This window comes from Nocardia sp. PLKS1-43, assembly GCF_059510335.1.
In genome coordinates, this window is sequence record NZ_JCAJZQ010000002.1 from 746,663 (window position 1) to 804,333 (window position 57,671).

The window sequence follows — 57,671 nt, forward strand, 5'->3', positions numbered from 1 at the left end:
CGACGATCTGCGACCCGGCCACCAGGCATAGCCCGAAGGTTCATACTGAGTGTGCAACCAATAACGACGTGGCCCGCCGGATTGGCACAGTCTGGGCAGTATCGTGTGCCGATGATCAATGTCCGAGCGAAAATCTGCGGCATCCGGAGTGAATCGGATCTCCGGGCCGTCGTCGCGGCCGATGCGGATGCGGCCGGGTTCATTTCGGGCACCACGCACTTCAGTGAGGACGAACTCGGCGTCGAACAGGCTCGGCGCTTGTCGCGGATGGTGCCCGCGTCGATGGAGCGCGTGCTGGTCACCCATCTCACCGATGCGAAAGACGTCCTGCGCCTTGCGGACCGGATCGATGTGGACTGCATCCAGTTGCACGGGCTGATTACGCTGGACACCGTGCGTGCGGTCCGGCGGGACGCGGCCGGCCGGCGGGTGATCCGCGCGGTCCACGTCACCGGGCCCGAGGCGATCGGCGCGGCCGTGCGCGCGGCGCCGAATTGCGATGGGATCGTGCTGGATTCGCGGTCCGCGGACCGGCTCGGCGGAACCGGGCGCACGCACGACTGGTCGATCAGCGCACACATCGTCGATCTGCTCTCCGCATCGGAATTCCCGGTCATGCTGGCCGGGGGCCTGAACCCGCGCAACCTCACCGCGGCCATCGATGCGGTGCGACCGGCCTGGGTCGATGTCAACTCCGGCGTCGACGACGCGCGCGGTGACAAGGATCCGGACAATTGCAGCGAATTCGTCAGGGCCGCACACGCCTTCGCGTCGCCGACCGTTGCTCCAGCCCGACTGCGAGCAAGATGAGTACGCCCGCCCCGGCGGTCGCGGAGGTCGGCAGAGTCCGTGTGCACACCGCGCCCACCAGGGTGGCCACCACTGCCTCGTTGAGTCCGACGACGCTGGCCGTCGCCGCGTCCAGCCATCGCAGTGCCTGCCAGTAGAGGGCGAATCCGGGTCCGAGCAGCAGTGCGCCGACCGCTGCCAGCTCGGCCGCATTGCGCGCCGGCGGTGGATCCAGCGCGAGCAGCGGACTGCTCGCGATCCCACCCAGCAGCAATTGCAGTGCCGCGGCGGTGATCGTGTGGTTCGGCCCCGGCTGCCGCGCTATCACACTGACCAGCAGCGCGACGCACGCCGCACTGCCGAGCGCCAGTCCGCATCCGAGCACGGCCGCCCCCACCGCCGTGCCGCCCGGGTGGCGTCCGGCCACCAGCCAGATCGCCCCCGCGACCAGCAGCAGCTCGACCAGTACCGGAAGCGTCGGCGCGCGACGTCCGCGCAGCAGCGACGCGGCGATGATCAGCACCGGCGCCGTCAGGTGCAGAGCGACCACCACCGGCAGCGGGCCGATTCGCAGCGCCGCGACGTACAACGCCAGATTCGCCGCCTCCAGCACGCCCAACTGGACGTACAACGCCGGGTTCGCGGTGAGCGTCGCCCACGGGCGCTGGCCGCGCAACCGCGCCGACACCAGCAGCGGCACCGCACCGCCGAGGGCGACCAGACCGGCCGTGGTCGGTGCCCCCAGCGCCGCCAGCAGCGCGCTGGAGGTACCCCACAGGCAGGTCACCGCGATCATCAGAGCGATCGGAGCGCCCATAGGCTAGGTCAGCAGGTAGGTGACCACGGGCAGGACGAGCGCGGTGAACGCGGCGAACACCGCGCTGGCCACCCGCCGCTTCGGTAATCGCGGGAAGTGCGTGGCCAGGCCGCAGTACGCGCCGAAGGCGATGAGCGCCGTGCCCCATACCACCAGTGCCCGGCTGGCGATCGTGCCGTATACGGTGTCGAAGCCTACCGCCAACGCGAAGACCGTGGTACCGGCCGCCGTGCCGAGCACCAGCAACGCTTCTCCCGCAGTGGAATTCATCAGCATGCGGTGACCGCGCACCGAGGCGATCGCCTGCGGGTCGGTGCGATGGGCGCCGTCGACCCGGCAGATCTCGTCGTATACCTTCGCCGGATTCACCCGCTCGTTGATCGCCGGCCGCACCTGCAACAGGGCCTCCAGCGCCTGCGTGGTCGCGTAGGAGGTGACCGGTCCCTCGTCGGAGATGCGGAAGCCGCCCCGGTAGATGGCCAGCGCATCCATCTCCTGCAGGTCCAGCAGCGCGACGATCGCCGCGCGCACCGCGGGATCGAAGATGGTGCGGCTGTCGGCCGATATCACCGCGCCGACCGCCAGATGCAGCGTGAGATGGCGCCAGGTGTCGACCAGATCGTCACGGCGGAAGATCTCGGTCTCGATCTCGCACTCGCCGCGGCGCAAGCCGGTCAGCAGCCGTTTGACCGCCATCGCGCAGGCGCGCTCGGCACGCTTGTCACCGATCCGGATGATCTCCGGGCGGGCGAGCACGGTGGCGATGTGCGCGGCCGCGTAGATCGGCAGGGAACGCGGATCCTGATACATCGCCGAGACCAGATAGTCGATGCCGCGCGAGATGGCCTGGTGCCGTTCGCCATCGAAGCCGCCGTCAACGATGAGCGCCTCGACCGCGGCGGCGGTCGCGGTGATCGATACCGGCCCGAGGAAACCCGATATGCGCCATCCGCCGGTTTCCGAATCCTGTTGGTCCAGTAGGGATCGCACGGCCGCGGCCAGATCGGGATCGGACTCCTCGATCGCCAGGCAGCGCAGCGCCCGGATGCGCCACGCGACGTCGATCGGGGTACGGAAGTACCATTCGTCGCCGTTCGGCCGTTGCACGACCGTTGCCCGAACCAGCATGGCAACCTTTGCCGCACGCGGGATTTCGCAGCCGGCGCGGTGCAGCACGCAGACGACCTCGGCCGTGTTCTGGGGATTGGGTGGCACATCGGGTATCCAGCCCCAGCCCGCGCCCCCGCTGAGATGCGGTATCTGGCTGCCGCGCAGCCATTCCACAGCCATCCGGATACGCTCGTCGATGTTCGACACGGCTCTCCACCCCCTTTTTGGTACGTCGCCCCAGAGACTTTCGATCGGGTGCTGATAACCGCCAAGTTACTCGGGTGGTCCGACAATCCGCCCGTGCCGAATTCGCCTGAATAGATTGGTAGCGAACGTGTTTCGGTTCCATATCGGCGCCTCGGCCGCGTCCGCCGTAGTGACGCCACGAGATCCGCAGGCAGCGGATCTGATTCGCCGACGCTACGCCCCCTGGGTCACGTATCTGCGTCTCGAATTTTATCACGCGGACTTCACCGCGTGACCGGAATTGCGCTGGTCCGAGTTCGGATTGCAACCCGTGTTCCGGCGCGGCTGCCGGGACCGGCTCGGCGAAAGTTGTTCCGCCGCAGCCGGAGCTGTTCCGGGGCAGGATCCGCACTCGCGACCCGATCGCAATCGCGCCGCCGATGACCGAGGTATCGGACAGCCGTCGCCGATAACGACCGCGCGGGCGCGGCGGGACGGCCGGTACCGGTTCGATCGGACCGCCCGGGCGCGCGTCGAATTCGGCTGTTTCCGTATTGCCGGAAGTTTCGATCGGGCGACATGGCAGTATCGCTAGCGTGCTAGGAGATCGAACCGGAAGCAACCGATTGGTGGGACGGCAGGCCGAATTCGCCAGGATCTCCGCAATTGCCGAACAAGCCGCGGCGGGGCGTGGCGGAATCGTGGTCATCAGCGGCGAGCCCGGAATCGGCAAGACCTCATTGCTGAACGCGGTGAGCCGCTCGGCCTCCACATACGGGGCACGGTTGCTCCGGGGCACGGCCACGGAGATCGAGCGGGAGGTGCCCTATGCCGCGCTCGGCTGGTGCCTCGGTTTCGGCCACGGCACGCTCGATCCCTCGGCGGCACAGCTACATTCGTTGCTTCGCGGCGTCGACCTGCCCGGTGACGGCGCGTTCAGCCGGCACTTCGCCGTCGTCGAAGCGCTGATGGCTCTGGTGGATCAGTGGTGCACAGCGAGTCCGGTGATGCTGATACTGGACGACGCCAACTGGGCCGACTCGGACAGTCTGGCGGTACTGGAAAGGCTCGGCGAGGTCGTCACCGAACTCCCGTTGCTGATCGTCCTGGCGATCCGGCCATTGCCGCGCGGGGACAGCCTGGCGGCGTTGCTCAAGCAGTTCCACGCCTGGGACGCGACCGAGCTGCAGCTGGAACCACTGACCGCAGCCGAGGTCGCGACGCTGATCGAAGACGTGCTCGGCGCGGTGCCCGGCCCGGCATTGACCGCTGCCGTCGCGGGCGCGGGCGGTAACCCGTTCTATGTCGTCGAGCTGGTAACGGGCCTGCAGCAGGCCGACGCGCTCACCGCCGCCGACGCGGGGACCACCGAGCTGGTGACGTCCCCCGCGGGGCGGCCGGAGCGGTTCGCGCTGCCCGAGTCGCTCACCGAAACCGTCGAGCGCAGACTGGATTTCCTGCCCCGCACGGCGCAGCAGGTATTGACGATGGCCGCGGCGCTGGGAACCAGTGTCGAGGCGATGGAGCTCTCGGCGGTCCTGGAATTGCCGGTGATGGAGATCTGGGACGCCATCAGCATCGCCACCGAGGCGGGCCTGCTGGTCAAATCCGGCGACGAGCTGGTCTTCCGGCATGATCTGCTCCGTCAGGTGTTCGCCGATCAGTTGCCCGCATCGACCCGCAGATCTCTGCAGCTTCGCGCGGCCCGCGTCCTGATCACCGCGGGCGCCGCGGCCGAACGCGTCGCGAACTATCTGCTGGCCGGCGAGGCTCCCCTGGACGACCACAGTTTGCGATGGCTGGCCGAAACCGCCGAAACGCTCACCGTTCGCGCGCCCGAGCTGGCCATCAATCTGCTCGCCGGTGCCGCCACCAGTTCCGGATCGGACCTGGTGGCCCGGGAAACCTTTCGGGTGCAGCACGTCCGGGCGCTGTTGTGGAGCGGGCGCGCGGCCGAAGCGGAGACCACGGCCAAGGACATACTCCGGAGCCGGACCCAGGCGGCACCGGGCTCGGCGAACGACAAAGCGCTGCGGTGGCTGCTCGTGCGCGCCTACTACGCCCAGGGCCGGCTCGACGACGCGGCCACCGCAGCCGACTTCGTACTGGCCCAGCCGGGCCTGACCCGGTGGGAAGAGGGCCTCTACAACGCGTTCCTGAGCCTGTTCCATTTCTTCGACGAAAAATTCGATGCCGCCGAACGAGCCGCGACGCAAGCCATATCGATCGGGGACGAGATCGACGACGCGCTGACCGTCGGCATGGGCTGCACCACCCTGGGCGGACTGCGATACACCCAGGGCTACCTGGACCAGGCCCTCGCCCTCGGCGAGCGGGTCGCGGCCGCGTACGAAACATGCCTGGGTTCAGGGAATCGACTGGATCAGCTCGACCCCTACGTACTCCGGGCGCATTCCCTGATCGAACTCGACCGGCCCGACGAAGCCGAGGACATTCTCGGCCACGCCGTGGTCGATGGTCTGCAGAACCGCGGACTGCATCTGGTGTCACGGGCCCGGCTGTATTTCCTGAGCGGCCGATGGGACGATGCGCTGGCGGAAATCCTTGCGCGCCAAGGGTTACCGGATATCTTCGGCCACGGTGTGGTGACCAACAGCATGACCGCGCTGATCGCGGTGCACCGGAGCACTTCCGATGCCGAACTCGACTGGGCGGGGCCGGACGACCGGGTCGGCAGCCAGACATATCTGCACTTCGATTCCTGGGTCGATGCGCTGTTGCTGGAATCTCGCGGACGACCGGCCGAGGCGCTGGCCGTACTCGCCGAGGCATGCCGGACGCTGGCGTCGGGACTGGCCGGATCGACCGTGTACTACGCCTATCCCGATGTCGCGCGCTTGGCGGTCGCCGTCGGCGACCGCCAGGTTCTCGACGAGACAACGACTGCGGCCGAGACGCTCGACGCCCGCTATTCGACTCTCAGCAGGCGGGGGACAGTGTTGCTGTGCCGCGGATTGTCGCTCGATGAACCCGAACTGCTCGAGCAGTCGGCCCAGGCGTTCCACGGCGCCGGACGCCCGCTCTACGAAGGTCAGGCCCGCGAGGAACTCGCCGTCGTTCTCGCGCGCCAGGGCCGTACCGCGGCGGCTCGGACGGCTTTGGACGCGGCGGTGCGTTCCTACTCGGGCATGGACGCCCAATGGGATATTTCCCGAGCCGAGTCACGACTGCGCGAACACGGCGTCCGCCGCGGCTCGCGAGGCCCCCGCAAACGGCCGAAGACCGGCTGGCAAGCACTCACACCCACGGAGCAGAAGGTTGCCGAACTGGTCGCCCAGGGCGGATCCAACTCCGAAATCGCCACGCGGATGTTCCTTTCCAGGCGAACCGTGCAAACCCACGTGTCCAGCATCCTGAACAAGCTCAGTCTGCAATCGCGCGTCCAGGTGGCCGTCAGTCTCGCCCGCCAAAGCTGATCACCCGCGCGGCGCGGGCCGACGCCGGTGCCGTCATCCGCGGCGGCACCGTACGCGGCACGGCATCGGACGGCGAGAGTTCGCCGTGGAACCGTTGAGCGCATCCGGTCCGTCGGCCCGAGACCGTTGGGAGGCAGCGGATTTCGACGCGCCGCTCGACGGGATGAGCCGGCACGAGTTCGCCTGCGCTTCACCATCAGCCATCCCGATCTGAGCCGCACGGTCGCCGGAACCGGCAAGATCGAGTACCTCGCCGCCAATGTCGTGATCACCGCGCGCGGACCGCTGCCGCCGCACCTCTGCGCCGACGCCCGCCGCCGACTCCGGCCGGCGGCCCTCTGACCGACCGGCCCGTTTCCGATCCAGGCGATCGGTCTCGGACACCGCGAGCGGCCGTAGCACCCGGCCTTCCGGTCAGCCATGTCGGTGCAGGAAGCCATGCAGGATGGCCTGGGTGAGTTCCTCGACGATCGCGGCTCGGGGCGGCTGCTCGGAGCCGAAGTAGGTCGAGCGCAGTGCGGCCATCCCGGCGATCATCGCGACCGTCGAATGGGCCGCCAGGGCCGGGTGTTCGGATCGCACGCCCCGCAGGCGCATCCCCTCGGCGCTGATCCGGCCGAGCGCATCCAGAGCCTGCCTGATATCGGCGATCCCGGTGTCCTCGATCTCCCGCGGGCCCAGGTTCTCCGATGCCAGCAGGGTGACGACGAGTCCCCGGTTCTCGACGAACAGGTCGTACAGCCGGCCGGCGAACTGCCGGGCCAGCTCCTGCTCATCGGTCTGCTCGGGGACGACCGCTTGCCAGGTGCGGCCGAACTCGTCGACGAAGCCGGTGAAGGGAAGTACCACGGCCTCGCGGAAAAGTGCCGCCTTCGAACCGAAATGGCGGAACAGCAGGTGCTCGCTCACCCCCGCCGCCGCGGCGATCTCACGAGTGGTGGTGCTGCGGTAGTCCTGCCGGGCGAACAGGGTGCGTGCCGCGTCGAGCAGCAGCCGGCGCGGCTCGCCCCGCGGTCGGCGGGGCGGCGGATCGGCCGGGCCGCCGCGGCCGGAGGGGTTGTGGGGCATGGACGTTCGCTCCTCGGCGCGGCGCTGGACGGTTCCCGCAATCATAAGACAGTGCCCGCTGTCCTCATTTAGGATAGTGCTCGCTATCCAAAGCGCTGCGGAGCGCATCTTTCGAAGGGGGTGCGGGCATGGGCGCAGGCATCATGCTGGGCACACTGTTCGGGCTCGTGGTCGTCATCTTCGGCGTGGTGTGCCGATTCGACCCGGAAGCCCGCCGTCGGCGCCGGGAGCGTGAGCGATGATCGAGTCGACACCCCTGCTGCGGGCCGCCATCGGTTTCGCCTACGTCGGGGGCCTGGCATTTCTCGCCGCCGGCGGCTACCTCTCGTATCGTGGTCGGCGACTGCATCCGCTACTGCTGCTGTGCATTTCGGCGATCTCGTTCTCCTGGATCGAGGCCCCGTACGATTGGGCGGTCTACGCGCAGTTCGCGCCCGCGATCCCGCGCATGCCGTCCTGGTGGCCGCTGAATATGACCTGGGGCGGACTGCCCGCGGCGGTGCCACCGGGTTATATCGCCTATTTCGTCCTGCCCGCCGTGCTCGGCGTGGGGCTCGGACGCCGGCTGATCTCGAAGTTCGGCTGGCGCCGACCGCAGACTCTGCTCGTGGTCGGGCTCGTGGCCGGTTTCGTCTGGGCATTCGGGTTCAACGCGATTCTCGGGGCGCGGCTCGGAGTCTTCTACTACGGCCGCGTGATTCACGGATTGGCGCTGTGGGAGGGAAGCAAACACCAGTACCCGCTGTACGACGCCCTCGCGATGGGCGTGCAGATGATGGTCTTCACCTACATCCTGGGACGTACCGATGCCGAGGGACGCACCGTCATCGACCTGCTGGCCGAACGGATTTCGGTGAATCGCGTGTGGTCGTCGGCGCTGTCGGTGCTCGGGATCGTCGTCTTGGGCACCGCGCTCTACGGGGCCGTCTTCGCACCGCACCTGGTGACGAAGACGCAGGGGCAGGTGACCGCCGGGCCCACGGCACAGCTGTTCCCGGGCATCCCGAATCAGCCGAAATAGTACCGATCCTCGTAAACGACTGCCGCGCAGTCGAATACGAGGGAGTCCCGACCGAATCGGGACTTCCTCGAAGCTATACCTCGACCGGCAGTTTCGCCCAGCCTCGGACGCTGGCGGTGCGCGCCCGGACCGCACCGGCGTGATCGACCTCCCAGTCCGGCCAGCGGAGCAGCACCTCCTCCAGCGCGACGCGCGCCTGAATCCGCGCCAACGCCACGCCGAGGCAGAAGTGCAGTCCGAACCCGAAACTCGAATAACTTGCCCGCCTGCGGATGTCGAAGCGGTCGGGCACGGCGTACCGACGTTCGTCGCGGTTGGCCGAGGCGTTGAGCAGCAGCAGCACCGACCCCTCGGGGACCGTCCGCCCGTAGTACTCGGTCGTGGCCGCGACGTAGCGGGCCTGCACCGGCGAGGGCGGCTCGAAGCGCAGCACCTCCTCGACGGCATCGGGGATCAGCGAATGGTCCGCGGCGAACTCGCGGCGCCGATCGGGCCGCGCGCAGCCGCTGCCACACCGGATAGGGATCGTCGTCGATGGCGAAATCGTACGAGTCGTAATACGGGTCTTCGAGGGTTTCGGGCACGGCCTGCTCGCCTAACCGAGCGAGATCCGGCCGGTGATGAGATCCATCAGGGGTTTACCCGGGGCGTATGCGCCGGTGAGCGAGGACATGGCGTGTCCGCTGTCGACGATGAGGGTGATTCCGCTGACCGCGCTCGCGGCGTCGCTGTTGAGGAAGACCATGGCGCTGCCCATCTGCTCGGGGACGTGCAGTGGCGCGCCGGTGGCGTCCCGGTAGTCCTGCGCGAAGGCGAGCCAGCTGTCGGCGTTGGCGCGGGCGAGCGGGGTGTCGGTCGGCCCCGGGCAGATGGCGTTGATTCGAATTCCCTTCTCCAGCATCGGGTATGCCCGTGTCGCCACATAGGCGTTGATCGCCTGCTTGCCGAAACCGTAGTGCATCGCGCCGGTGTCCTCGCGGGCCTGTACCCAGGCGTGCGCGGCCGCGTAGTCCGGGGTGTCCAGGAACTCCCGCAGCAACGACAGGTTGTTCTCCCATCCCATCCCGGCCACCGAGGAGATGAAGCAGATCGCCGATCCGCGCGGCAACCGCCCGGCCGCGAGCAACCGCTCGATCAGGTGGCGATGGCCGATGAAGTTCGCGCGCATCATATCCGGGCCGTCCGCGATGCCCGCCGCCGCGAAGACGGCGTGGATCGGGCCGGTCAGCGAATCCACCGCGGCATCGATCGAAGCGGGCTCCCGCAGATCGGCCGGGACGACGCGGTCCGTGGCGTAGCCGACGGGAGCGTTGTCCAGCACGGTGACGTGGGCGCCCAGATCTTTCGCGATATGCGCTGTCGCAGCGCCCATTCCGGTCGCGCCGCCGACGACGAGCACATTCTTGCCGTCGTACCGGAACTTGTCGATGTAACTCATGGTGTCCTCCGGTTCCGGATGTGGGCGAGGCGCTCCCGCGGCAGGTCGCCGGACCGCATCGATAAAACCTAACTTTTGTTCCAAACTATCGGCAGCCGGATCTTCGGTCAATAGCCCGGAAGGCGAAGATGGTCGCCGTAAACCGCTTTCACCCTGCATGATTCAGCTAGATGCAGCGTGAATACGCTAGCGAGGCGATCGGCTATCGAATCGAGAATCTCGATGACGTACCAAACATATGTTTAGGATTGACCGGTAACCGCCACTGCGCCCGCCTGTCATCCGGCGCGCGAGCCGATGATGGACAAGGCCACGCCCAGCAGGTACGCCACGAGGATCGCGGTGAACGCGACGTCCAGCGAAGACGCACCCGCGACGTTCAGCAGCGCGCCGAGAACCGCGACGCCGAACGCCCCGCCCGTCTGCCGCGCGGTGTTCAGCACTCCCGAAGCCAGGCCGAGCCGGTCCGCGGGTGCCCCCGCGAGGGCCGCGGCGGTCATCGACGGCATCGCCAGGGAGTTCAGGCCGATCGGCAGGGTGCACAGCACGAGCGCCCACACCGGTGCGTGAGCGGGCAGAATCGCGACCAGCAGTGCGCCGGTGGCCGCGCAGAGCAGCCCCGCGGTGATCGCGCGCCATTCGCCGAGGCGCGACACCACGCGAGCGGCGAGGAAGGCGGTCACTCCGGTGATGACCGTCATCGGCAGCATCGCGATTCCGGTCGGGAACGGGCCGAGGTGGTGGCTGTCGTGCAGGTCGATCGCGAGGCAGAACAGCGCGCCGTACAAGCAGAAGTTGAAGATCGCGCCGATCGTGATCGCCACCGGAAAGGTGCGGCGGCGGAACAGTGTCGGGTCCACCATCGGATGCCGCCCGCGAAATTGACTGACGCCGAACGCGACCGCGGACGCCGCGCCCACGCCGAACAGGACCAGCGGCACATCCGACAGCCATCCGGTCTGTCCCGCGAGGATGAATCCGCCGGTCAGCGACGCGAGGGTGGCGATCGCGAATATCTGGCCGATTCCGTCGAGCCGATGGCGATGCCGCCGGGTTTCGGCCACATGGCGGCGCAGCAGCCATGCGGTGACCGCGGCGACGGGCACGTTCACCAGGAAGATCGCACGCCAGTCCAGCGCCTCGGTGAGGACGCCGCCGAGGATCGGGCCACCGGCCAGCCCGATCCCGGACACCCCGCCCCAGACCGAGAGCGCCCGCCCGCGCTCGCGTGGGTCGGGGAATATGTGCGCGATCAGCGCCAGCGAGCACGGCATCAGCCAGGCCGCGCCGATGCCCTGCGCGATCCGCGCGACCACGAGCATCTCCATCGAGTTCGCCGCACAGCACACCGCGCTGCCCAGCCCGAAGATGCCGAGCCCGATCAGATAACCGGCCCGCGCGCCGATGCGGTCTGACAGCGCCCCAGCGGTCAACAACAGCGCCGCGAACGCCACCGTATATCCGTTGACGATCCACTGCGCGGCCGACAGACTGCCGTTGAGGTCCGAGATGATCGGTCCCAGAGCGACATTCACGATGGTCGCGTCCAGCGTGATCATGCCGAATCCGAGGCAGATCCCGGCCAGGCCGAGCCGTTCCGCGAGAGTGCCCGGGCGGGCCGGGGCGAGCGCTGAGTCCATATCCGCGATCGTGTGCCGGATCGGCCCGCGGGTCCACGACCGGTGTGCTGACGCTCATAGGCTGGGCCTAACAGAGCGGTTTACGCTGAACCGATGGAACTGCGGCAGCTGCGCTATTTCGTCGCCGTCGCCGAAGAACTGCACTTCGGCCGGGCCGCCGCACGGCTCTACATCGCGGCGCCGTCGCTGTCACAGCAGATCAAGGCGCTCGAGGCGAGTCTTGGGGTGACGCTGTTCGAACGGGATCGACGCCACGTCGAACTCACCTCGGCGGGAACGATGCTGTTGTCCGATGCCCGCGAGATCCTGTCGCTGGCCGCGGCCGCCGAGCGTCGCCTGGCGGGCGCCGCCGGACCACTGCGGCTCGGCTATGTCAGCTGGCTGCCCGACAAGTTGCTCTCCTCCCCCGGTTCGGATCCGCGGCTCGACGAGTGGGTGATGCCCAGTCATGTCCAGATCGGGCGGGTACTCGATGGCGGCCTGGACGCCGCCGTCGCCTGGGCCCCGCGCCGCGACGAGCGCCTCGACTACCGATTGCTCTGGGCCGAACCGCTTTTCGCCGTCACGACGCGCGCCGGCACGACTTCCGTCGCCGCCGAGGAGCTCACCGTGCTGGTCGACTCCGATCTCACGTCCTGGGATGCGTGGAATCAGTTCGCGACGGAGTTCGCCGAGTCGGTCGGATGCCGCCTGCTGCGCATCGATGACGGCGGCATCACCGGAGCCGCCTTCCATCAGCACTGCAAACGGCTCGGCGCGCCGGTGCTCGCCTCGCCCAAACGCCATCCGACTCCCCTGCCGGCAGGCCTGCGCGCGCGACCGATCCACGATCCGGCGCCGCTGTGGTGCTGGTCGCTGATCACCCGCGCCGACGAACAGCGCCCGGGCGTCGAATCCCTGCGCGCACACGCCGACCAGCTGGCCGCCGAGCTCTCGGCCGACGATCCCGGCGGGCCGGTCTGGGTCCCGGCGGCCGATCCACACCGGGACGCGCTATTCGGTGCGCGATCGCGGCCCGGTCTCCAAGCGCCAGGTCTGTAACAGGGGAACCAGATAGGTGCGGGCGAATTCGCGAGCCTTGTCGGTGTCCGGAAGCGGTATGACCGATGCCGGGGTTTCGATCAGCGACATCATCAACCGGGCGATCATCTCCCCGACGATCGCGATATCGAGATCCGCGGGTAGCTGTCCGGCGGTCTGCCGGCCCCGCAGATGGCTCGTCACCAACATCCGGGACATGGCGATGGCACTGTCGTTGGTGAGGAAATCGGTGAGTTCACCGGCGGCGACGTTCTTCATACGACAGTTGCTCCGGTGACGTAGCGCAGGCGCATATCCCAGATCGCGGCGCGCATGCCCAGCCGCACCACCGCGCGCGGGGTGAGCCGGTCGAGCACGGCCAGGCGGCGCTGCCAGCGGTCGAACCGGTCCTGTTCGGCGGCGGTCCAGTCGAAACCCAGCTTCTCGCGCAGCCGCGGCGGCAGATATCCCAGGGTCATGAACAGATCCCAGTCACCGAGCAGGATCTGGACCGGCCGCGGCAGGAAGTCCAGTCGCGCTATGCCGATGAGGAATTCGCGCATCCGGTCGTCGAATTCGAGCCGCTCGAGTTGCTCGTTCCAGTACCGGTCGAACGCCTCCCGGTCGGCGGGCCACATCTGCGGTGGCACCTGCAATGTGGTGGCGAATACCGATGCGGCCCGGTGCACGGCCTCGGGATCGTGATAGGTTCGCCCGCCGCGCAATCGGCGCGTGTCCAGGAACACCGCGGACATGCACGCGGCCACCCAGAGCTGTAGGTCCGGATCGAAAGCGTTGTAGGACACCGGGCTTCGCGATGTCGAGCGAACCTGGGCGTGCGCGGCGTTCACCGCCTCGCGATAGATCCGGCGATCGCGGGCGTTACCGGCGACGGCCACCGCGATGTACGTCATGGTGGTGCGCCCGCGCTTGATCGGATGTTTGTGCAGATTGCCGCTGTCCACCCGGCTCTCCATCACGCCGTAGGCGATTCCGGCGCGGGCGAGTTGCATGACGACGTTCGCCGCGCCGTAGGCAGGTGAGAGCCAGGCCGACATCTCGTCGGTCAGGAACAAGGTGTCCGCGGCGTCGGTCTCCTGCCGCGCGGTGCGGCGCGTCCGTGCACGTACCGGCTCTCGGCGCGAGGGCAGGCTCTCGGTCATATCGTGTCCTTCCCGGCTTCGTCGACGGGGCAGCGGCGGTCAGCGCGTTCCGGCGTTCGCTCGGTCGCCCGGAAGCAGGTCGGTGCGATGGGCGAACGGAGGGCGGACCCGGTCGGGCAGGACGCGGCCCAGCGCCCGGACGGTGGCCGCGGCGCGGTCGAAATTCCGCTCTCGCGCGGAATTCCACTCCGGGCCGATCCGCTCGCGCAATCGCGGCGGCAGCACCCCGACCGTGGTCAGCCGCGGCAGCGCCGCCAGCGGGATGGCGAATCCATTCCACACCTGCTGCGGCACAACGAGTTTCGGGGGCACTGGCATGGGCTTGCGGTCCAGGTCGATCAGTAGGTCGGTGGCGGCGTTGCGCTCGAGCACGTCGTCGACCGTATTGCGATAGTAGTCCCGGAACTGCGCCCGGGTGGCCGGGACGACCCGTTCGGGAATCCGCAGGACCGCGGCCGTATCCCGCCACTCCCGGAACAGCGCGTCCTCCCGCCCGGCGTCCACTGCGCCGTCGAAGATCCGGCGGACACCGGCCGGAACGGCGTATCCGGTGGCATGCACCCAGAGGTAGGCGTCATCCGCGCGAGGCCCTTGTACCGTTTCGGTATGAGCGGAACCGAGGCGGCCGGGTGGCCGGAGGGGCTGGCCGTCGGACAGGTCCGGGTGGCCCGGCCCACCGACAAACTGGGCGAGGTGGAAGCGTTCTATGCCGGTGTGATCGGCCTGCGGGTCCTGTACCGGTTCGAGAATCACGCGGGATACGACGGGGTGATGCTAGGGCTGCCGGGGACCGGCTATCACCTGGAATTCACCAGCCATGTGGACGGCAGCCCGTGCCCGGCGCCGACGGCGGACAACCTGCTGGTGCTGTACTTCCGCGGCGAGGCGGCGATGTACGAACTCGTCGAGCGCCTCGCCGCGGCCGGACACGAGCCGGTGCAGGCGGAAAACCCGTACTGGGCGGGCATCGGTGCGCTGACATTCGAGGATCCGGACGGCTGGCGCGTCGTGCTCGCCCCTCGGCCGGTGCTCTGATCGGGCCGAACCTGCCCCGGCTCAGTCGCCGGAATCCTCCGGATACCAACGTAATTCGACGGTGTTGCCGTCGGGATCGGCGACGTAGACCGAGATCGCCCGGCCTCGGGCGCCCCAGCGGGAAACCGGACCCTCCAGCACTGTGAATATGCCGGAGTCGATGACTTCCTGCCAGTCCAGGGGTTCGACCACCAAGCAGATGTGGTCCACATTCGCCTCGCCGCGCGGCATGTTCTGCAGGTCGATGACGGTGCGGTCGGTCACCCGGGCCGACGGGAACGGGACCTGCCCGGCACGCCACTCGTCGACTCTTTCGGGTGCCAAACCGAGTGTGTCGCAATAGAATTGCAGTGAGCGTTCGACATCCGAGACGTTCAGTACCACATGGTCGAAATCCACTACGCGCATGAGGACCTCCCCTCGTTCGGATTCGGTCCGTTCGAATTCTAATCCCGCCGCGCGGGCCTCGACAGGCGCGCGGCGGTCGCCCGCGCCCGGCTCAGCGCATGGGTGCGCACGGGGAATCAGGCCTTGCGCGCCACTCCGCAGAAGAACGCGACCTCGGCGTCGATTTCGGCCGCGGTCTCGGAACAGCCCACTTCGCACCGAGCCTCGGCCGGGGCCGGCCACAGCCTGCTGACGACCACTCCCGGCTCGACCAGCTCGAGGTCGCGGAAGAAGTGCGAGATCTGCGCGTGGGTGCGGGGGAACGCGTCCATCTTGTTGTTGCGATACACCTCGCCGACCTCGGCCAGCGCCGGATTCAGATCGGAGGTGACATAGGAATATCAACTGCCACTTGACAGTTGTCCAGCAGAACGGCTGTCCCCGGAACCGAGGCCACGGCCCCGAGGACATCCGCCCGGCCGTCCGGAGAATCGGACAGCGCCGGCGGAAACGCCCGGCGCTATCCGGCGGCCGGTGCCACCTCCGGCGAAACTCCCGCGCGCGCCGCGCCGCGCACCCGCGGCACGCCGAATACCGCGGCGCCGCAGAGGATCGCGATGACGAAACACGCCAGGGTGTACCAGATGTTGCCCACCGGACCGGCATTGCGCGCCCAGCCATGGGAGGCGTGCAGGAAATCCGGCAGGGCCGTCAGCCACAACACCGCCATGACACCCAGGTACACCCAGCTGTAGATCCGCACGACATCGTCCGAGAGCGCGGGAACCTCGCCGCGCCGCAGCCGCACCCACTGACGCACCAGCACGGGAATCGCGATGACGCTGACCACGACCAGTTCCGCGGCATAGAGCCAGCCGCGCACGGTGATGTTGTTCGCGCCGAGCACCGTGGCCGGAATCGGCAGCACCCCGGTGCCCGCCGAGCCGAGGATGCCGATCACGATGGTCCGCCACACCAGTTGCGGGCCATTGAATTCGCGTCCGGCGTCCACATGCCGCCCGACGAACAACTGTACGAAAAAGGCCAGAGACATCGGCCACAGCGCGGCGAAGACCACGACGCTGGACAGCGGAACCGAATCGAACATCGGCTGGTTGAGCGAATTTCCGGTGGACCACTCCCACCACTTCAGTTGCGGCCCCAGGTGATCGAAGATCTCGTAGAACGCGTGATGGACGAAACCGACGCAGATCGCGCCCACCAGCACACCGTATCGCCGGAAAACCCCCAGCATGCGCACGATTTCGAAGGCCAGCGTCGCCATGAACGGGTAGATCGCGACGATGTACAGCGGCAGCCGCCCCCACAGGAAGTCGACCGTGAACACGTTGTGCGCGAACATCGTGTCCACATGTCCGCTGATGCCGAAGGCGGCCGGGAAGTACAGCGGCGGCTCGATGATGAACAGATAGGCCGTCGCGCCCAGCCAGAGCACCAGGTTGGTGGGGTCGCCCTCGCGGCGCAGCCGCCGGATCGCGTGCACCAACGTCAGCACCGCGCCCAGAATGACGACGACCTCGAGTACCGGCAGGGTCCAGTTCTCCAGCCCGAACGGATTGCGGAATGCGACGAGCCCGCCCTCGGTCCGGCAGGAGAACCCCATCTCGGTCGCCAGCCGGGCGAATGTCGGCGAACAGTGATCGGACATGATTCCCCTTACTTCGACGAGGTCAATTCGGCTGTGTACCACAGGGTTACGTCATAACCCTCGTCGAAACGCCGGAACCACAGATCCGCGAGTTCGGGCAGATTCTCGTGTGCCGGATTGTGCCCCGGCATCTGGCTGCGCACGATTCCGCTCAACGCGACCAGTTGCTCCCGCAACGGCAATTCGGTGAACGCGCGCGGCATCGTCCCGTTATCCGGCACCCGCAACGGCGGAATCCACCGGCCCAACCGGCGGCGGTGCCGGTGCATGGCGAACATCGACAACGCGTCCACCTGCCGATCCTCCAGCGGCACATGGGCGTTGAAACCCTTGCAGGCGACGCGGATCACCTTCATCACGTGCCGGAAGATCGAAGGAGCCATCCGCATCCGGTAGACGTCGCTGCCCACGATCGAGTCGAAGATGATCAGCGCGGAGCTGCGGTGCTCGACCTCCTCCACGAAATGCCAGATGAACAGCGAGGCCACCCGATCGTCGCCGGGCGCGAACAGGGTCGCGTCGTTGTCCAGCATCAACTTGAACACCGGGGTGAAGGTGGCCTCGAGGTCCGCGGTGTAGGCCAGGCGGTAGTCCAGCGATGTCTTCGTGGTGAGCAGGTCGAATTCGCCGATCACCTCGTCCAGTGTCTCGCGCAGCCGCGGATACCGGCGGATCAGGCCGTTGACGTGCTGGCGGTGCGCGGTCGAATGCTGCCCCTCCTGGCGCACGAACGCATCGGCCTCCTCGGCCACCGCGGGATCGGTGATTCGCGGCATCGCCTCGCGAATCATGTTCACGATCATCTTCTCGAAGCCGATCGCCAGGAAGGACACCGCGTTCGCCATGGACGAGAAGGCCGGATTCTTCTCGTTCCACAGGAACGGGACATCGTAGTCCGCGAATGCGAATCGCATCTTGCGGACATGTAGGTCGGTCACCTGCTCTACCTCCGTTGTTCGTCCGGGGCACCGTTGCCCGCGCAGGCCGCTGGACAAGACGATCATACATAGCGACGTATGTTTGTATGATTGTATTCGCGTGGAACGCCGGCACCGGAATCGGGTGCGTTCCCTGGTAGCGTCGAGGGCCGATTCGATCGGGGGATCCCCCGCGACACCGGTTCGAGCCGAGAAAGCAGGGCTGTGGCACGACGACGCGGATGGGGCGGGAGCCCACCGAGCAGTGACGAGGAGGCATCCCGGCGCATCGTCGCCGCGGCCGTGGAATTGATCGGGCGCACCGGCTCGGAGGTCAACATCGCCGAGGTCGCCGAAGTGCTCGGCGTCACCCGGCAGACGGTGTACCGCTACTTCCCGAGTTCGGACGCGCTGATGCGGGCCGCGGCGTTCGCCTCGGTGGACGGCTTCCTGGATCGGCTCGCCCGGCGGGTCAGGGGTATCGACGACCCGGTCGAGGCGCTGATCGAGGGGGTCGTCTTCACGCTGTCCGAGGTCCGCTCCACTCCGCACCTGGGCATCCTGCTGTCGAGCACGTACTCCAATCCGCAGCCCGAGAGTCTGACCTCCGAGGAGGCCCAGGCCTTCGGCATGACGATGATCCGGCGCTTCGACGTCGACTGGGAACAGCACGGCTACGACGACCCCGCGCTGGCCGAACTCGTGGAGTACCTGCTGCGCACGATGCAGTCGTTCTTCCTCGCACCGGGCAGTCCGCCGCGCGGCGGCGAGGAACTGCGGCGCTATCTACGGCGCTGGATGGGCACAGCGATCCGGGCGCAGACCACATTTCGCGACCCGTCCGGACGTCCCCCGGGGGCGTCGTTCGAGGATACGGGCCAGTAACACTCATACGCCGTGCACATATCCACCAACAGGGTGCAGACTACGCACAACCAAATGTCGTAAGGCCGTGAAAGGAGTCGGCGAGTGTTCAGCCGCATCGCCATCGTGAACCGAGGTGAGGCCGCCATGCGGCTCATCCACGCCGCTCGAGATCTGGCCGCGGAAACGGGGCAGGCGATCGAAACCATTGCCCTCTATACCGATGTCGACCGGAACGCGACCTTCGTGCGCGAGGCCGACATCGCCTACGACCTGGGCCCGGCCTCGGCGCGCCCGTACCTGGACCTCAAGGCGCTCGAGCGCGCCCTGATCGCGACCAAGGCCGATTCCGCTTGGGTCGGTTGGGGTTTCGTCGCCGAGGACCCTGCCTTCGCGGAACTGTGCGAGCAGATCGGCATCACCTTCATCGGGCCCGACGCGGAGGCCATGCGCAAACTCGGCGACAAGATCGGCGCCAAGCTGATCGCCGAGGAGGTCGGTGTCCCGGTCGCGCCGTGGAGCCGCGGCGCGGTCGAATCCGTCGACGCGGCCGTCGCCGCCGCGGGCGAGATCGGCTACCCGCTGATGCTCAAGGCGACCGCGGGCGGTGGCGGGCGCGGTATCCGCGTCATCACCAACGAGGCCGATCTGATCGACGCCTACGAGCGCACCAGCCAGGAGGCCGCCCGTGCCTTCGGTAGCGGCGTGGTGTTCCTGGAGCGCCTGGTCACCGGAGCCCGGCACGTCGAGGTCCAGGTGATCGCGGACGGTCAGGGCACCGCGTGGGCACTGGGCGTGCGCGACTGCTCGGTGCAGCGGCGCAACCAGAAGATCATCGAGGAATCGGCCTCGCCGGTGCTCAGCGCCGAACAGGCCGCCGAACTCAAGGCCTCGGCCGAGCGGCTCGCGGTGACGGTCGGCTATCGCGGCGCGGCCACGGTCGAATTCCTCTACCACCCCGGCGAGAAGCTGTTCGCCTTCCTCGAGGTCAACACCCGGCTTCAGGTCGAGCACCCGATCACCGAATCCACCACCGGATTCGACCTGGTCCGCGCGCAGTTGCTGGTCGCCTCCGGCGGCAAGCTCGAGGGTGAGCCCCCGGCCGAGCGCGGTCACGCCATCGAGGCCCGGCTCAACGCCGAGGACCCCGACCGCGATTTCGCGCCCGCGCCAGGCCGCATCGCGCGCCTGGACCTGCCCGCGGGGCCGGGCATCCGGGTCGACACCGGCGTCAGCGAGGGCGACACGATTCCGGCCGCCTTCGACTCGATGATCGCCAAGATCATCGCCTACGGCCGCAACCGCGACGAGGCCCTGGGCCGGTTGCGTCGCGCGGTGGGGCAGACCCGCGTCGTCATCGAGGGCGGCGCGACCAACAAGAGCTTCGTGCTCGATCTGCTGAACCAGCCCGAGGTGATCGACGCCAGCGCCGACACCGGCTGGATCGACCGCGTGCGCGGCGAGGGACGACTGGTCTCGCACCGGCACTCCGCCATCGCGCTGGCCGCCGCCGCCATCGACGCCTACGAGGAGGAGGAGCGCGTCGAGCAGCACCGGCTGCTGTCCACCGCCTCGGGTGGACGTCCGCAGGTGCAGCACGAGAGCGGCCGTCCGCTGGATCTGAAGCTGCGCGGGGTCACCTACCGCGTGCGGGTCGCCCGCATCGGTGCGCACCGGTTCCGGATCGGGATCGAGGTCGGTGACGAGATCCGTACCGCCGCAGTCGATCTCGAGCGTTTCGACAGCCACACCGGACATATCGTGGTCAACGGCGCCCGCTATCGCCTGATCACCGGCACCCACGGGCCGACCAGCCTGATCGATGTCGAGGGCGTCACCCACCGGATCAGCCGGGACGAGGGCGGCGTCGTCCGCTCCCCCGCGCCCGCGCTGGTCGTCGCGATGCCGCTGGCGATCGGCGACGAGGTCGAGGCCGGCGCCCCCGTGCTCGTACTGGAGAGCATGAAGATGGAGACGGTGCTGCGCGCGCCGTTCCGCGCCCGGGTCAAGGAGTGCGGCGTCTCGGTCGGCAGCCAGGTCGAGACCGGCGCACCGCTGCTGCGCCTGGAACCGCTGGCCGAGGACGGCGAGGCGCCCGAGGCAGCCTCGACCGGCGCGGTCGAGCTGGACCTGCCCAGCGAGCCGGATTCGGTGCGGCCGGACGAGCGCCTCGCTCGCGGGCTGCAGGATCTGCGCAGTCTGCTGCTGGGCTTCGATGTCGACCCGCACGACGAGAGCCGCGTGGTCGAGGACTACCTGGCCGCGCGCCGGGCCTCGATCGCGAACAACCACCGGCCGCTCGCCGAGGAAATCGAACTCGTGCAGATGTTCGCCGACCTCACCGAACTGAGCCACAACCGGTCCTTGGACGAGGAGGGCGAGCACGGCCACGTGCACAGCGCCCGCGAATACTTCCACACCTATCTGCAGAGCCTGGACGTCGAACGCGCCGGACTGCCCGAGGCGTATCGGGCGCGGCTGTCCCGCGCCCTGGCGCACTACGGGGTCACCGACCTGGACCGCACCCCCGATCTCGAGGGCGCGGTGTTCCGGATCTTCCTGGCCCAGCAGCGGCCGTCGGACACCGTCACGGCCGTCACCACGCTGTTGCGCGAGTGGCTGCGCGAGCCGGTGCCGGACCGCGTGCTGCGCGAGCCGGTCGGCCTGGCGCTCGAGCGTCTGGTCGCCGCGACGCAGGTGCGGTTCCCGGTGATCTCCGACCTCGCCCGCGGTCTGGTGTACGCCTGGTACGGCCAGCCGCTGCTGCGGCGCAACCGCGCCCGGGTTTACACCAACGTTCGTAAACACCTGCGGCACTTGGACGCTCACCCGGACTCGCCGGATCGCGCCGAGCGCATCGCCGAGACGGTACGCAGCACCGAACCGCTGGTGCGCCTGCTGGGTCAGCGCCTGGTACGCGGCAACCTGGACAACTCGGTCATGCTCGAGGTGCTGACCCGCCGGTACTACGGCAACAAGGGCCTGAGCGATGTGCGCACCCAGCAGGTCGGCGACTGCAACTTCGTGATCGCCGAGCGTCGCGGCACCAGCCTGGTCTCGGCCGCGGTGAGCTTCGACGCGCTGGACACCGTGCTGCGCGGCCTGGCCGAACTGGCGACCGGCACGATGTCCATCGAGGCCGACATCTACCTCGGCTGGGAGCGTCAGCCCGAGGACTTCGACGAGATGGCCTCGGCGCTGCAGGAGGTTCTGGCCGCGCACCCGCTGCCGAACCAGGTGCACCGAATCACCGCCACCGTCGCCGGCAGCGGCGGCGCGGTCATGCACCACCACTTCACCTTCCGCCCCACCTCGACCGGTATGACCGAGGAGCGGCTGATCCGCGGACTGCATCCGTACATCGCGGAGCGGATGCAGATGAAGCGGCTGCGCAAGTTCGACCTGACCCGGTTGCCGTCCTCGGACGACGACGAGGTGTACCTGTTCCGCGCCGTCGCGAAGGAGAACCCCGCCGACGAGCGGCTCGTGGCCTTCGCCCAGGTCCGCGACCTGACGCCGCTGCGCGAACACGACGGACGGCTGCTCGCTCTGCCGACCGCCGAGGCCACCATCGCGACCTGCCTCGACTCGATCCGCCGCGCGCAGTCCCGGCGGCGCTCGGCCAAGCGGTTCAACACCAACCGCATTGTGATGTACATCTGGCCGCCGATCGATCTGACCGCCGCGGAGTTCGCGACGATCGTCGAGCGCGTCGAGCCGACCACGGTCGGCGCCGGTCTGGAGGAGATCCTGATCATCGCCCGCGAGCGTGATCAGGAGACCGGTGAGCTGAACAAGGTCGCCATCCGGATCTGCTTCAACGCCACCGGCGGCACCGAGACGATCGTCGGCGAGCGGACCGACGAGGCCGTCGAACCGCTCGACGAGTACCGGCAGAAGGTGCTGCGCGCGAGCAGCCGCAACACCGTCTACCCGTACGAATTGACCGCTCTGCTGGGCGATTTCACCGAGTACGACCTCGACGACCAGCACGCGCTGGTGCCGGTCGACCGGCCGCGCGGCCACAACACCGCGGCGATCGTCGCGGGTGTGGTGAGCACGCCGACCGAGCGGCATCCGCAGGGACTGACCCGCGTCGTCCTGCTCGGCGATCCGACCAAATCCCTCGGCGCGCTGTCCGAACCGGAATGCCGCCGGGTGATCGCCGCCCTGGATCTGGCGGAAAAGCTCGACGTTCCGCTGGAGTGGTACACGCTGTCCTCCGGCGCCCGGATCGCGATGAATTCCGGTACCGAGAACATGGACTGGGTTGCCGCGGCGCTCAAGCGGATCGTCGAGTTCACCCAGTCCGGCCGCGAGATCAACATCGTGGTCACCGGCATCAACGTCGGCGCTCAGCCGTACTGGAACGCCGAGGCCACCATGTTGATGCACACCCGCGGAATCCTGGTCATGACACCGGATTCCACGATGGTGCTGACCGGTAAGCAGGCGCTGGACTTCTCCGGCGGTGTCTCCGCCGAGGACAACTTCGGCATCGGCGGCTACGACCGGGTGATGGGCCCCAACGGCCAGGCGCAGTACTGGGCGCCGAACCTGGCCGCGGCGCGCGGCATCCTGATGTCGCACTACGACCACACCTACATCGCGCCGGGCGAGCAGTCGCCCCGGCGAGCACAGACCGGCGACCCGGTCGATCGCGACATCTCCGAATACCCGCACGTGTTGGCGGACAGCGATTTCAGCACCGTCGGTGAGATCTTCTCCACCGCGAGCAACCCGGATCGCAAGAAGCCCTTCGATATTCGGACCGTCATGCGGGCGCTGTCGGATCAGGACCACCCGGTGCTCGAGCGCTGGGCGGGAATGGCCGACGCCGAAACGGCCGTCGTGCAGGACGCGCACCTCGGCGGAATTCCGGTGTGCCTGCTGGGTATCGAGTCGCGCGGCGTGCCGCGGCGCGGCTTCACCCCGACCGACGGTCCGGACACCTACACCGCGGGCACGTTGTTCCCGCAGTCGTCCAAGAAGGCCGCGCGGGCGATCAACGCGGCCAGCGGCAACCGGCCGCTGGTCGTGCTGGCGAACCTGTCCGGCTTCGACGGATCGCCCGAGTCGATGCGCAAGCTGCAGCTCGAATACGGCGCCGAGATCGGCCGGGCGATCGTGAACTTCGAAGGGCCCATCGTGTTCTGCGTGATCTCGCGCTATCACGGCGGCGCGTTCGTGGTGTTCTCCAAGGCGCTCAACCCGAATATGACGGTGCTGGCGCTGGAGGGTTCGTTCGCCTCGGTGCTCGGTGGCGCACCGGCCGCGGCCGTGGTGTTCGCCGGTGAGGTCGACACCCGTACCGCGACCGACCCGCGGGTGCGGGAGCTGGAGGCGCGCGCGAGCAACGCCACCGGCGCGGACCGGGCCGCCCTGACCGCCGAACTGGACGAGACCCGGACCTCGGTCCGGGCCGAGAAGCTCGGTGAGGTGGCCGCGGAATTCGATCGCGTGCACAGCATTCAGCGCGCGGTGGAGGTCGGTTCGGTGGACGCGATCGTGCGTCCGGCGGAACTGCGGCCGCAGATCATCCAGGCGATCGAGGCTCGGCTGTCGAACTGAGATCCGCTCCCCGGACGTGATATTCGCGTCCGGCAGGCCCGGCGTCGCGCCCATCGAATCGTTTTCGGTGGGCGCGACGCCGTATTCGTCAGGAGATTCCCGTGAGCAAGTACACCCACGGCCATCACGAGACGGTGCTGCGCTCGCACCGGCAGCGCACCGCGGCCAATTCCGCCGCCTATCTGCTGCCGCACCTGAATCCGGACGACGCGCTGTTGGACATCGGCGCCGGACCGGGAACGATCACGCTCGATCTGGCCGGCCGGGTGCGGCGGGTCACGGCCACCGAGATCGGCGAGGCCGAACTGGCGCTGTCCCGGGAGCTGGCCGCCGCACGCGGCGTCACCGATATCGAATTCAGCGTGCAGGACGTGCACGAGCTGACCTTCGCGGACGGTTCTTTCGATGTCGTGCACGCACACCAGGTGCTGCAGCACGTGGCGAATCCCGTTGCGGCGCTGGGCGAGATGATGCGGGTCGCCCGCCCGGGCGGGCTCGTCGCCGCACGGGACGCCGATTACGCCGGATTCGTCTGGTGGCCGGCACTTCCCGAACTCGACGAGTGGTTGCGGCTGTACCGCACGGCCGCGCGCGCCAACGGCGGTGAGCCCGACGCGGGCCGCCGGATGTTGTCCTGGGCGCGGGCCGCGGGCGCCACCGATATCACGGCGACCTCGTCCACCTGGTGCTATGCCACGCCCGAGGATCGAGGCGAGTGGGGCGGCATGTGGGCCGCGCGGATCGTCGAATCCGCCCTGGCGCGGCAACTGGTCGACTCCGGCCTCGCGAACACCGCGGACCTGCGACGCATCAGCGGCGCTTGGCGGCAGTGGGCCGATGCCGAGGACGGATGGATGTCGATCGTGCACGGCGAGATATTGATTCACGTGCCCGCGCAATAGTGTTGCGCCGCAGCACAATCGCTGTTCGAGGCACTATCCGGACACGAATTCCCTGCCGCCACTGACGATTCGCGTGGTCCGGCCGCAGATCTCGCTGTGATCAAGACCCTTCGTGTTGCTCACCCATAACCCGCCGCGGTCCGTCATTATGGGGATCTGATTTTGCTGGTTCGGGTTTCGGAAGTTGTGAGTGGCGTAGTGGCGGGTTCGAAGTCGGTCCGATCCTCGGGCTGGGTGAAGATTGCGGTATCGGTACTGGTCCTGGTGGTCGCCGCGGTGTCGTGGTGGATCAGCAACGGCAAGACCACCGGTTCGGGGTCGGCCACCGGCAAGGCGTCCACGGCACTGGCGCAGCTGGCCAAGTTGACCGTCGCCCCCGAGGACACCGGCAACACCTACAACCGCGACGACTGGCCGCACTGGGCCGGGCAGGGCAAGAGCTGCGACACCCGCGAGATCGCCCTGCAGCGCCAGGGCACCGATGTCAAGACCGACGCCCAGTGCCGTGCCGTGTCGGGTACCTGGGTCTCGGCCTACGACGGCGTGGTCATCCACGACGCCGGTGAAACCGACCTGGACCATGTCGTCCCGCTCGCCGAGGCCGCCCGCTCCGGCACCCGCAACTGGACCAAGGACCAACGCAAGGCCTTCGCCAACGATCTCGACCAACTCCAGGTCGTCTCCGCGCGCTCCAACCGGCAGAAGGGCGATCAGGACCCCGCCCACTGGCTGCCCGAAAAAGACAGCTGCGCGTACACCGTCAAATGGGTGGCCACGAAAACCAAGTACCACCTGACCATCGACAAGGCCGAACACGACGCCATCAACGGCGTCCTGACACACTGCACCAGCTGATCCCACGTTCGGCCGGCCGGAATCGACAGCGCACGCCCAACGGTAGGCGTCCCCGAAATATGTTTCGCCACTTCATCGTTCCGGTGGGCAACACGCTCGGGAGGCCGACGGCCGAAGTGGCGCAGCCCATTGCGGCTCGCCGGATGTAACTCCTTGCCGCAGCATGGTTTCCGGCCGAGATCAGACCGCGAGAGCGGGTGGCGGTAGCACCGATCGGATGAACTGTGCGGCGGCCCGGTAAGCGAGCCGCGATTCCGGGATCAGAGCGGGGAGGGCCTGGAACACGTGCATCTGGTCCGGCCAGTTCTGCAGCGTGCACGGGGTGCCGGTGGCGGACCAGCGGCGGGCCAGGGTGGTGGCGTCCGCGCCGAAGAATTCGGCGTCGCTGGTATGGATCAGAGCCGGGGGCAGTCGCATGCCCGGTTCGGGACACAGGGCCAGCGGAGTTCTGGTGAAGTGAGCTATCGCCTTGCGGGACACCGGAATCGAAAGCAGGCCCTCGCGGCGAGCGCCCGGGTGGCCGATCGCCAAGCCGAGGCTCAGATCCGCCATCGGCGAGAACAGCACCAGAGCCGCGGGCGGGGGCTGGCCCGCGCGGGCGAGATCGATGGCCAGTTGAGCGGCCAGGAAACCGCCCGCCGAATCGCCCGCCACGATGATCCGGTCCGCGGACCCGACCTGGGCCAGAAGCCGGCGGTAGGCCGCCGAAACATCCTGTGCCGCAGCGGGAAAGGGGTGTTCGGGCGCGAGCCGGTAATCGACGCTGAAAACCGGCATCCGGGTTGCGGTGGACAGCCGCGAAACCACGCCGCGATAGGCGGAGGCCGAGCCCGCGACGAATCCGCCGCCGTGGACGTACAGCATGACGTGCTCGGCCCTGGTCACCCGCGGACCGCGCACCCACTCACCGTGCACGCGTTCACCGTTCACCGAACCACCCCGGACGCGCTCGACCTGCGTGCCGCGCAATATCGGTGCGGCCGTGCGCAACATCTGGTCGATCACCGGACGCGCCAGCAGCAACGTCCGGGCGTCGACCGGGGCGAGCGCGGCCAGCCGGCGCACGGTCAGCGCGGACACCCGGCGCACCGCCCGCGCGCGCACCGAGCCGCGGACGACCTCGGTCCCGGTCATACGACGCTCCCGGGCCGATTCGTGAACGGCGGCTCTGCCGCGACACTCTTCATCAGGCGACCGTACAAGACCACAAATTACATTGCAATGTTGCAGACACGTCAGCGGCTCAGATCGGTCGCATGCTCCAGCCGCGCCAGCTTCTCGGGGTTGCGCACGGCGTAGAGCCCGGTGATCCGTCCCTCGTCGATGCGCACCGCCAGCACCGTGTCGATCTCGTCGTCGAACTTCAGGATCAATGCCGGGTAACCGTTGACCTCGACAGGCTCGGGCTGCAGGCCCGCCTCGATCAGGCCGGCGAACCTGCCTCGGCGCGCGGCCAGCAGCCGGGCCACCTTCCGGGCCCCCGTGATGGGCCGCGATATGGTCTGCCGGAGCCCGCCGCCATCGCCGACCAGCACCACATCGGGCGCGAGAATGTCCAGCAGGCCCTGCATATCTCCGGTCCGGACCGCCCGCTCGAACGCCTCGAGCGCGGTCCGCGTCTGGGCCGGGGAGACCATCTCGCGGGGCCGCCGGGCCGCGACGTGCGCGCGGGCGCGGTGCGCGATCTGCCGCACCGCGGCCGGGGTCTTGCCGACGGCCTCGGCGATCTCGTCGTAGGCCAGATCGAACACCTCGCGCAGTACGAACACCGCCCGCTCGGTGGGCGCGAGCGTTTCGAGCACGAGCAGCATCGCCATCGACACGCTCTCCGCGAATTCCACGTCCGCGGCGACATCGGGCGAGGTCAGCAGCGGTTCGGGCAACCAGGACCCAACATAGGACTCCCGGCGGCGGCCCATGGTGCGCAACCTGGTCAGGGCCTGGCGAGTGGTGATCCGCACCAGATACGCGCGCTGATCGCGAACCTGTTCCAACTCGACGCCGACCCACCGCAGCCACGTCTCCTGCAACACGTCCTCGGCGTCCGCCGCCGAGCCGAGCATCTCGTAGGCCACGGTGAACAACAGATTGCGATGGGCGAGAAAGGCTTCGGTCGCCGGGTCGGCCCGTCCCGCCGCGGGCTCCCCATCGTGCGAATCAGTGCCGCTCATCGACGCTCCTATCAGCTCGGTCCGAATCGCGTGGTCCGGCGAACTCCGATCCCGCACGGTCTGTGCCATCGAATCGAATCGCATACGCGTCGCCCACCAGACGCCGGTCCCCCTCGATCTGTGACAGCCACCGGGAGTGACGGTCGTCACCTGGGCCGATCTGTCACATCGCCCGGGCCGCCGACGTCGAATGCGCGACTCGAGCGCGGTGCCGGTATCGAGCCGGACCCGCGAAATATTCACCAAGGAGACATCATGAACCTCGCACTGTGGATCGCCGCCGGAGTACTTGCCACCGTGGCACTGTTCGGCGGGATCACCAAGACCTTCGTGCCGAGAGAGAAACTGGCCCAGGCGCCCGGCGGCGGCTGGACCGGGCACGCCACGACCGGCTTCGTCAAGAGCCTGGGAATCCTGGAGATCCTCGCCGCGGCCGGATTGATCCTGCCCGCCGCGCTCGATATCGCAGTGCTGGTGCCGGTGACCGCGGTGTGCTGGGTGGCGCTGATGATCGGCGCGATCATCACCCACCTTCGCCACGACGAGGCCAAGGTCGTGACGGTCAACGTGATCTACCTGGCGATCGCGGTCTTCGTGGCCACCGGGCGCCTGTGAGCGCACACAACCGATCGTTGTGTCATGCCGCCTCGCGGTTGTTTGATTCCCTTGTGCGCGAACTGGTTTCATGCACCACGTCAACGTCGGGTTGTTCGAACGAGGTGGTGCGCGGGTGCGTGGGACGGGTGAGTCGCTGGGACGCCGATTCAACTGGTTGTGGACGGCATACGCGGTCAGCGCGTACGGATCGGGCCTCGGTTTCGGCGCGTTGCCGCTGATCGCGGTGCGTGTCCTGCACGCCGGGCCCGCGCGGGTGTCGGCGCTGTCCGCCGCGGGCCTGACAGTGGGCGCGCTGATCGCGGTGCCGCTGGGTCCGTGGATGGAATTCCGCCGCAAACGCCCGGTGATGATGACGATGGATCTGGTCCGGTTCGGGGTACTGGCCACGATCCCGCTCGCCTTCGCGCTGGGCGTGCTCGGCTTCGCGCAACTGCTCATCGTCTCGGTGGTGACCGCGGCGTCGGAGATCACCTTCAAGGCCGCGAGCGGCGCATATCTGAAAAGCCTTGTCCCGAAGGAGAATCTGCTCGTCGCCAACGCGCGATTCGAATCGACGACCTGGACCGCGCAGACGATCGGGCCTCCGCTCGGCGGCGCGGCCATGGGGCTGCTGGGCCCCGTGGTGACCGTCGTCATCGATGCGACGAGCTATCTGTTGTCCGCGCTGAGTATCAGGGCGATCGGCGGCGAACCGCGGCCGGCCCGCGATCGGTCCGCCGGAATGCGACCGGCGGATCTGCTGGACGGCTGGCGCTGCCTGTTCGAACACCCCCGGCTGCGACTCCTGCTGGCCAACAGCGCGCTGACCGCCGGACTGATCCTCGCCGCCGAACCGCCCCTGATCGTGCTGATGGTCGGTCCTCTGGGTTTCGCGCCCTGGCAGTACGGACTCGCCTTCGCCATACCGTGTGCCGGTGGTCTGATCGGAGCCCGCCTGTCCCGGCCGCTCGCACAGCGGTTCGGCCGACATCGCGTCATGCTCGGCGCCGGCATCCTGCGTGCTGTCTGGCCGGTCGGGCTGGCGTTCATCGGGCCGGGCATCCCCGGCCTGGTCCTGGTCATCGTGATCGAGCTGGGGCTGATCCTGTGCATGGGGATATTCATGCCGCTGCTGGCCACCTACCGCCTCGAACAGCTGGGCTCCGACCGCGTCGCCCGCGCGCTGTCGGCCTGGACGATCACCCAGCGCGCCACCACCGCGACCCTCACCGCCCTCGGCGGTGTCCTCGCATCGCTCACCACCCCGCGCACCGCCATCGCCGTCGCCGGAGTCCTGCTGCTCGCGACTCCCCTCCTCCTGCCCCGCCGCGAGCACGCCGAAAGCCTTGGCGATGAATCTCGAAGCCAGGATCATCCGGACCGGAAACCGACCCCGGCCGAGGTTCGACCCCGAGGCGGAGCATCGTCTCCGCCGGCCGGTGCGCAGCCGAATGCGCTGCGGCGGAATAGGTGACGCGGGGAACACCGTTGACTCCGCACATGAGACTCGGAGTCGCACTCGCGCACACGGCCGTCACCAACTACGTCGAGGAGATCATCCAGCAGGCGCGAGCCGCCGCGGAGCGCGGCGTGGGCTCGGTGTGGTTCGGGCAGCGGATGGACTACGACTCGCCGATGCTGGCCGCGATCGTGGGCCGTGAACTACCCGGACTACAGGTCGGCACCTCGGCGATTCCGGTGATCGGCCGCCATCCGCTGCTGATCTCCGCGCAAGCCCAGACCGCGCAGGCCGCCACCAACGGCCGGTACCACCTCGGCCTCGCTCTCGGATCAGCCCTTGCCGCAGGCGCTTTCGGCGCGCAGTTCGACCGCCCGATCGCCCGGCTGCGCGAATTCCTCACCGCGCTGCGCGAACTCCTCGACACCGGGAGCGCGGATTTCCGCGGCGAACTGTTCACCGTCACCCCGCCTCTGCCCACCGCGGTGATCGGGGCACAGCCGCGGGTTCCGGTGCTGGTGGCCGCCATGGGCCCGCAGGCACTGCGCGTGAGCGGCGAACTCGCCGACGGCATCCTGCCGTACCTGGCCGGGCCGCGGACGCTCGGCGACCACATCGTTCCCGTGGTCACCGAATCGGCCGGGACGGCGCCGCGCGTCGTCGCCTTCGTGCCGGGCGTGGTGACCTCCGACATCGAGGGCGCCCGCGCCAAGGCCGTCGAGCAGCTCGCCTTCTACGAACAGGTGCCGTCGTACCGCAGGGTCATCGAACTCGAAGGCGCTACCCGGGCCGCCGATCTGGCCGTCATCGGGAACGAGGAGACCGTCGCCGCCGCAATCCAGCGCTATTTCGACGCGGGCGCCACCGAGGTCGTACTCACCGCCACCGATCTGGCAGGCCCCGACGACCAGCGCCGGACCTGGCAGTTGCTCGGCGAACTCACCGGACATTAGCCGAGGGCCACAGGAGTTCATGTCGGTCATTCACGCTCGGAGGTTGAAAAGAGATTTCGAGCAAATCCGGCGATAGGCGCTTATTTCGCCTATTTCACTATTCGCACCGCCCGGCGCTGAGATTACCGAATCGGCGGTGACCAGCACACGAGGTGCAGCCAAATTGTTTTCGGCGCATCCGGCACGTCGGCACGCGATGACCGGCTCGATTGATGACAATGCTGCGCATGACGGACACGGCCATGAGCGGGTTGGTAAATCGGCAGGCGGACCGCGTTCACGATGAATCGCGGCCCCGGCAGGGATTCCGGCCCGATATCGAGGGTTTACGAGCGATTGCCGTCGTCGCCGTCGTGCTGTTTCATGCGGGTATCCCCGGGTTCGGCGGCGGATTCGTCGGCGTGGACGTCTTTTTCGTGATATCCGGCTTTCTGATCACCGGAATTCTGTGCCGGGAAGTAACAGCCACCGGCACTGTCGAATTGGCCCGGTTCTACGGCGCCCGTGCTCGCCGGCTGCTCCCCGCGGCCGGCATCGTGGTGATCGCCACCGCGATCGCCGCGGTGGTGCTGCTGCCGCCGTTGCGGGCCCGCCAGGTCCTCGGCGACGGAATCGCCGGCGCGCTGTACGTCGGGAACTACCGGCTGGCGCTGCGCGGCACCGACTATCTCGCCGCGGACACGCCGCCCTCGCCGTTCGAGCACTTCTGGTCACTCGGCGTGGAGGAGCAGTTCTATCTGGTGTGGCCGGTGCTCATCATCGCGACGGCGTGGCTCGTGCGGCGCCGCCGCGGCGGATCGAACACACCGCTTCCCTACCTGATCGTCCTCGCGGTGGTCGCCGCGCTCTCGTTCACGATCTCCCTGATCTGGACCGGCGCGCTGCCGCCGTGGGCGTTCTTCTCGCTGCCCTCGCGGGCGTGGGAATTGGCCATCGGCGGTCTGGTGGCGCTCGCTGTCACCGCGTGGTCGCGGTTGCCGCGATCGGTGGCCGCACTCGCCGGCTGGATCGGGCTGGTTCTGGTCGTGCTGGCCTGTGCCCACTTCGACGGCCGGACACCGTATCCCGGCAGCGCGGCCCTCGCGCCGGTGGTGGGCGCGGCCCTGATGATCGTATCCGGTTGCGCCGAAACACGTTTCGGAGTCGGCCGGCTGCTGGCCCAGGATTGGGTGCGGGCGATCGGCGCACTGTCCTACACCTGGTACCTGTGGCACTGGCCGGTGCTGCTGCTGGCGCCACATCTGCTCGGCCACCCACTCGGAACGGTCGGCTCGTTCGGTGCGATCGTGATGGCCGCCGGACTCGCCATGCTCACCAAGTGGACCATCGAGAATCCGGTCCGCTTCGCCGCGCCGTTGCGGAACTCGGCCGTCCGCAGCCTCGCGTGCGGCGGCGTGTGCACGATGGTCACCACAGGTGTGGTGCTGTGTGCGCTCGTATTCGTCCCCGCCCCGGTCGGGCACGGCACGGCCGCGCCGTCCCTCGTTCTCACCGCACCTCGGATACCGGCCGCACCCGCGGCCGACCCGCGCGACGAGGCGGTTGGGCAGCTGATGAGCCGGGCGCAGGCCGCGGTCGCCGCCTCGGCCGAAATCCGTTCCGTACCTTCGAATCTCACTCCCACGCTCGACGATGCGCCCGGCGACAAGGCCGACGTTTTCTCCAACGGCTGCGTACGTTCGTGGCGCGATGTGGGCCAGGCCGAGTGCGCCTCGGGTGATCCGAACTCGCCCACCACGGTGGCCCTGGTGGGCGACTCGCACGCGGCGATGTGGAATCCGGCGCTCGAGCCGATCGCCGCGGCGCGGCACTGGCGGCTGGAGACGATGGCCAAGGTGACCTGCCCCCTGATGGACCTGCCCATCACCAGCCCCTATCTGGGCCGGGAGTACACCGAATGTGAGCAATGGCGCGGCCAGGTGCTCGACCGGCTGCGGACCGAACACCCGCGGTTGATCGTGGTGGACATGTCCCGGCGCTACGGCGGCGACTTCGGCTTCGTCTCCTACGACCGCGCCTGGATCGACGGCCTGGCCCGCCTGGTCGCCCGGCTGCGCACGCTCGGTTCGGCCGTACTCGTGCTCGGGCCGATCCCCGATCCGCACACCACGGTGCCGGCGTGCCTGTCCGAGCACATCGACGATGCCACCGCGTGCGCCCCCGCGCGCCCGGCCGGGGTGAACGCCCCGGGAGTCTCCGCCGAACAGGCCGCGACCACGGCCGGCGGCGGGCAGTACACCGATCTGACCCCGATGTTCTGCACCGCCGTCCGCTGCCCGGTCATCGTCGGCAACACCCTGGTGTTCCGCGACGACAATCACCTCACGGTCGGCTACGCCCGGACCCTCGGGCCGGTGATCGGCGCACTCACCGATCGCGCCCTCGCCCGCGAATGAGAGTTCCGGTCGTCGCGGCGGTTGCCGGCATCGCGCCCACCCGACCGTCCGGCGCACGAGTTCAGTTGCGGCCGGAGGTGATGTAGTAGTACATCGGGTCGACCATGGCGAGCAGGTGCTCGATCTCGCTGTCGGTGAACCGGTTTCGACGGCTTACGGTGATCAGCACCAGATCGTTGATCGTCTGGGCGATGGTGTCGAACTCGCTGTCGGCCGATGCGGACCCGCCATCGGCCTTGTGCCGCACGGGATTCACCCGGCTCAGCTCGGCGCTGCCCGCGGCGGCGAGTGCGCGCAGCACGCCGGTGGACCCCCGGGAGCTCCCGGCCGTCGCGGCGTGGTTGTAGAACTGGATCGCGCCCTGCAGGAGGGTGGCCGGATGCGGACGCACCAGGGATCCGGCCCGTTTGTCCGCGAGGGGCGCACTGCCGGAACGGATCTCGCGATGGCTCAGGGCACGGGCCTTCGCCGTGAGGTATCGCGCCACCAGAATATCGCGGATCGTGCCGTACTCGGTGGTGCGCAGCAGATCGATCGACGCTTGCTCGTAATCCTCGACGGCAGAGGCGATCTCGCCCGGTTCGGCGGCCGGGCCGCAGCGGTCGAGCCGACGGGCGAAGGCGTCCAGGCGCAACAGCGCCCGGATGTTGCCCTCGTGCCGATGACGTTCGCTGGTGGTCACGGCGAAGCAGGCGAGCAGCTCACTTCGAATGGCGCCCATGCGATCTGCGAATACCGCGGTGTACGTCCCCCGGTGAGCCGGGTGCGTGGCGTAGGCCGTCTCCACTCGGCACAACCCGACGATGATGTCGGCGAGTTCCCCGGCGCGCAGCGTGTCGCCCGGCTCACGGGATATGGTCGCCGCGGGTGCGCACATCTGCGCCAGCGTGACCGCGATGGTGTGCAACGAGCGCATTTCTCGCTCCGGGTCCTCCTCACACAGGGCGCGGGCGTGATCGGCGCGGAATCGCGCGAGTTCGCGATGCAGTATCCAGCCCAGCGTCTCGGCGAAGGCCGACTCGGTCTCCTTGATCGACCGGATCCGGCTCAATCCGGTGGGCTCGTACTCCGCATTCCGGCACAGTACGGCCTCGGCGGCGGCGGCCGCGCGGGTGCAGCGGATGCCCATCATGCAGTCCAGGCGCGAGTGCGGATCGACCAGACTCATTCCCCGCCTGGCCCATTCACCGGCCGTGGTCGCCGGATGGCGATCGCCTCGACGATGACGTAGCAGATACCGTTCGGCGAGTTCGGCGGACCAGAACACCATATCGGGCCGATCCTCCCGCGCCGTCGCCTCCGCGAACTGCTCGCGCAGACCATCGATATCGAAGTGGCGAGCCGAGAAACGCGCCTCCAGCCGTTCGGCGTCGACACTGTCGCGCGCGGTCCGTTGCGAACGGCCGCCGCGGGCGGCCAGCTCCGCGATCGGCCCGGGAACCGGACGGTTCTCCGCGGTGATGTTCTCCACGACCGCGCGGGCGAGCGCTTCGACGGTCTTGAAATGCTTCCACATGGTGGCCTTGGGAATCGGCCCCTCGCTGCCGTCGCGCCGCAGGTATCCGCGCGCCTCGGCACACACATCGGCGTTGGTCAGCCGCTCGATCGAGGCACCGGCCGCGGGTGCGGCTATTCGCGCGAGCATCACCTGCTCGGCCGCGGTCACGATCATCGCGCGAGTTCGCTCCTCGACGGTCCGGCCGGTGCGCGCCTGATAGCTGGAGGAACCGGAATGCATTGGGATGGATGACACAGCCAAGAGTCTATTGCAGTACACAGCGCTATGAACGCGTCTATTCCGGCTAGGGTCGAACGAGCGACAAACCGGCAATCGGCCGGTTTCAGGAGAGGGGACACTGTGGAGACAACCGCCGCGAAACTCGCCCTGCTGCACCAGAACCTCGCGGACGCCCGGGAACCGGCCGGCGCGGTGGGAGTCGCCAAACGCGCGGCGAAGGGTATTCCCAGCCCTCGTCAGCGCATCGACATGCTGGTGGATCCGGGCAGTTTCCTGGAATTCGGTGCGCTGATGCGCCAACCCGGCTCCCCGGACGCGCTGTACGGCGACGGCGTGGTCACCGGACGCGCCCGCATCGAGGGGCGCCCGGTGGTGGTCATCTCGCACGACCAGACCGTGTACGGCGGCTCGGTGGGTGAGATGTTCGGCCGGAAGGTCGCGCTGGCAATGGATTCCGCGGCCGATGTCGGCTGCCCGTTCATCGCGATCAACGACTCCGGCGGCGCCCGGGTGCAGGACGCGGTGACCTCGCTGGCCTGGTACGCGTCCATGAGCCGACGGCAGCAGCGGCTGTCCGGCGTGGTCCCGCAGATCTCGCTGATGCTGGGCAAATGCGCTGCGGGCGCGGTCTATTCACCGATCAACACCGATGTGCTGATCGCGACCGAGGCCGCCTACATGTTCGTCACCGGTCCGGACGTCATTCGCCAGACCACCGGCGAGGAGGTCACTCTCGAGGAACTCGGCGGCGCTTTCAACCAGGCCCGCAATGGCAACATCCACCATGTCGCGGCCGACGAGCAGGCCGCGTTCGACTGGGCGCGAAGGTATTTGAGCTTCATGCCCGCGAGTTGTTTCGATTCTCCGCCGGTGGTGAATCCGGCCCTGGAACCCGAGATCACCGATTCGGACCGGGAGTTGAACGCGATCATCCCGGATGCGGATCGCAGCGGTTACGACATGTACGACATTCTGCTGCGGATCTTCGACGACGGCGATTTCCTGGAGGTCGGCGATACCGCGGCCCGCAATATGATCACCGGCTTCGCCCGGGTGGACGGCCGCAGCGTCGGCGTGGTGGCCAATCAGCCGCTGGTGTCCAGCGGCGCGATCGATGCGCGGTGTTCGGACAAGGCGGCGCATTTCATCCGGCTGTGCGACGCGTTCGGGCTGCCGCTGGTCTTCGTCGTCGACACTCCCGGCGTTCTGCCGGGCGTGGAGGAGGAGAAGATCGGCGTGATCAAGCGCGGTGGCCGGTTCTTCTACGCGGTCGTGGAGGCCACGGTGCCGATCGTCACCGTCGTCGTGCGCAAGGCGTACGGGGGCGGTTATGCGGTGATGGGCTCCAAACAGCTCGGCGGCGACCTCAATTTCGCCTGGCCCACCGCGCGCATCGCGGTGATGGGCGCCGAAGCCGCGGTCGGTCTCATCCAGCGCCGTCGGCTCGAGGCCGCCTCGGACGAGGAACGCCCGATTCTGCGCCGGCAGATGGTCGATTTCTACAACGAATCCATCGCGACCCCCTGGACCGCCGCCGAACGCGGCTACATCGACGCCGTCATCGAACCCGCGCACACCCGCCTGGAAATTCGCAAAGCACTGAATCTACTGCGCGACAAGACACTTCGGCACGGGCCCCGCAAGCACCACCTGCTGCCGCTATAGCGGGCCGCCGGGCTCGGCGAACGCGTCCGGATCCGCGCACAGGGCCTTCAGGTCGTCGAACGAGCGGGTGATGTACTCGTTCAGGTCATCGGCGGAGTCGTTGCGCCACAGGCGAATCGCCTCCCCGATCGTCGCCATGCCGATCTCCGCGGCCAGCCGCGCCCGCCGCCGCGGGATTCCGCGGGCGGCCAGTGCCTCGGCAACGACCTCGACCATGTTCGCGGCCTTGGCGAGTTCCCGTTCGCGCAGCGCCGGTGTCGCGGCGATGATGCGCGATCGCGGCTCGGACAGGGCCCGCCGGCTCTCCAGATAGGGCACCACGGTCCGGAACGCCGCGCACAGGATCGCCAGTGGCGCAGGCGTTCCGGGCACCGCGGCGATCGCGGCGGTCAGCGACTCGCGCATGACGCTCTCGCCGCCGAACAGCACCTCGCGCTTGTCCGCGAAATGGCGGAAGAACGTGCGTTCGGTGACACCCGCGGCGGCGGCGATCTCGGCCGTGGTGGTCGCGTCGTATCCGTTGCGGCCGTACAGGGTGATCGCCGCCTCCTGGAGGCGAGCGCGCGCTTGTTCTCCGCTGCGTGGCACAGCGGCAGTCTACAAGAGGTGTCAGTCACTGACGCAACATGATAGCGTCAGTGACTGACGCTATCGGTCGCGCACTCATCGGGAGGATCTCATGCGCATCTTCGTCACCGGCGGTTCCGGACTCACCGGCCCCGCCATCGTCTCCGAACTCATCGCCGCCGGTCACGCGGTCACCGGCCTGGCTCGGTCGGACGCCTCGGCCACGCGGCTGGAAGGTCTGGGCGCGACGGCGCATCCGGGATCGCTCGATGATCTCGACAGCCTGCGCGCGGGTGCCGAGCAGGCCGATGCCGTCGTGCACATGGCCTTCGGCGGCGACTTCTCCGATCCCGACGCCATGATGCGCCGGGACTGCGCGGCGATCCGCGCCCTCGGTGAGCCGCTGGCGGGTTCCGGCAAACCGCTGATCTCCACATCGGGCACCCTCGTGATGCCACGCGGGCGGGTGGCCACGGAAACCGATGCGCCCGACCGTGATTCGACCGCGGGCTTTCGCATTCGCGGTGAGGACGCCTGTCTCGAATTCGCCGAACGCGGCGTGCGCGCGAGCGTGATCCGCCTCGCCCCGACCGTGCACGGCCCGGGCGACTACGGCTTCATCCCCATGCTCATCACGGCCGCGCGGAAAACCGGCGTCTCCGCGTACATCGGCGACGGAAGCAACCGCTGGCCCGCGGTCCACCGGCTGGACGCCGCCGTGCTCTACCGCCTCGCGGTGGAGAAGGCTCCCGCCGGAGCGGTCCTGCACGGGACCGGCGAGGAGGCGATCACATTCCGGAGCATCGCCGAGAAGATCAGCGACGCTCTCGGCATCCCCACCCGCTCCCTCACCCCGCAGGAGGCGGCCACCCATTTCGCCAACCCGTTCATGGCCTCGGTGTACGCCGCCGACGCGCCCGTCTCCAGCGAATACACCCGCAAGCTGCTCGATTGGGAACCCACCCACCCCGGCCTGCTCGAGGACCTCGAGCACGGAGACTATTTCACCCCCGCGCAGCCCTGAGCACACCGGGGACCATTGTCCAGGGGCCGCTGCGCGGATCTTCGACGACGCCGCCCGGCTCGCTACCGCGGGCGAGCCGGGCGGGAATCGATCGGACCGAAAAGCGCTGCGGTCAGGCTTATTCCGTCATTCGTGCGCGGTTCGGGTGGTGAACGGCAGCACCAGCCGCGAGTGATGTGCCGCGTCACGGTAGATCTTGTGCGTGACCGCGCGCCCGACGGGCAGGTGGAAGGCGTCCGGCGGCAGCAGCGCATTGTGGTCGTCGGCCGGCGGCTCGTCGTTGGACAGTTCCGCCACCAGCCGGTGGCCGGGCCGGAGCGTCGCCGCGAAGGGGTACAGCCGCAGCACGTACTCCTCGATCGCGCCCGGCCGGACCGGCACGCTGCGCGTGTGCGGGTGGTACGGGTTGCCTTCGGTGGTGCGGTCGTCGAGCTCACGATGTGAGGCCTTGAGATAACCGGTGGTGATCAGCTGACGGCCGCCGTCCGGCGCGAGGTCCCACAGGCGCAGGATGAGATTCGTGTCGTCCTGGTCGATTTCGACGAAAAGGTGCGCGGCGCCGGTACCGATCAGCTCGGTGGGCTCCTCGAACGGCGCGGTGGTCCAGCTCAGGATTTCCACCTCGTCGGTGACCGTCAGCGGCGCCTGATAGAAACCGTCCGGGGCGGCATGCTGCGCGCCCATCGGCTCGGGCTCGGGCGAAAGTTTGTGCCGCGGACGCAGATACAGTGATCGATACGCCACTTCCGCCGGCGGCCACTGACTTCCGGTCACCCGCTCGCGGGTGCCCTCGACGAAGACCGACACCGCCGGTTCGTCCATGATCCCGTTATCGATGCCCTTGAGCCAGTACTCGTACCAGCGGAACATCTTGTCGTGCTCCTCGACGAACGGGCGCGACTGCATCGGCGGGTACGGGCCGATATCCAGTTTCTTGGGCCCGCGCAGTGCGTCGAACACCTCGATCGTGCCGTCCAGCGTCCAGCCGCGTCCCTGGTCGATCTGCAGGTAGACCGGGATGTCGATGTTCGGCGCGAGCGTGACCGGATTGCGTTCGGAGTACCAGTCCCCGTCGAGATTGTTCATCACGATGTCGAACCAGAACTCGCGGTTCTTCGGGTACTTCAGCACGTGCACGAGATTCGGCCACGCCGCCACGTCCGGATCGCGCAGTCGCTCGTCGACCAGCTTTCGCAGCTCCTCGGGCGAATGAATGTGCTGCATACGGGATTTCACATTCGTATGCGCGATGCCGGAGTCGCCGCCGCGTCCCTCGCGCGCCGCGCGCGGCATGAACCACATGATGCCGCCGTGGTAGGTGGTCTCGTAGAAGTCGTAGTGACCGCCGCTGACGAAGATGGCCGCCAGATGCGGCGGACGTTCGGCGGCGGCGAGCACCTGCATCGATCCGAAGTAGGAGATGCCGATCATGCCGACTTTGCCGTTGCACCAGGGCTGTTCGGCGACCCACTCGATGAAGTCGTACGCGTCCTGCCCCAGCGGCACACCACCGGCGTTGTAGTTGCCGATCATCTCGCCGCCCGAACCGCCCGACCCGCGCAGGTCCCCGATGACGTGGACGTAGCCCTCCCCGACGACGCGCGCGATGTCACCGGCCTCGATGCACCCGTCCCACATGGGACTGGGCCTGCGTTGCGGCGGCATGGTCAACGCCAACGCCTGCAACTCCTTTCCGTACGGGCTCAACGCGACCAGCGCGGGCCGCGGGATGTCCGCGACATCGCTGTACGCGTCGGCGACGAGGGTGACCCCATCGCGCATCGGCACTTCGAGATCGGTGCGCACGGCGATCTGCCGCCCGCCCGCGTCCACTGTGGTGAAATCGGCCATGAATGCGAAATTCCTTGTCCTGTAGAACGTCCGGCCGTCGCAACGTCCGGTTGGTAGCGGTGCCCGGTCGGTCAGCAGGTCCGGTCGAACCGCGTGCGGTAGCCGTGCATCGTGGTGAAGAACGGGGACGGCTCGAGCGCCGGATCCCCGCGATAACCGAGTTCGCCGGCGGCGCGCGCGAACGGTGAGTACGCCGAATCGGTCGAAGGCAGTCCCGCGCAAAGGCATCCGTGCGCGGCAGTGCCGACCCGGCCCTCGATGTCCAGGCTCTCCTGTAATGCCTCGCGGGCCTGGTCGGCGTCGAGTTCCACCTCGTAGGCCACCCCGTCCGCGTGCCGGAACGGATGACCGAGATACAGTCGCCGGGGCCGGATCTCGTCCCGCAGATACCGCAGGCTCGCCCGGTAGGCGTCCGGATCCTCGAAGCCGGGGAATCCGTTCGCAGCGCCGTGGATCTGCACCGCGTCACCGGCGAAGACCGCCTCGCGGCCGTTCACGGCGTAGGCGACCGAGCCGGCGGTGTGACCGGGGACCGAATGCACCGAGACGGTGACATCGCCACCGAGACAGAGGGTTTCACCACCCCGCACCAGCATCGTCGGTTCCATCTCCCCGGAGATCACCGCTTCGGCCGTGGCGGTCTGCGACGCCTCACCGGCGGGGTCGTTCAGATACTGCTGCCGCACGCTCAGGTAGTTCTCCACATGCGCGCGGCGCGAGCGCAGCATCGGCGCATCGGCCTCGTGGATCACCACCTCGGCGCGGCGGCCGGTGCGCTCCCACAGGTCGAAGGCCCCGCCGATGTGGTCGATATGCCCGTGGGTCAACAGGATCCAGCGAACGTCCTGGATCCTTCGCCCCAGCTTCGCCAGCGCCGGAGCCATCCCCTCGCCGGGCGAGGAGGCGATGCCGGTGTCGACGATGGCCGGTTCCGGGGCGTCGATGAAGAAGCTGTAGAGCCCGAACCGGCCCCACGGCGAGAACAGCGGGTGGATCGGCACCTCGTGCGTCATGGTCGTCCCTCTCCTCGCGGCTCAGTGCCGCCGCACGAATTCGGCGGTCTCGGTGAAGACCCGGTGGTACTCGGGAACCCACGAGAAGTGCTGCACGAAACCGTGATTCGCGCCCGCATACCGGTTGATCACGGCTTCCACCCCGGCTTCGCGCAGCCTGTGGCCGTAGAGTTCGCCCTCGTCGCGCATCGGATCGTGTTCGGCGGTGACGATCAGCGCGGGTGGCAGGCCGGTCAGATCCGCCCGTTTGATCGGCGAGACCAGCGGATCGGCCGGATCCGCGCCGCTGTCGAAGTAGAAGGCGTTGAACGGTTTCAGCACGGCGGTGCCGAGTCCGTATCCCTCGGCGTTCTCGCGCAGCGAAGCGTAGCGGTCGACGTCGAAATCCAGGTCCAGGGACGGGTAGTACAGAATCTGGTGGGTGATGCGGCCGAACCCGTCGTCGTGCGCCATCGCGGCGACCGCGGCGGCGAAGGTGCCGCCGGAGCTGTCACCCGCGATCGCGAGGGTATTGCCGTCCCAGGCAAGGCTTTCCGCGTTGTCCGCGGCCCATCGCACCACCGCGTGACAGTCCTCGAGTCCGGCCGGGAAGGCGGCCTCGGGGGCTCGGCGGTACCCGACGGACACCACCCGCAGACCCGTCGCGGCCGCCAGCGACCGCGCCACGTGATCGTGCGTGTCGAGGCTGCCCAGGAAGAACGCGCCGCCGTGGAAATACACCAGTAGCCCGTAAGTTTCGGCCTCGACCGGCGTGTAGACCCGCACCGGCACATCGCCCACGCGGGTGCTCGCGGTCAGGTCCCGGACCTGGCGCAGTGGCAGGCGTTCGGCCGGGGGCGGAACCTCGGCTTCCTCGCCCGCGCGCATGGCGGCCGGGTCGAGCGGGCCCTCGGGCGGGGCGGGCATGCGCGCGAGCGTTTTCGCGATCTCGGGATGCAGCGTCACGACCGCACCTCCTGCGCCGCGGCGGCCGCGGGCTTCTGCCCCGGGAAGACGTCCTCGACCTTGTTCGCGTCCCACGACTGCCGGGAGATGCGCTGTAGTTCGTCGGTGACGGGTTTTCGCTTGTCCTGGAACAATTCCAGTGCACCGGCGACCGAATCCGCTTGTCGCAGTGCGTCGGACAGGCCTCCGGCGTCCTGGATGGCCTGGTTCGCGCCCTGCCCCTGATGATGCAGCATCGCGTGCGCGGCGTCGCCGAGCAGCGTGACCGAATCCGAATGCCAGGTGTCCACCGGATCGATGTCGAAGACCGCGCGACAGGTCAGCGCATCCAGGTCCAGTTCGTGGGTGATCCTGCCCAGGCGCTCGTCGAAACCGTCCATCAGCCCGTCGAGGAACTCCCGGGTGATCCGCGGCGCCCACGCATCGTCGTCGGACAGGCAGGTGATGTCGTAGGAGAGTTGATCGCGATGACGCAGTGGCAGCAGATAGATCTTGGTGCCCTTGTCGTCGAGGTACATCCGCAGGTTGTCGTCCACGACCAGGCCGTACGCGTCGCCGGCGGAAATCACGACGCGGTAGGCGTGTTCACCGGAGAACACCGGATCGGCATCGCTGAACAGCTGTTTGCGGACCGCCGAGCGGATACCGTCCGCGCCGATCACCAGATCGGCGCTCACCTGCTCGCCGTTGGCGAAACGCAGCCGCGCCCGGTTGCCCTCGTCGGTGATCGTCTCCATCCGGTACCCCAGATGCACCCGGTCCGCGGGCAGGACGTTCAGGAATGTCTCGATGAAATCGCCTCGGTGGATCAGCCGGGTCCTGGTCTCCTCGGCATAGTCGTGAATGCCGGGCCACTCCTCGCGCCTGATGGATTCGCCGGTGCCGCTGAGGATTTCGAAGTAGTCGCTGGGTGAGCTCACCGCGGCCATCGCCTCGAAGATCCCCCACTCCCGGAACAGGTTCAGCGTCGGCGGGCGCAGGCCGATACCGGCGCCGACCTCCCGGATCCGGGTGGCCTGCTCGTAGACGTGCACATCGGCGCCGAGCAGGGTGAGCGCCTTGGCGGCCGCCGCACCGGCGTAACCGCCGCCGACGATCGCGATGGTGAGATCCTGCAGCTCTGAAGTCTTCATGGGGCTTGTCTTTCCGATTCAGTTCCGGATGGTCAGGAAGTCCGCGGGATTGTCGACGAACAGCGTGGTGATGGTGGATTCGTCGACACCGGCCGCGCGCAGGTCCGGGATGAGGTCCTCGAAGATGTAGTTCACGGTGTGTCCCTTGACTCCGGGCCAGCCCAGCGGACTGCAATTGGCATCGGCCGAAGCGAGTGCCTTGTCCAGGTGTGCCGCGATGAAGCGCAGGAAATGGTCCAGACGCTCCTTGCGCGGGCGGGCCCAGAACGGCGGATCCTCGAGTTCGGTCTCGTAGCCGAAGGTGTCGAAGCCGACCCGGGCGCCCTGTTCGGCGATCCAGGTGTCGCGGGTATTCTCGGCGTTGACGCCGTCGTCGGCGTGCCCGAACAGCACGCGCCCCAGCGGCAGCCCCTCCTCGTGGAAGATCGCGATGGCGTTCTCCGCGTCGATCGCCAGGTGGGTCAGGATCGGCACGCCGGTACTCAGCGCGGCACGGGCGGCAGCGCGGTAGATGCGCTTGTCCAGCTCGGTCATCCGGCCGCCGCGGCTCACCCCGACCTTGATCACCCCGGCGCGGCTGCCGGTGTTGCCGATGCCGACGGTGATCTCGTGGACGAAATGCTCGGCCAGATATTCCACGCTCGCCTCGGCGAAGTACGGCAGGGCGGTGTCACCGCCGACGAAGCCGGTGCAGGCCACGATGTGCACGCCGGTCTTCGCGGACAGCGATTTGTAGTAGTCCACGTCACGGCCGTTGCAGATGCCGGTGACATCGACGAAGGTGCCGCCGCCGTACTCGTGGAACGCGCGCAATTTCGGCACGGTCTCCGCGTACCGCTGTTCGGGCGTCTTCCACCACTTGGTGTCCAGTTCGGAACCGGGCATGCCGTATCCGATGTGCTCGTGTACGGCCACGATCCCCAGCGCTTCGGGCGGGATCGGCCCCAGGACGGTGTTCACTCTCGACACGACACTCACCTTCGGGAAATTCGGAATTCGATGGACATCGGCGTCACCGCACCGTCAGCAGTTCGCGCGGGTTGTCCACGAGGATCTGCCGCACGTCCTGCGCGGACAACCCCTGCGCGGTGAGCAGGGGAACGAACGCCGTCAGGACGTGGCCGTACGGCAGGTCGCGGCCGGGGCCACCCTTGGCTACACCGATTGCGTTGCTGGACAACAGGATTCGATCACCGAAGCCTGCGTCCACGAGTTCGCGGACCACCGCGGCGCGCTCCTGGTCGGTGACGTATTCGCCGCTCTGCGTGCCGATCTCGGCCAGGGCGACGTAAGCTCCCCGCCGCGCGATCTCGAGCGGCGCTCCCGCGGCGACCGCGTCCTTGCGGTCGAGCCCGCCCACCACGACACGTTCGGCCGCGAGCCCCTCGGCCAGGACGACCGCGAGATCGTGCGCGGCCTCGGCCCCGAAGCGGATCGATACCGGAACACCGTTGGCGTGCGCGGCGCGGGCCGCACCGCGGAACAGGCTCTCGTCGGTCGCGGTCATGCCCGCGCGGGTCGCCGCGGTGGCCACCAATCCGGCCGCGCCGCGGCGTTCGACGCGCGGCACCACCATCCCCTCGGCGACCTCCGCGCCGAACAGGTCGGCGAACTTCTCGGCCGGCCACGGTGTCGGCGGATTCGTCTGCGGCGTAAGGAAATACCCGCCGAGCATGCCATCCGGCCCCATTCCCGTCGACGCCACGATATGTACGCCGGTGGCGCGCGAGAGGGTTTCGTACAAGCGCACGTCGCGGCCGTGGAACATGCCGGTGACATCGACGATGGTCCCGCCGCCGCAGTCGCGGAAGTCCCGCAGTTTCGCCGCCAGGATCTCGAAGATCTCGGCGTGGTCGATGGAGACGTCGAATGCGTACTGCGCCCCGGGCACCACCGACAGCAGCGCCTCGTGCACCGCCACGACACCGAGGTCTCGAGCGGGAATCGGTCCCAGGACGGTGTTCACGACGCCGCCGCCGGCATTCACGTCCTTCACTGGCTACTTCCTTTCGATGCGACGCGATACCTCGCGTCGTCCTCCTGAGTGGCTGTGCTGCCCGCACCCTCCGGCGCAGTCGGCCTCCGGGTGAACCCGGGCAAAGTCATGCGGTCACGCCGCTGATGTGAACGGTGTCATATAACCTTACATCATGTCAAGCGAACCAACGCTGCGTAAATTTAATTGTGCTTACATACACCACTCATCGAGTAGCCGCGAACTCCGCGTCGGGCGGTGACGGCTCGTCGACCGCACGGTGCGAGCCGAACAGCCCGACCAGGGTGAGCACCGCCGCTCCCGCGGCACACAGTCCGGCGATCAGGAACGCGAAACCGTAAGCGCTGCCGAGGGATTCGAACGCCAGCTGATGCAGGCTCGCGGGCATCGGCAGCGGCGGCAGGTGCGCGCCCGCACCCGGCACGACCGGCAGGGAGTTGATCGCCATCGCGCCGCCCTCGTGGGCGATCCCCCCGGCGATGCCGGTGTAGGACGGCGGCAGCCCGGACGCGCCGAGGGCCCGGCTCAGGCCGCCGGTCATCTCGCCGTTCGCCCGGCTGACGGCGAATGCGGCGATGAGCACCGGACCGAGCGCGAAACCGAAGTCGCGCAACAGGTTCGTGGTGGCGCTGGCCATTCCGGCCAGCCGCAGCGGAACCGAGTTGATCGCGACGGCCGTGATCGAGCCGACGGTGAGCGCGAAACCCACGCCCAGCACCAGCATCGGTGCGATGAACCGCGTCCAGTTCATGTCGTGGACGTCGAAACTCGCACTCCACAAGCCGCTGACGGCGATCAGGGCGAATCCGGCGGTCAGTACCCAGCGCGGGGAGAAGTTCCGGATCAGCTGCGATACCAGCGGAACCAGCAGGAAGGCCGGTCCCTGGATGAACAGGAACAACACCCCGACCTTCAGCGCACTCTGATGCTGGACCGCGCCGAGCCGGATGCTCATCGAATAGCAGATCGCCAGAAAGGCGAACATGCCCACGACCGTGGCTACCGCGACGACGGCGTAGGCGCGGTTGGCGAAGATGTGCAGGTGCAGCAGCGGGGCATCGGACCGCAGCTCGACGACGACGAACGCGCCCAGCAGCGCGATGCCCGCGACGAACGCGCCGATGATCTCCGGCCGGAGGAAGCCGCCCTCGGAGCCCTGGGTGGCGGCGAACAGGATCGCCACCAGCCCGAGGGCCAGCGTGAGCTGACCGGGAATGTCCAGCTTGCGGCCCTGCGGGGCAGCGGAATCGGCGGCCGGGTGCGTCAGTGCGATCGACACCACGGCCGCCACGACCACCACCAGGTACGACGTCCGCCAACTCCCCTCCTGCGCGAGCCAGCCACCCAGCAGCGGCGATATCGCCGCGCCGATCGACAGAAATCCGGCCCAGACGGCGATCACCTTGGCCCGCGCCTGCGGCGATGGGCTCACCGCGGCCAGCATCGCCAGCGAGATCGGGTAGAGGATCGCGGCGCCCACTCCGGCCACGACCTGACCGATCCACAGCACCTGGACCGCCCCGGCGAAGTAGCTCACCACCGATCCGGCGACGGTCAGCACAGCGCCCGCCTGCAGTAATCGCTTGCGGCCGAACAGATCACCGATCACACCGGTGGTCAGTTCGAGCACGACCATCGGGATCGCGAACGCGGCCGTGACCCAGGTCAGCTGCGCGCCGGTGGTCCCGAACTCCTGTTGGAAGGTGCCATTGAGCGCGCCGGGCAACGAGTACGCCACCTGCGCGAGTAGTACGGCGAAGCAGCCGGCGACCACCGTGGCGGTATGGGCCTTCTTACGGGTACTGATCTGCGTCATTGCGGATTTTCTTTCCTTCGATGGGGCCGGGGGCGGTCGGCTCGACTGCCCGCGTCCACCGGCCCGTTGTGAGAGCGGACACCGCTCGAATGTGCAAGGTGTCATATTTCTTAACGCTGTGTCAAGCATGCAATCGTTGAGTATTCAGAACGACCGGTGAGCACGGATCCCAACCGAGGTGCTCTACCCTGGCGAGATGGCGACGCTTCGTGAAGCGCAGAAGGAGATGACGCGCAAACTCCTGCTCGATGCCGGGCTGGAACTGTTCGTGTCCAAGGGATATGCGACGACGACGGTCGATGACATCGCCTCCGCGGCGGGCACGACCCGGGTGACCTTCTACGCGTACTTCCCCTCGAAGGTCGATCTGATGAAGGCGCTGATCGCCGAGCGGCTCAATCGCGAACTCGACCGAGTGCCGTCGGCAGAACACGGATCGACCGAACGCGAGCTGGTCGCCGTGGTGCAGGACGGCTCACCCGAGCGGATCCGCACCTGGCTCACCGCGACCTCGGCGCGATGGGATGCGATCCGCCCTTACACCACAACGGCTTTCGAGGCGGCCGCCGTCGATCCGGAGATCCGCGCACTGTTGGACGAGTGGCTGAACGAGGCCATCGGCGATATCGAGGACGGTCTCGACCGGGCGGACCGGTTCCCCGCCGGAACTCGCCACTTCCGCAGCGTCATCGCGATTACCGCGCTGGATCATGTTGCGCGGCACTGGACTCCGGGACACTGGGGCGTCGAGCGCGAGCAGATGCTGGACGTGCTCACCGAGAGTTGGGTCGGCTCGATCGGGCGACACTGACTCCCGGTCAGGGCCTGGCCGCGTCGAACAGCAGTCGGCGCAGCCACGCGATGAAATGCTGGTCACCGAGATTCGGATTCCAGACCATATCGACGCCGAGCCCGGGGATCGGGAACGGGAACTCCTCGATCCGCAACTCGAGCAGTGTCCCCATCGCGGCCGCGACCCGGAAGCGCAGCAGCGCCACACCGCCCACCCGCGCGACCAGGTACGGCACCAGCAGGAAATCTGAGATCCGCTGTCCGACACGGTAACTGACGCCCTGCTCGTCGAGCACCCCGTACGGGAACACCCGGCGTTCGCTGTCCACGACGATATGCGGCTCGGTGGTCAGCAGTTCGAGCGCGCTCGCTTCCGGGGACGTGCGCGTCGAGGCCACCACCACGCACCGGTCGTCGTACAGCCGCTCACGCGGATGGGGTGCGGCGAATCCCTCGGAAAGCAGGACGACGTCGACGCCGTGTTCGGTGAAGGTGGATTCGGTCGGCACGGCGATCGTGCGCAGTCGCAGGGTCGCGTACGGGGCGCGTTCGGCCACCAGGGCGCCCAGCCGCGGCCCGAGGACGAAGGCCGTACTGGTCGTCATCGCGACGGTGATGACGCGGCGATCGGTCGCCGGATCGAAGGCGGGGAAGTCGACCAGGTCGGCGGTCTGTTGCAGCACCGCCCGCAGCGGTGCGATCAGCTCCAGCGCGCGCGGGGTCAGCGTCGCGCCGCTGCTGCCCTGCCGGACGAGCAGGTCGTCGTCGAACAGGCGACGCATCCGGCCCACGGCGTGACTCATCGCGGACTGGGTCAGCCCGATACGCTCGGCCGCCCTGGTCACCGACCGTTCCTCCAGCACCGCGAGCAGTGGCACCAGCAGGTTGAGGTTGACCGAGGCCAGCCGATCCAGCCCGGACCGCGCGAGGTCCGCTTCCGCTTCGCTCATCGCGTCGAACCTTACGCGGCGCCCGGCCCGGTTCAGACCAGACGCAGGGCCGCGACCGGGCAGACCCGGGCAGCGGCACGGGCCTGTTCCGCATCGCTGTCCGGCGCCTCGTCGCGGACGAAGGTCAGCTCACCGTCATCGTCGAGTTCGAGCAGCGCCGGTGCTGCACCCGCACACAATCCGTGTCCCTCGCAGCGTGTCCGATCCACCTCGAGCCTCATACCGGCAGCACCTCACGCACGGGCAACTGCTCGATGCCGCGGGTGATGTTGCTCGGGATCCGCACCTCGTCGCCGACGACGAGCCGTCCGACGTGGCGGGCCAGCGCCTCGACGACGGCATGCCCTTCGAGCCGGGCCAGCCCCTGCCCGGCGCAGCCGTGCGGACCGTAACCGAAGGACAGGTGATCGGTCGGCGCCCGCTCGACCAGGAACGCGTCGGGATTCTCGTAGTGCCGCGGATCCCGGTTTCCCGCGCCGAACAGGATCGCGACCTTCGCTCCCGCCGGGATCACGAGGTCGTCGATCACCACGTCCTCGGTGGCGCGACGCCCCCACGCGTGGACCGGCGCCCAGTACCGCAGCGCCTCGTTGAACGCGCCGGGCACGAGCGCCGGATTCGCGCGGACCAGGGCGAGCTGCTCCGGGTGCGCCGCGAACAGGGCGACGATATTGCCGATGGCCGCGATCGTGGTGTCGACACCGGCGCCCAGATACTGGTGGATGATGTGTCCGGCGGTGCCGGGCGGGATCGCGCCGCGCTCCTGCGCCTCGAAGATGCCGCGACCGACCGAGCCGGGCGACAGGTCCTCGGCGGTGACCGTCGAGCACCACTCGTACAACTCGCCCGCGATCGGGAAGCTTTCCGCCGTACGGGAATTCATCGGCCCGATGACCTGCATCGCGGCCTGCCCCCAGCGCAGCATGTTGTCGCGGACGCGGCCGGTGAAGCCGATCAGATCGGCGACGACCTGCAAGGGGAACGCACGAGCCAATGCGTCGACGGCATCGAACGATCCGCGCGCGGCCAGGTCCGCGACCAGCGCGTCCGCCTTGGCGTCGATCGTCTTCTTCAACCCGCGCAGCGCCCGCGGCGACAGATTCGCGGTGAGCGTGGCCCGCAATCGCGTGTGATCCGGCGGATCCGAGGCGAGGGAGGTTCCGGCCAGCGCCTCGTTCACCATCGGGTTGAAGCCGATCGCCCCGGCCGAGGAGAAGCTCTCCCAGTCGATCAGGGCCTTGCGGATCACCCGGTACCGGGTGAGCGCGTACACCTCGTTCGCCGGCAGATGCACGACCGGCCCGAGCTCGCGCAATGCGGCGTACGACCGGTACGGATCGATGAGCACCTCGTCGTCGAACAGGTCGAGATCGGAGACGGGCGGGGCTGAGACGGTCATGGGTTCACCTCGGGTCGGCAATCGGTAAGCCCATTGAAGTGACCGCATTCACATCGATCAAACACATGTTTTGCATGCCGTTGCATGCATTCAGTGCATGTCCTCGCGGGCGCCGCCCGCCTCGATGGCCCCAGCCGACCGGAGCAGCGTCGCGACGAGCGACGGCAGCCGATCACGGTCGTAGCGGACGGACGGCATCGAGATCGACAGACCTGCCAGCGCGGTGCCTTCGGAGTCCCGGACCGGTACGCCGATCGCGACCACGCCGCGTTCGGACAGCCCGTTGTTGAGCGCGAATCCGGCCCGGCGGACCCGGGCGAGCTGGGCGCGCAGCCTCGGCAGGTCGGGCTGTTCGTCCGGATGTTCGACATACCGCTGCCCGGCGTACAGGTCGTCGACCTCGGCGGGGTCGAGCGCGGCGAGCAACACCAGACCGGCGGTGGTGCGATGGGCCGGGAACACCATCCCCTCGCGCGAACCCACCCGCAGCGCCTGCGAGCATTCGATGCTCGCGATGAATCGCGTCGTATCCCCGGTGCGGATGGTCAGATTCGCCGACTCTCCCACGACGTCGACCAGTCGTTGCAGGTGCGGCAGGGCCGCGGCCCGCAATCGGGAGGTCCGGGACTGCGAGTGCGTGGCGAGTTGCAGAACCGGCCCGGGGTGATAGGCGCGCTGGTCGTCCTGGACCGCGAAGTCGCGATAGACGAGCGTCTGCAGCAGCCGATGGGCCGTGGAACGCGCGACGCCCAGGCGCTCGGCGATGTGGCTCACCGTCAGCCCGCCCTCCAACTGGAGCATCACCGCCGCCCGCAACGCGTGGTCAGCGCTGGTCACCACGTACGCCGGTGGTGTCTTCTGTTCCGCGCTCACCGCACTCCGTTCCGTTGTGCAGAATTTCATGTTCTGCTGATGCTACCGGGATCAGGGTGGAGATATGAGCACGACCGACACCCCCGTCCGGCTACAGGCGGTCAGCGCACCGAATCAGCCGGAGGTGACTCCCGCCCTCGAGGAGTTGTACCGCGGCTTCGAGCAGGAGTTGCTCGTACCGCTGTGGACGCAGATCGGCGATCTGATGCCTGCGCGGCCGAATTCACATGCGGCGCCGCACTTGTGGCGATGGCATAAGCTGCTGCGCCTGGCCGAACAGGCTGGTGCGATCGTCCCGGTCGGCCGCGGCGGTGAGCGCCGGGCGATCGCGCTGGCGAACCCGGGCCTGGGCGGGCGGCCGTTCGCCACCCCGACGCTGTGGGCCGCGATCCAGTACCTGATGCCCGGCGAGGACGCCCCCGAACACCGGCACACCCAGCACGCGTTCCGCTTCGTGGTCGAGGGCTCGGGCGTGTGGACCGTGGTCGGCGGCAACGGCGACACGCCCGCCGGCGATGCGGTCCCGATGCGCCGGGGTGATTTCCTGCCGCAGGCGGGCTGGAACTGGCACGCGCACCACAACGCGACCAGCGAGCCGATGGCCTGGATCGACGGCCTGGACATCCCGTTCCAGTACCTCGTCGAATCGCAGTTCTTCGAGTTCGGCCGCGAACAGCTCGGCCAGGCCGAGCGGATCACGCCGGAACGCTCACGCTCCGAACGACTCTGGGGTCATCCGGGCCTGCGGCCGCTGTCGGTCGGGCGAGTCGGTCCCGGCTCGCCGCTGCTGGCCTACAAATGGGAGCACACCGACGCCGCGCTGAGCGATCAGTTGCTGCTGGAGCGGCAGGGCTACGGCGGCACCGTCGAGCCTGGTCATGCCGCGGTGCGATTCACCAACCCGCACAACGGTTCCGACGTTCTGTCGACGCTGCGCGCGGAGTTCCACCGCATCGCCCGAGGCGCGCAGACCGCCCCGGTCCGCGAAACCGGCTCCTCGGTCTACCAGGTCTTCGACGGGTCCGGCACGGTCCGCGTCGGCGACGCGAGCTGGTCGGTCACGCGCGGGGATCTGTTCGTCGTTCCCTCGTGGGAACCCTTCTCCGCCACCTCGGAGGCCGGTCGCACCGACTCCGATTCCGGCGCACTGGATCTGTTCCGTTTTTCGGACGCACCCGTTTTCGAGGCGCTCCGGCTCGACCGTCAGGAGATCACCCGATGAAACTCGCCACCCTCCGCGTCGACGGCGGCACCCGCGCGGTCCGCCTCGACGGCGACCTGCTGGTCGATCTGGGCCACGAACACCTCGGCGCGCTGCTGGCCCGCGAGGACTGGGCCACCGTCGCCGCCACGGCCACCGGCGCGAGCCGGCCGGTGGCGGATGCCGACTTCGCCCCGGTGGTGCCCGACCCGTCCAAGGTGATCTGCGTCGGCCACAACTACACCAACCACATCGCCGAGATGGGTCGCGAACTTCCCAGCTACCCAACACTTTTCACGAAGTTCGCGGACACCCTCACCGGGCCGGACGACCCGATCGCCAAACCCGCGGAGACCGACGCCCTCGACTGGGAGGTCGAACTGGTGGTCGTCATCGGCAAGCCGGTGCGCCGAGCGAACGACGACGAGGCCGCCACCGCCATCGCGGGATTCACCGTCATGAACGACATCTCCGTGCGGGACTGGCAGTTCCGCACCGTCGAATGGTCCCAGGGCAAGATCTGGGACTCCTCCACCCCGGTCGGGCCCTACCTGGTGACCCCCGACGAGGTCGGCGGGGTCCGCCCGGCACTCGAGGTGACCACCCTCGTCGACGACCGGGTCATGCAGCGCGACGACACCGGCACCCTGCTGTTCGACCCGGTCCACCTCGTCCGGTACATCTCCACGGTCATCCGGCTGAACCCGGGCGACCTGATCGCCACCGGCACCCCCGCCGGAGTCGGCCACGCCCGCGATCCCAAGGTGTATCTCACCGGCGGCGAGACCGTGGTGACGCGGATCGCCGGACTGGGGCAGTGCACCAACCGGATCGTCGCGGAGTCGTGACGGTGCGCACGCACGCGGACGCACTGCGCTGGGTCGCGGCCGGCACTGCCCGGTTCACCGAACAGGCCGCCGCACTGGGCGAATCGCAGATGTCGCTGCCGTGCGGCCTGCCCGGCTGGACGCGCAAACACCTGCTCGCGCACGTCGCCGCCAACGCCGATGCCCTCGGCCACCTCGTGTCCTGGGCCGCGACCGGCGAACCCCACCCCATGTACTCCTCACCCGACCAGCGCGCCGCCGATATCGAGTCCGGGGCAAGGCTTTCCGCGACCGATCTGATCGCCGCACTGCACGGGTCGGCACACCGGCTGACCGACGCCATGGCCGCGCTCACCGAAAAACAGTGGGAGACCGAGGTTCGCACCGCACAGGGCCGGGCCGTGCCCGCCACCGAGATTCCGTGGCTGCGAGCGCGCGAGGTATGCGTCCACACGGTCGATCTCGGCACCGGCGTGCGGTTCGCCGACCTGCCCGGGGACTTCCTGACCGCACTCGTGGCGGATATCGGCGCCAAGCGAGGTCTCGGCAAGCTCCCCGCCGGTCCGCTGCCCGAGGTCGCCGCCTACCTCGCCGGACGTTCCCATTCTCTCGCCGATGTCCCCGACCTCGGCCCCTGGTTGTAAGGAGACCACCGCATGAGCACCCCGGACACCGCGAGCACGCCCGACGTCGTCATCGTCGGTGGGGGAATCGGCGGCCTCGGCGCCGCCTTCGCGCTGGCCCGGCTCGGTCTTCGAATACGAGTTCTGGAGCAGGCCGGCGAATTCGGCGAGGTCGGCGCGGGAATTCAGCTCGCACCCAACTGCACGCGCATCCTCGACGACTACGGTCTGCTGGACGCCGCCAAGGCCCGCGGCGTCGTGCCGGATCGGATGGTGATGCGCGACGCGGTCGACGGCAGTGAGCTCACCGCACTGGACCTGCGTGACCTCGAACGACGCTATGGCTTCCCGTATCTGGTCATCCACCGCAGCGACCTGCACGCACTGTTCCTGGACGCCTGCCGGAACGCGGGCGTGGAACTGCTCACCGAGCAGCGGGTCGTCTCGTACACCCAGGACGCCGGGACAGCCACCGCCACCACGCGGGACGGCGCGGATCACCGGGCGGCCGTCGTCATCGCCGCCGACGGACTGCATTCGGTCGCCCGCAAGATGTTCCTCGACGATCGGCCGGTGTCCTCGGCGTACGTCGCCTATCGCGGCACCGTGCCGGTCGCCCGGGCGGGCCGCCCGGTCGACCTGTCCGAGGTGGTCGTGCACGTCGGACCACGGTGTCATTTCGTCCACTACGGACTGCGCGGCGGAGATCTGCTCAACCAGGTCGCGGTCTTCGAATCCCCCAAGGCGCGCGCCGGACTCGACGACTGGGGCACGCCGGACGAGCTCGACACCGCATTCGAGGGGACCTGCGCGGCAGTGCGCCAGGGATTGCCGCACATGTGGCGGGACAAGTGGTGGCGGATGTACGACCGCGACCCGATCGACACCTGGGTCCAGGGCCGGATCGCCCTGCTCGGCGACGCGGCCCATCCCCCGCTGCAATACATGGCCCAGGGCGCGATCATGGCGATCGAGGACGGCTGGGTCCTGGCGGAGCATGCCGAGCGCCTGCGCAGGGCCGACCACACCGTCGACTGGCCCGGCACGCTCGCGGCCTATGCGGCGGTCCGGCCCGAACACTGCCGCCGCGTCGTACTGACCGCCCGCGCCTGGGGTGAACTGTGGCACCTCGACGGAGTTCAGCGGGAGCGCCGCAACACGCTGCTTCGCGCACGCGCCGTGCACGACTACTCGTTCACCGACTGGATCTACGGCCCGACCGCGCTGTTCCCGGGGGACGAACCGGCCATGTTCGAGCCGATCCCGCTCGCGTCCGCCGACCGAATTCACGCCGCGCGAGTCGCATCGGCCGGTCGCCGCGAACATGCGCGGTGAACTGCGTCTAAACCTGTTTTCGGGTAGCAAAAACAGTTACCTCGGGCAACGACCACGGTGTCCGCCGTCACCGCGACACGTGTCCGATTGCCGATCGACCTGTTACGCTTCCGGCCGGAACCGACGGTAAATCCCGACAATCTCCCGGATGCCGTATCCGGTCGAGTCGTCGATGGCGCCCAGCGAGACGCAGGCGCGACCGGAGTCCACTGGGCCACACCGTGTTCGGCCCAGGCGCTTCGGAGATTGCGTGAAGGTGATTCACAGTGTCGGCTGACACCATGAGTCGCAGCCGGAACCAGGGTCCGGCAGGAGACGAGGAGGCAGATGACGCAGGACGATCGCGGCACCGTGAACACTGCGACGCTCACGATCGCCGGCCCGAGTCCGGAAGCTCATCCGGAATCGGCGCAACCTCGAAAAATCAAGCGGCCGTACCTATATCAGGTAGACCTGTTCCGGATCATCACCTTCGCCTGCGTCGTGTTGGACCACGTCACCAGCGGGTCGACCACTCCGGACAACGTGACGTCCAACGCGGCGCAGACACTGCTGCACTTCACCCGCCTGGCGTTCTTCGCCCTGACCGCCTTCGTGCTGGTCTACCAGACGGCCCGCAAGCCCTTCTCCGCACGCACCTTCTGGCGTCGGCGTTTCATGCTGATCGGCATCCCGTACGTGGTCTGGTCGGTGTTCTACTGGGCCTACGCGATCGTCCTGGGGAATTTCCAGGAGCCGATCCCACATGCGTTGTGGCGCTTGGTCGTCGACATCGCGACCGGTGAAGCCTGGTACCAGATGTACTTCCTGCTGGTCACCATGCAGGTCTACCTGCTGTTCCCGCTGCTGCTGAAACTGCTGCGCGCGACCGAGGGCTACCATCGCTGGGTGCTGGCGGTCAGCGGCGCGCTGCAACTGGGCTTCCTGTGGCTCGCCACACATCCCCCGGCGTTCACCGGTGTCGCCGCCACGATCTGGACGCACATCTACGCCGTGGTGTTCGCGTATCAGTTCTACGTGGTACTCGGCGCGGTCGCCGCATGGCATCTGGCGGCCGTCGACCGGGCGGTGAAGCGGTTCGGACCGCTGCTGGTGCTGGGCATGGTCGTCGCCGCGGTTCTCTCGGCATGGGATTTCCTGCGCTCCACCGATCGCGGATTGCCGCCGTGGCAGGCCAGCAACATCTTCATGCCGCACCTGATCGTCTTCTTCGTCCTCGTCATCGCCGCCCTGTACACACTGGGCACCTGGGGGACCGCGAATCAGCGGCCCGGCTCGACCAGGGCCAGGTGGCTGTCCTACGGCGCGGACCGGTCGTTCGGGGTCTTCCTGTTGCATCCGTTCGCCCTGCAACTGATCGCTCCCTGGATCATCCCCATGGCCCACGCGATCGGCACGCTGTGGTGCACGGTGGTGGTGTACGTGACCGTCATGGCGATGTCGCTGTTCGGGGCCGAGGTCACCCGGCGGGTGCCCGGGAGTATCTGGCTCAACGGGCGCCCGATGGTACACACGGATTTCCGTGCCCTCTTCGGCCGGCGTCCCGAGAAAATCCCGGCCCGTGCGGAGATTCCCGCGGCCGAGGAGATTCCCACCCCCGAACGCGGCTGAATCGATCGAACCACCCGACTGCTCCGGCCGAGATGTGAATCGGCCGGAGCAGTCGGCGTCTCGAGGGATGTCAGCCGCGCTCGCGGTACGGCTGTCCCCGCCGGTACCTCGGCGGCCGATACAACGGCGAGTGACCATCGCATCGGCGTCGTGCGGATCGTTCGCGTGGTCCCGCTCGCACAGGGTCACCCGATCGTGCCGGGCGAGCACGTGGGCAGCGGTGAGGCCGGACCGGGTTCGGCCATTCGCGGAGTTTCTCCGCGTTCTACGAGGTCACGACCATCCGCAGCTTCTCCGGATTACGGATGCAATAGACCGCCGTGACGAGACCGCCGCGCACCTCGATGCAGGTCACCTGGTCCAGCACGCCGTCGATCGTGGCCGCCACGGCCGGCATCGCGTTGTAGACCCCGAAGCGGACGCCCAGTTCGCCCATCCGCCGCCCCTTGGACATCAGCCCGATCAGCAGCCGGGCCACCCGGTCCGGCCCCAGCACGGGGCTCCGCGCCGCGCTGACGATGCCACCGCCGTCGGCGAGGAAAACCACGTCGGGTGCGAGGACATCCATCAGGGATTGCACGTTGCCGGTGGCTGCGGCGATCGAGAACCGCTCGGCGACCGAGGCCGCGTCGGCGGGGACCGCGATCGCGCCGTACACCGATTCGCGCCGGGCGCGGACGTGATCGCGAGCACGCTGATTCAGCTGCCGCACAGCGGGTTCGGATCTGCCGACCGCGGCAGCGATTTCCGCATAACCGAATTCGAACACCTCCCGCAGCACGAAGACCGCGCGCTGCAACGGGGTCAGGGTCTCGAGGATCAGTAGCATCGCCGTGGTGACGGCCTC

At 68.3% G+C, this 57,671-nt stretch carries 49 protein-coding genes and 2 pseudogenes (2 of these 51 running past the window's edge); 22 read left to right on the forward strand and 29 right to left on the reverse strand.

Translation table 11 applies throughout. The features are described 5' to 3' along the window. Together AC5WS7_RS11310 and AC5WS7_RS11315 are read left to right on the forward strand one after the other, a co-directional pair. Positions 1-31, forward strand: partial view of a flavin reductase family protein gene (locus AC5WS7_RS11310; protein WP_495954366.1) — the final stretch only. 476 nt of this gene lie to the left of the window's left edge; only the last 31 of its 507 coding nucleotides appear in the window; its start codon lies off the left edge, out of view; the stop codon is at positions 29-31. 80 nt (positions 32-111) lie between these two features. After that, on the forward strand, positions 112-810 hold the full coding sequence (locus AC5WS7_RS11315) for a phosphoribosylanthranilate isomerase (RefSeq protein ID WP_495954367.1): 699 nt from the start codon (positions 112-114) through the stop codon (positions 808-810). Here the strand turns inward: AC5WS7_RS11315 and AC5WS7_RS11320 are convergent. Together AC5WS7_RS11320 and AC5WS7_RS11325 are read right to left on the reverse strand one after the other, a co-directional pair. Further along, positions 749-1,585: a DMT family transporter gene (locus AC5WS7_RS11320; RefSeq protein ID WP_495954368.1), complete on the reverse strand. Its 837-nt coding sequence runs from the start codon at positions 1,583-1,585 to the stop codon at positions 749-751. The genes AC5WS7_RS11315 and AC5WS7_RS11320 overlap by 62 nt on opposite strands. A gap of 24 nt (positions 1,586-1,609) precedes the next feature. Next, a complete protein-coding gene (locus AC5WS7_RS11325; RefSeq protein WP_495954369.1) occupies positions 1,610-2,896 on the reverse strand; it encodes a prenyltransferase/squalene oxidase repeat-containing protein in 1,287 nt (428 codons plus the stop codon). Positions 2,897-3,498: 602 nt separating this feature from the next. Between AC5WS7_RS11325 and AC5WS7_RS11330 the strand changes: the two genes are divergently transcribed. Next, positions 3,499-6,339, forward strand: coding sequence for a helix-turn-helix transcriptional regulator (locus AC5WS7_RS11330; RefSeq protein WP_495954370.1), 2,841 nt, complete (start codon positions 3,499-3,501; stop codon positions 6,337-6,339). Between the two features lie 414 nt (positions 6,340-6,753). On the opposite strand, the gene AC5WS7_RS11335 is transcribed toward AC5WS7_RS11330, so the two are convergent. After that, positions 6,754-7,407 (reverse strand): TetR/AcrR family transcriptional regulator, encoded by a 654-nt coding sequence (locus AC5WS7_RS11335; protein ID WP_495954371.1) that lies wholly within the window; start codon positions 7,405-7,407, stop codon positions 6,754-6,756. Positions 7,408-7,645: 238 nt separating this feature from the next. Here AC5WS7_RS11335 and AC5WS7_RS11340 point away from each other — a divergent pair, with 238 nt between their 5' ends. Then, positions 7,646-8,428 carry a spirocyclase AveC family protein gene (locus tag AC5WS7_RS11340; RefSeq protein ID WP_495954372.1) on the forward strand — a complete coding sequence of 261 codons (783 nt, stop codon included), beginning with the start codon at positions 7,646-7,648 and terminating at the stop codon, positions 8,426-8,428. A 73-nt stretch (positions 8,429-8,501) separates the two neighbouring features. Here AC5WS7_RS11340 and AC5WS7_RS11345 read toward each other — a convergent pair. The 3 genes and pseudogenes from AC5WS7_RS11345 to AC5WS7_RS11355 all read right to left on the reverse strand — a co-directional run. Next, a pseudogene (locus tag AC5WS7_RS11345) lies at positions 8,502-8,921 on the reverse strand (cytochrome P450); the annotation flags it as partial. Between the two features lie 102 nt (positions 8,922-9,023). Continuing rightward, entirely contained in the window at positions 9,024-9,866 is an 843-nt protein-coding gene (locus AC5WS7_RS11350; RefSeq protein ID WP_495954373.1) for an SDR family oxidoreductase, read from the reverse strand. 278 nt (positions 9,867-10,144) lie between these two features. Continuing rightward, positions 10,145-11,506: a DHA2 family efflux MFS transporter permease subunit gene (locus tag AC5WS7_RS11355; protein WP_495954374.1), complete on the reverse strand. Its 1,362-nt coding sequence runs from the start codon at positions 11,504-11,506 to the stop codon at positions 10,145-10,147. Between the two features lie 93 nt (positions 11,507-11,599). Between AC5WS7_RS11355 and AC5WS7_RS11360 the strand changes: the two genes are divergently transcribed. Beyond that, on the forward strand, positions 11,600-12,547 hold the full coding sequence (locus AC5WS7_RS11360) for a LysR family transcriptional regulator (RefSeq protein WP_495954375.1): 948 nt from the start codon (positions 11,600-11,602) through the stop codon (positions 12,545-12,547). Here AC5WS7_RS11360 and AC5WS7_RS11365 read toward each other — a convergent pair. Genes AC5WS7_RS11365 through AC5WS7_RS11375 form a run of 3 tightly spaced genes read right to left on the reverse strand, consistent with a single transcriptional unit; the run spans position 12,500 to position 14,397 of the window. Continuing rightward, positions 12,500-12,805, reverse strand: a complete 306-nt coding sequence (locus tag AC5WS7_RS11365) for a hypothetical protein (protein ID WP_495954376.1) — start codon at positions 12,803-12,805, stop codon at positions 12,500-12,502. The genes AC5WS7_RS11360 and AC5WS7_RS11365 overlap by 48 nt on opposite strands. Beyond that, positions 12,802-13,689 carry an oxygenase MpaB family protein gene (locus AC5WS7_RS11370; RefSeq protein WP_495954377.1) on the reverse strand — a complete coding sequence of 296 codons (888 nt, stop codon included), beginning with the start codon at positions 13,687-13,689 and terminating at the stop codon, positions 12,802-12,804. The genes AC5WS7_RS11365 and AC5WS7_RS11370 overlap by 4 nt, the downstream gene beginning before the upstream one ends. 39 nt (positions 13,690-13,728) lie before the next feature. Further along, entirely contained in the window at positions 13,729-14,397 is a 669-nt protein-coding gene (locus AC5WS7_RS11375; RefSeq protein ID WP_495954542.1) for an oxygenase MpaB family protein, read from the reverse strand. Between AC5WS7_RS11375 and AC5WS7_RS11380 the strand changes: the two genes are divergently transcribed. Continuing rightward, positions 14,296-14,724 carry a VOC family protein gene (locus AC5WS7_RS11380; protein ID WP_495954378.1) on the forward strand — a complete coding sequence of 143 codons (429 nt, stop codon included), beginning with the start codon at positions 14,296-14,298 and terminating at the stop codon, positions 14,722-14,724. The two genes, AC5WS7_RS11375 and AC5WS7_RS11380, sit on opposite strands and share 102 nt — an antisense overlap. A gap of 21 nt (positions 14,725-14,745) precedes the next feature. Here AC5WS7_RS11380 and AC5WS7_RS11385 read toward each other — a convergent pair whose 3' ends face one another. The 4 genes and pseudogenes from AC5WS7_RS11385 to AC5WS7_RS11400 all read right to left on the reverse strand — a co-directional run bounded on the left by AC5WS7_RS11385 (position 14,746) and on the right by AC5WS7_RS11400 (position 17,718). Further along, complete coding sequence (locus AC5WS7_RS11385; RefSeq protein WP_495954379.1) at positions 14,746-15,132, reverse strand: VOC family protein; 387 nt, start codon at positions 15,130-15,132, stop codon at positions 14,746-14,748. A 116-nt stretch (positions 15,133-15,248) separates the two neighbouring features. Continuing rightward, a pseudogene (locus tag AC5WS7_RS11390) lies at positions 15,249-15,497 on the reverse strand (SAM-dependent methyltransferase); the annotation flags it as partial. A 134-nt stretch (positions 15,498-15,631) separates the two neighbouring features. Next, complete coding sequence (locus AC5WS7_RS11395; RefSeq protein ID WP_495954380.1) at positions 15,632-16,780, reverse strand: DUF7802 domain-containing protein; 1,149 nt, start codon at positions 16,778-16,780, stop codon at positions 15,632-15,634. An 8-nt stretch (positions 16,781-16,788) separates the two neighbouring features. After that, positions 16,789-17,718, reverse strand: coding sequence for a metal-dependent hydrolase (locus tag AC5WS7_RS11400; RefSeq protein WP_495954381.1), 930 nt, complete (start codon positions 17,716-17,718; stop codon positions 16,789-16,791). A gap of 204 nt (positions 17,719-17,922) precedes the next feature. Between AC5WS7_RS11400 and AC5WS7_RS11405 the strand changes: the two genes are divergently transcribed. The 4 genes from AC5WS7_RS11405 (at position 17,923) to AC5WS7_RS11420 (ending at position 25,889) form a co-directional block, all read left to right on the forward strand. Then, entirely contained in the window at positions 17,923-18,582 is a 660-nt protein-coding gene (locus tag AC5WS7_RS11405; protein WP_495954382.1) for a TetR/AcrR family transcriptional regulator, read from the forward strand. An 84-nt stretch (positions 18,583-18,666) separates the two neighbouring features. Beyond that, on the forward strand, positions 18,667-24,132 hold the full coding sequence (locus AC5WS7_RS11410; RefSeq protein WP_495954383.1) for an ATP-binding protein: 5,466 nt from the start codon (positions 18,667-18,669) through the stop codon (positions 24,130-24,132). 101 nt (positions 24,133-24,233) lie between these two features. Further along, positions 24,234-25,034 carry a class I SAM-dependent methyltransferase gene (locus AC5WS7_RS11415; protein WP_495954384.1) on the forward strand — a complete coding sequence of 267 codons (801 nt, stop codon included), beginning with the start codon at positions 24,234-24,236 and terminating at the stop codon, positions 25,032-25,034. 234 nt (positions 25,035-25,268) lie between these two features. Continuing rightward, positions 25,269-25,889, forward strand: coding sequence for an HNH endonuclease family protein (locus tag AC5WS7_RS11420; protein ID WP_495954385.1), 621 nt, complete (start codon positions 25,269-25,271; stop codon positions 25,887-25,889). Between the two features lie 180 nt (positions 25,890-26,069). Here the strand turns inward: AC5WS7_RS11420 and AC5WS7_RS11425 are convergent, their stop codons facing one another. Together AC5WS7_RS11425 and AC5WS7_RS11430 are read right to left on the reverse strand one after the other, a co-directional pair. Further along, positions 26,070-27,023, reverse strand: coding sequence for an alpha/beta hydrolase (locus AC5WS7_RS11425; protein WP_495954386.1), 954 nt, complete (start codon positions 27,021-27,023; stop codon positions 26,070-26,072). A gap of 101 nt (positions 27,024-27,124) precedes the next feature. Beyond that, entirely contained in the window at positions 27,125-28,060 is a 936-nt protein-coding gene (locus AC5WS7_RS11430) for an RNA polymerase sigma-70 factor (RefSeq protein ID WP_495954387.1), read from the reverse strand. Positions 28,061-28,315: 255 nt separating this feature from the next. On the opposite strand from AC5WS7_RS11430, the gene AC5WS7_RS11435 reads away from it, so the two are divergent. The 4 genes from AC5WS7_RS11435 to AC5WS7_RS11450 all read left to right on the forward strand — a co-directional run bounded on the left by AC5WS7_RS11435 (position 28,316) and on the right by AC5WS7_RS11450 (position 33,465). Next, the gene (locus AC5WS7_RS11435) at positions 28,316-28,675 is read left to right on the forward strand and encodes a DoxX family protein (RefSeq protein ID WP_495954388.1); all 360 of its coding nucleotides are present in this window, start codon (positions 28,316-28,318) and stop codon (positions 28,673-28,675) included. Between the two features lie 115 nt (positions 28,676-28,790). Beyond that, entirely contained in the window at positions 28,791-30,131 is a 1,341-nt protein-coding gene (locus AC5WS7_RS11440; protein WP_495954389.1) for an MFS transporter, read from the forward strand. Positions 30,132-30,157: 26 nt separating this feature from the next. Beyond that, positions 30,158-31,069 (forward strand): TIGR03564 family F420-dependent LLM class oxidoreductase, encoded by a 912-nt coding sequence (locus AC5WS7_RS11445; RefSeq protein WP_495954390.1) that lies wholly within the window; start codon positions 30,158-30,160, stop codon positions 31,067-31,069. Between the two features lie 242 nt (positions 31,070-31,311). Next, positions 31,312-33,465: an acyltransferase family protein gene (locus tag AC5WS7_RS11450; protein WP_495954391.1), complete on the forward strand. Its 2,154-nt coding sequence runs from the start codon at positions 31,312-31,314 to the stop codon at positions 33,463-33,465. A 61-nt stretch (positions 33,466-33,526) separates the two neighbouring features. On the opposite strand, the gene AC5WS7_RS11455 is transcribed toward AC5WS7_RS11450, so the two are convergent. Beyond that, positions 33,527-35,218 (reverse strand): hypothetical protein, encoded by a 1,692-nt coding sequence (locus AC5WS7_RS11455; protein WP_495954392.1) that lies wholly within the window; start codon positions 35,216-35,218, stop codon positions 33,527-33,529. A gap of 105 nt (positions 35,219-35,323) precedes the next feature. On the opposite strand from AC5WS7_RS11455, the gene AC5WS7_RS11460 reads away from it, so the two are divergent. Then, positions 35,324-36,868: an acyl-CoA carboxylase subunit beta gene (locus AC5WS7_RS11460; RefSeq protein WP_495954393.1), complete on the forward strand. Its 1,545-nt coding sequence runs from the start codon at positions 35,324-35,326 to the stop codon at positions 36,866-36,868. Here the strand turns inward: AC5WS7_RS11460 and AC5WS7_RS11465 are convergent. Further along, positions 36,863-37,456 carry a TetR/AcrR family transcriptional regulator gene (locus tag AC5WS7_RS11465; protein WP_495954394.1) on the reverse strand — a complete coding sequence of 198 codons (594 nt, stop codon included), beginning with the start codon at positions 37,454-37,456 and terminating at the stop codon, positions 36,863-36,865. The two genes, AC5WS7_RS11460 and AC5WS7_RS11465, sit on opposite strands and share 6 nt — an antisense overlap. Positions 37,457-37,547: 91 nt before the next feature. Between AC5WS7_RS11465 and AC5WS7_RS11470 the strand changes: the two genes are divergently transcribed. Beyond that, on the forward strand, positions 37,548-38,459 hold the full coding sequence (locus tag AC5WS7_RS11470) for an SDR family oxidoreductase (RefSeq protein ID WP_495954395.1): 912 nt from the start codon (positions 37,548-37,550) through the stop codon (positions 38,457-38,459). 126 nt (positions 38,460-38,585) lie between these two features. Here AC5WS7_RS11470 and AC5WS7_RS11475 read toward each other — a convergent pair whose 3' ends face one another. The 7 genes from AC5WS7_RS11475 to AC5WS7_RS11505 form a co-directional block, all read right to left on the reverse strand. Further along, entirely contained in the window at positions 38,586-40,310 is a 1,725-nt protein-coding gene (locus AC5WS7_RS11475) for a CocE/NonD family hydrolase (protein WP_495954396.1), read from the reverse strand. Positions 40,311-40,381: 71 nt separating this feature from the next. Next, entirely contained in the window at positions 40,382-41,323 is a 942-nt protein-coding gene (locus AC5WS7_RS11480; protein ID WP_495954397.1) for an MBL fold metallo-hydrolase, read from the reverse strand. A 21-nt stretch (positions 41,324-41,344) separates the two neighbouring features. Continuing rightward, on the reverse strand, positions 41,345-42,268 hold the full coding sequence (locus tag AC5WS7_RS11485; protein ID WP_495954398.1) for an alpha/beta hydrolase: 924 nt from the start codon (positions 42,266-42,268) through the stop codon (positions 41,345-41,347). Next, complete coding sequence (locus AC5WS7_RS11490) at positions 42,265-43,401, reverse strand: FAD-dependent oxidoreductase (RefSeq protein ID WP_495954399.1); 1,137 nt, start codon at positions 43,399-43,401, stop codon at positions 42,265-42,267. The genes AC5WS7_RS11485 and AC5WS7_RS11490 overlap by 4 nt, the downstream gene beginning before the upstream one ends. 18 nt (positions 43,402-43,419) lie before the next feature. After that, positions 43,420-44,370, reverse strand: coding sequence for a phosphotriesterase family protein (locus tag AC5WS7_RS11495; RefSeq protein WP_495954400.1), 951 nt, complete (start codon positions 44,368-44,370; stop codon positions 43,420-43,422). A 43-nt stretch (positions 44,371-44,413) separates the two neighbouring features. Next, positions 44,414-45,397 (reverse strand): phosphotriesterase family protein, encoded by a 984-nt coding sequence (locus AC5WS7_RS11500; RefSeq protein ID WP_495954401.1) that lies wholly within the window; start codon positions 45,395-45,397, stop codon positions 44,414-44,416. A gap of 205 nt (positions 45,398-45,602) precedes the next feature. Then, entirely contained in the window at positions 45,603-47,213 is a 1,611-nt protein-coding gene (locus AC5WS7_RS11505) for an MFS transporter (protein WP_495954402.1), read from the reverse strand. Positions 47,214-47,409: 196 nt separating this feature from the next. On the opposite strand from AC5WS7_RS11505, the gene AC5WS7_RS11510 reads away from it, so the two are divergent. Then, entirely contained in the window at positions 47,410-48,024 is a 615-nt protein-coding gene (locus AC5WS7_RS11510) for a TetR/AcrR family transcriptional regulator (RefSeq protein WP_495954403.1), read from the forward strand. A 7-nt stretch (positions 48,025-48,031) separates the two neighbouring features. On the opposite strand, the gene AC5WS7_RS11515 is transcribed toward AC5WS7_RS11510, so the two are convergent. The 4 genes from AC5WS7_RS11515 to AC5WS7_RS11530 form a co-directional block, all read right to left on the reverse strand. Next, entirely contained in the window at positions 48,032-48,955 is a 924-nt protein-coding gene (locus tag AC5WS7_RS11515) for a LysR family transcriptional regulator (RefSeq protein ID WP_495954404.1), read from the reverse strand. 32 nt (positions 48,956-48,987) lie between these two features. Beyond that, complete coding sequence (locus AC5WS7_RS11520) at positions 48,988-49,176, reverse strand: ferredoxin (RefSeq protein WP_495954405.1); 189 nt, start codon at positions 49,174-49,176, stop codon at positions 48,988-48,990. Continuing rightward, on the reverse strand, positions 49,173-50,354 hold the full coding sequence (locus AC5WS7_RS11525; protein ID WP_495954406.1) for a cytochrome P450: 1,182 nt from the start codon (positions 50,352-50,354) through the stop codon (positions 49,173-49,175). The genes AC5WS7_RS11520 and AC5WS7_RS11525 overlap by 4 nt, the downstream gene beginning before the upstream one ends. A 90-nt stretch (positions 50,355-50,444) precedes the next feature. After that, positions 50,445-51,227, reverse strand: a complete 783-nt coding sequence (locus AC5WS7_RS11530) for an IclR family transcriptional regulator (protein WP_495954407.1) — start codon at positions 51,225-51,227, stop codon at positions 50,445-50,447. Between the two features lie 64 nt (positions 51,228-51,291). Here AC5WS7_RS11530 and AC5WS7_RS11535 point away from each other — a divergent pair, with 64 nt between their 5' ends. The 5 genes from AC5WS7_RS11535 (at position 51,292) to AC5WS7_RS11555 (ending at position 56,824) form a co-directional block, all read left to right on the forward strand. After that, positions 51,292-52,449, forward strand: a complete 1,158-nt coding sequence (locus AC5WS7_RS11535) for a cupin domain-containing protein (RefSeq protein WP_495954408.1) — start codon at positions 51,292-51,294, stop codon at positions 52,447-52,449. Next, positions 52,446-53,276, forward strand: a complete 831-nt coding sequence (locus tag AC5WS7_RS11540) for a fumarylacetoacetate hydrolase family protein (RefSeq protein WP_495954409.1) — start codon at positions 52,446-52,448, stop codon at positions 53,274-53,276. The genes AC5WS7_RS11535 and AC5WS7_RS11540 overlap by 4 nt, the downstream gene beginning before the upstream one ends. Before the next feature lie 2 nt (positions 53,277-53,278). Further along, positions 53,279-53,899, forward strand: a complete 621-nt coding sequence (locus AC5WS7_RS11545) for a maleylpyruvate isomerase N-terminal domain-containing protein (protein ID WP_495954410.1) — start codon at positions 53,279-53,281, stop codon at positions 53,897-53,899. Between the two features lie 12 nt (positions 53,900-53,911). Next, on the forward strand, positions 53,912-55,213 hold the full coding sequence (locus AC5WS7_RS11550; protein WP_495954411.1) for an FAD-dependent monooxygenase: 1,302 nt from the start codon (positions 53,912-53,914) through the stop codon (positions 55,211-55,213). 327 nt (positions 55,214-55,540) lie between these two features. Further along, a complete protein-coding gene (locus tag AC5WS7_RS11555; RefSeq protein WP_495954412.1) occupies positions 55,541-56,824 on the forward strand; it encodes an acyltransferase in 1,284 nt (427 codons plus the stop codon). A 265-nt stretch (positions 56,825-57,089) separates the two neighbouring features. On the opposite strand, the gene sigJ is transcribed toward AC5WS7_RS11555, so the two are convergent. Beyond that, positions 57,090-57,671, reverse strand: partial view of an RNA polymerase sigma factor SigJ gene (gene sigJ / locus AC5WS7_RS11560; RefSeq protein ID WP_495954543.1) — the 3' portion only. 318 nt of this gene lie beyond the right edge of the window; only the last 582 of its 900 coding nucleotides appear in the window; the start codon falls outside the window, past its right edge; its stop codon occupies positions 57,090-57,092.

Bases quoted from the DNA above. Each gene is read 5' to 3' on its own strand.
- AC5WS7_RS11315 (WP_495954367.1), top strand. From the start codon at position 112: ATGATCAATGTCCGAGCGAAAATCTGCGGCATCCGGAGTGAATCGGAT.
- AC5WS7_RS11320 (WP_495954368.1), bottom strand. From the start codon at position 1,585: ATGATCGCGGTGACCTGCCTGTGGGGTACCTCCAGCGCGCTGCTGGCG.
- AC5WS7_RS11325 (WP_495954369.1), bottom strand. From the start codon at position 2,896: ATGGCTGTGGAATGGCTGCGCGGCAGCCAGATACCGCATCTCAGCGGG.
- AC5WS7_RS11335 (WP_495954371.1), bottom strand. From the start codon at position 7,407: ATGCCCCACAACCCCTCCGGCCGCGGCGGCCCGGCCGATCCGCCGCCC.
- AC5WS7_RS11340 (WP_495954372.1), top strand. From the start codon at position 7,646: ATGATCGAGTCGACACCCCTGCTGCGGGCCGCCATCGGTTTCGCCTAC.
- AC5WS7_RS11350 (WP_495954373.1), bottom strand. From the start codon at position 9,866: ATGAGTTACATCGACAAGTTCCGGTACGACGGCAAGAATGTGCTCGTC.
- AC5WS7_RS11355 (WP_495954374.1), bottom strand. From the start codon at position 11,506: ATGGACTCAGCGCTCGCCCCGGCCCGCCCGGGCACTCTCGCGGAACGG.
- AC5WS7_RS11360 (WP_495954375.1), top strand. From the start codon at position 11,600: ATGGAACTGCGGCAGCTGCGCTATTTCGTCGCCGTCGCCGAAGAACTG.
- AC5WS7_RS11365 (WP_495954376.1), bottom strand. From the start codon at position 12,805: ATGAAGAACGTCGCCGCCGGTGAACTCACCGATTTCCTCACCAACGAC.
- AC5WS7_RS11370 (WP_495954377.1), bottom strand. From the start codon at position 13,689: ATGACCGAGAGCCTGCCCTCGCGCCGAGAGCCGGTACGTGCACGGACG.
- AC5WS7_RS11380 (WP_495954378.1), top strand. From the start codon at position 14,296: ATGAGCGGAACCGAGGCGGCCGGGTGGCCGGAGGGGCTGGCCGTCGGA.
- AC5WS7_RS11385 (WP_495954379.1), bottom strand. From the start codon at position 15,132: ATGCGCGTAGTGGATTTCGACCATGTGGTACTGAACGTCTCGGATGTC.
- AC5WS7_RS11395 (WP_495954380.1), bottom strand. From the start codon at position 16,780: ATGTCCGATCACTGTTCGCCGACATTCGCCCGGCTGGCGACCGAGATG.
- AC5WS7_RS11425 (WP_495954386.1), bottom strand. From the start codon at position 27,023: ATGACCGGGACCGAGGTCGTCCGCGGCTCGGTGCGCGCGCGGGCGGTG.
- AC5WS7_RS11430 (WP_495954387.1), bottom strand. From the start codon at position 28,060: ATGAGCGGCACTGATTCGCACGATGGGGAGCCCGCGGCGGGACGGGCC.
- AC5WS7_RS11435 (WP_495954388.1), top strand. From the start codon at position 28,316: ATGAACCTCGCACTGTGGATCGCCGCCGGAGTACTTGCCACCGTGGCA.
- AC5WS7_RS11445 (WP_495954390.1), top strand. From the start codon at position 30,158: ATGAGACTCGGAGTCGCACTCGCGCACACGGCCGTCACCAACTACGTC.
- AC5WS7_RS11450 (WP_495954391.1), top strand. From the start codon at position 31,312: ATGAGCGGGTTGGTAAATCGGCAGGCGGACCGCGTTCACGATGAATCG.
- AC5WS7_RS11470 (WP_495954395.1), top strand. From the start codon at position 37,548: ATGCGCATCTTCGTCACCGGCGGTTCCGGACTCACCGGCCCCGCCATC.
- AC5WS7_RS11475 (WP_495954396.1), bottom strand. From the start codon at position 40,310: ATGGCCGATTTCACCACAGTGGACGCGGGCGGGCGGCAGATCGCCGTG.
- AC5WS7_RS11480 (WP_495954397.1), bottom strand. From the start codon at position 41,323: ATGACGCACGAGGTGCCGATCCACCCGCTGTTCTCGCCGTGGGGCCGG.
- AC5WS7_RS11490 (WP_495954399.1), bottom strand. From the start codon at position 43,401: ATGAAGACTTCAGAGCTGCAGGATCTCACCATCGCGATCGTCGGCGGC.
- AC5WS7_RS11505 (WP_495954402.1), bottom strand. From the start codon at position 47,213: ATGACGCAGATCAGTACCCGTAAGAAGGCCCATACCGCCACGGTGGTC.
- AC5WS7_RS11510 (WP_495954403.1), top strand. From the start codon at position 47,410: ATGGCGACGCTTCGTGAAGCGCAGAAGGAGATGACGCGCAAACTCCTG.
- AC5WS7_RS11515 (WP_495954404.1), bottom strand. From the start codon at position 48,955: ATGAGCGAAGCGGAAGCGGACCTCGCGCGGTCCGGGCTGGATCGGCTG.
- AC5WS7_RS11520 (WP_495954405.1), bottom strand. From the start codon at position 49,176: ATGAGGCTCGAGGTGGATCGGACACGCTGCGAGGGACACGGATTGTGT.
- AC5WS7_RS11525 (WP_495954406.1), bottom strand. From the start codon at position 50,354: ATGACCGTCTCAGCCCCGCCCGTCTCCGATCTCGACCTGTTCGACGAC.
- AC5WS7_RS11535 (WP_495954408.1), top strand. From the start codon at position 51,292: ATGAGCACGACCGACACCCCCGTCCGGCTACAGGCGGTCAGCGCACCG.
- AC5WS7_RS11540 (WP_495954409.1), top strand. From the start codon at position 52,446: ATGAAACTCGCCACCCTCCGCGTCGACGGCGGCACCCGCGCGGTCCGC.
- AC5WS7_RS11550 (WP_495954411.1), top strand. From the start codon at position 53,912: ATGAGCACCCCGGACACCGCGAGCACGCCCGACGTCGTCATCGTCGGT.
- AC5WS7_RS11555 (WP_495954412.1), top strand. From the start codon at position 55,541: ATGACGCAGGACGATCGCGGCACCGTGAACACTGCGACGCTCACGATC.